Consider the following 52,791-nt stretch of genomic DNA (forward strand, 5'->3'; position numbering starts at 1 on the left):
CCCCCCCCCCCCGCCGCCCGCCCCGCGGCCCCACCCCCCCCACCACCACCCCTGCCCCCGCCCCGCCCCGCGCCGCCGCAACCGGGGGGGGGGGGGTCCGGGCCCCGCGGTACCGGCACCGATCCTGCCCTACCCGAGCAGGTCCGGTGCATCGATCGTCGACGATGTGGACTCAGAAATCGCCAAGGAACTGCAGATCGGGCACCCGCTCCGTTTCTTGGAGGAGTCTTGCGGCCCGCTTCCTACCGTCGTGACATCGCCGGTCCCCCGTTCCGCGGGATCGCCCCTTCCGACGAGGAGAACGCCATGTCCCACTCGCCTGCCGCGCTGCTGCCGACCCGGACCCGCCCGAGCAAGGTGCCGGACCCCACCGCGTCGTTCTGGATCATCAAGGTCCTCGCCACCACCGTCGGCGAGACCGCGGCGGACCTGCTCAGCGACACCGTCGGCCTCGGACTCCCCCTGACGACGGTCGTCATGGCGATCGCGCTCGTGGTGTTCCTGGTGCTGCAGTTCCGTGCACGCGCATACCGGCCACCGCTCTACTGGATCACCGTGGTGCTGATCAGCATCGTCGGCACCTGCATCACCGACGACCTCACCGACGGCCTCGGCGTGCCGCTGGTCCTCAGCACCACGGTCTTCGCGGGGGCGCTGGCAGTCGTGTTCCTCGTCTGGTTCCGGACGGAGGGGACCCTCTCGATCCACAGCATCGACACGGTCCGCCGGGAGTCGTTCTACTGGCTGGCCATCCTGTTCACCTTCGCGCTCGGCACCGCTGCCGGCGACCTGGTCGCGGAACAGACCGGTCTCGGGTACTTCCCGTCCCTCCTGCTGTTCGCCGCGGCGATCGCGTTGACCGCTGCCGTGTGGTTCGTCGGCCGACGCGGCCCGGTCGTGTGCTTCTGGATCGCGTACGTCCTCACCCGACCGCTCGGCGCCTCCACCGGCGACCTGCTCTCGTCCCCGGTGCGGGACGGCGGACTCGGCATCGGCACCATCACCACCAGCGTCGTCTTCCTCGTCGTGATCACCGCGATCATCAGCTGGCTCTCCCTCCGCCGCCGCGACGACCCGGCGCTGCGGTCGCAGCTCACCGCCTGACCCCGCTGCGCTCCAGTTGATCCCCGAAGGACCTCTCGTGCTCTCCTCCGTCCCCCTCGCCGTGCACCTGCTCGACGCCGGATCCGTGCTCCACGCATTCGGCCCGTACGTCCTGGTCGGCATCGCCGTCCTGGTCTTCATCGAGTCCGGCGTGCTATTCCCGTTCCTGCCCGGCGACTCTCTGCTCGTGACCGCCGCCATCATCAGCAGCACCCTCGGCATCACCCCGTGGCAGGTCGCCCTCGTCGGGTCCCTCGCCGCGATCGCCGGCGACCAGGTCGGCTACTGGCTCGGCGGACGGTTCGGCCGGCGGCTGTTCCGCGACGACGCACGCCTGCTCACGACCGCACGACTCGGGGAAGCAGAAGCGTTCTTCAGCCGCTGGGGTGGGCTGTCGCTGGTCCTCGGCCGGTTCGTGCCGATCGTCCGCACCTACATCCCCCTCGCTGCCGGGACCGCACAGATGCGCTACCGCCGGTTCCTGCTCTACAACCTCACCGGTGCCGTCTCCTGGGCGGCCGGGCTCACCGCTGTCGGCGTGCTCCTGGGCGGGATCCCGTTCGTGGCCCACAACATCGACGTCCTCATGATCGTCATCGTCGTCGTGTCGGTGCTGCCGATCGTGATCGGTGCGCTCCGTCGCCGGAGCCACCACCGTGCAGCAGCGCAGGACGAGCACACCGCACAGGACCTGTCTGCGACGCCGGAGCGTCGGGCGTGACGGCCACCACGCCGAGCCGGGCGAACCGCGTGCCCGACCCGACGCCGTCGTTCTGGGTCATCAAGGTGCTCACCACCGGGATGGGGGAAGCGCTCTCCGACTTCCTCGTCACCCGGTTCGACCCGGCACCGACCGTCCTCGTCACCGCGGTGCTCTTCGTCGCCGTGCTCGCCGTGCAGCTCGCGGCGACCCGGTACGTCCCCTGGCTGTACTGGGCGGCGGTGTCGATGGTCGGTGTCTTCGGCACCATGATCGCCGACGTCACCCACGTCGCCCTCGGGGTGCCGTACCTGGTGTCCGCACCGGTCTTCCTGCTCGCCCTGGTCGCGGTGTTCGTGCTCTGGCGCCGGACCGAGGGCACGCTCGACGTGCACCTGATCACCAGTCGGCGTCGGCACTCGTTCTACTGGGCTGCCGTCGTCGCGACGTTCGCGACGGGGACGGCTGCCGGCGACCTGCTCGCGAGCACCTTCCACCTCGGTTACGCCGTCGCCGGCCTGGTGTTCGTCGCCCTGATGGCACTCGTCGTGCTCCTGCGCACGACGGCGGTGCTGGGGCCGATCATGGCGTTCTGGACGGCGTACGTCCTGACACGTCCCGTCGGGGCGTCGTTCGCGGACTGGATCGCCGTCCCACACGCCCGTGGTGGGCTCGACGCCGGCACCGGCCTGGTCAGTGCGGTCCTCACCGTCGCCATCGCCACCGCTGTCGCTTGGACGTCCCAGTACCACCGCGCGACCCGGAACAGCGCCGTCGAGTAGGCGTCGTGACGCCACCGGGCGGGTGACCGCGCCGCCGGTCACGATCCGCACCCCGACCGCCCGTACGCCCGGCCCTGCGTAGGCTCGCCCCGTGACCACGGACACCACGGACGTCCTCGTCGTCGGCGGCGGACCGGTCGGCCTGTTCCTCGGCGCGCTCCTCGCCGCCCGCGGCACCGCCGTCCAGGTGTGGGAACGCCGGACCACCGAACCGGTCGGCTCCCGCGCCATCGGCATCCACCCGCCGTCGCTCGACGCGTTCGCCGAGGTCGGCCTGGCCGGTCCGGTGCTCGAGGAGGCCGTGCTCGTCCGCACCGGAGTCGCCCGCAGCCGCGGCCGGGTGCTCGGCGCGCTGTCGTTCGACCGGGCCTCTGACACCCACCCGTACGTGGCGACGCTCGACCAGCACCGCACCGAGACCCTGCTGCGCGAGCGTCTCGTCGCCGCCGCGCCGGATGCCCTCCGGACCGGCACCGCACTCGTCGACCTCGACCGGCACGCCGACCACGTCGACGCGACCGGCACCGACCGGGACGGCCGGACGGTCAGCGTCCGGGCCTCGTTCGTGATCGGTGCCGACGGCGCCCGCAGCGTCGTCCGGGACCTGCTCGGCATCGGCACGACCGGCCGCGACTACCCCGAACGCTACGTGATGGGCGACTTCGCGGACCCCGAGGACGCCGATGCCCGGGCGACCGCACTCGTCGACGTCGGACCGGCCGGGGTCGTCGAGTCCTTCCCCCTCCCGCGCGGCCGCCGCCGCTACGTCGCGCTCCTCCCGGACGACGACCCGCTCGTGGACGGGTCCGCCCCGACCACCGCAGCGGACGCACCGGAGGCGGGTCGGGCCTCCCGGCTGGCCGCGATCGTCCGCGACCGCACCGGCGTCGCACCCGACCCGACCACCTGCTCGATGCTCAGCGCGTTCCGCGTCCGCCGGCGGACCGCCGAGCGCATCGGCGTGGGACGCGTCGTCCTGATCGGCGACGCGGCCCACGAGATCAGCCCGATCGGCGGGCAGGGCATGAACCTCGGCTGGCTGGACGCGGCGGACCTCGCGCCCCTGCTCAGTGACGCGGTGCGGACCGGCGAGGCCGGACCGTGGCCGTCCTACGCACGGCGCCGACAGGCCGCCGCCCGCCGAGCGGGTCGGCAGGCCGAGGCGAACATGGCGCTCGGCCGTGCTGTGCCGGACGCGGTCGGCGTCGGCCGGGAGGCGCTGCTCCGGTCCGTCCTGGCCCTCCCGACCTCGGGTGCGCTCGCTCGTCTGTACGCGATGGCGTGGGCGTAGTCGGCGGGCGGGCGGACGGACGGACGGACGGCCCGTCGAGACGGGCCCGTCTGTGCGGGACGCCGCCGAGCACCCAGGACGCCGCAGGATTCGGCGGCGTCTCGGGCCGACCGACGTGTCTCGGCCAGACGCCGTTCCGGTCGCCTCGTCAGGCGGTGACCGCGTGCGGGTACTCGGCCGCACGACCCTGGAACGCCAGGATCGCGTCGTTGCGGACCTGCCCGTCCTCGATCTCGATCGCCCGGCGGATCGTGTCGGACTCGGCCCAGGCCGACGGCCCCGACATCACGGTGCGGAGGAACGGCATCAGCGCCTCGCTGATCTCCCACGTCGAGGAGTTCCAGAGCAGTGACGGGCTGTGGTCGACGGCGTAGTAGTTCGTCGAGTCGCCGACCGTGACCATCGGTTCGGCGAAGGACGTCGAGCGTGCCCATTCGAAGCCCATGCCCTCGTCGATCGACACGTCCACGATGAGGCTGCCGGGGCGGAAGGCGTCGAGGTCCTCGGTCCGCAGGTAGGTCAGCGGTGCGTTCGGGTCCTGGAGCGTGCAGTTCACGACGATGTCGTTCTCGGCCAGGTAGGGCGCCAGCGGCACCGGGCCGTCGGGCGTCCGGACCGTGCTCGCGAAGGGCTCGTGGTCGTCGTGCTCGAACTGCAGGATGTCGACCGACGGGATCGGCGACCCGACCGCCGCGATGTCCCGGTTCGTCAGGACGCGGACGTCGTGGACGCCGTGCGCGTTCAACGCCGTGACCGCGCCACGAGCCGTGGCACCGAAGCCGATCACGACGGCGGTCAGGCGACGGCCGTAGTCCCCCGTCGAGCCGCAGAGCTGCAGGCCGTGCAGCACCGAGCAGTACCCGGCGAGCTCGTTGTTCTTGTGGAACACGTGCAGGCTGAAGCCGCCGTCCTCGCGCCAGTGGTTCATGGCCTCCCAGGCGATCAGGGTGAGCCGCTTGTCGATCGCGAGCTGCGTCAGCTCCTGGTCCTGCACGCAGTGCGGCCAGCCCCAGAGCACCTGTCCGTCGCGGAGGTCGGCGAGGTCGGCGGCGAGCGGCTTCGGCAGGAGCACCACGTCGGCGGTGGCGATGATCTCGGCGCGCGTGGCCATGCCGGCGACGAGCGGCTCGAGGTCGGCGTCGGGGACACCGAATCGGTCCCCGTACCCACGCTCCAGGACCATCTGAGCGCGCAGGTCCGGGTCGATGCGCCCGAAGTGGGCGGGGTGGATCGGCAGGCGACGTTCGTCGGCCTTCCGGGAGACGGCCAACACCCCGAGCCGGAGCAGGCGGGAGGTGGGCGTGGTTTCGGTCATGGTGCACTGTAGCGGCGCACCCGAGCGGGACTCAGGCCACGAGGGCTGCCCCGGCGAACCCGAGCTCGACGACGAGCACGAGCGACGACGCGATGACGAGCCGGAACAGCGTGCGTGTCGGCGGACCGGTGAGCACGAGCCGGACCCCGACCACCGCGAGGACGACCACCACGACGGCACCGAGGACCGCGAGCACCGCCCCGACACCACGGACCGGGTCGTCGCCACCCAGCTGCCCGACGAGCACCAGCACGGCAGCGACGACGAGCGAGCCGAACGCCACGATCCCGGACGCGTGCAGTCCGAGGCGGTGCGGGAAGCCCCGGACACCGGTGGCCGCGTCGTCGACCAGGTCCGGCAGGACGTTGGTGCAGTGGATCGCGATGCCGAACACCGCTCCGGTGACGATCGCCCACGTCGCCGGCCACCCGCCGTCGGGACCGGCGGCGACCGCGACGACCGGGAGGAGCCCGAACGCCACGACGAACGGCACCACCGAGGCGACGGACCGCTTGAGTCCGGCGTCGTAGGCCCAGCCGGCCGCGACGAGGACGACGTGGGCGACGGCGGCGACCGGGCCGAGGAACAGCGAGAGGACGACCGCGACGCCGGCGGTCACGAACGCGGCGGTCCGGACCGTGCCGACCGCGATCAGGCCACGGGCGACCGGCTTGTCACTCCGCCCCACCGCGCGGTCACGGTCGGCGTCGATCCAGTCGTTCGCGAGCCCGATCGACAGCTGACCGGCGACCACGGCGAGTGCCACGAGCAGCACGACCCAGAACGGGTGCCCGACCGCGGTGGCGATGACCGCGGCGAGGACGGTGACGGTGACGGTCGGGCCGGGGTGCGAGGACGCGAACAGCAGGCGGACCGTCGAGGTGGTCGGGGCGTCGGGCACCCGGCAAGCGTACGGGCCGGGTGGTGCCGCCGGTCACACCGTCGAGGCCGCGACCCGTCGCCGCCGCGCCCCGAGCAGCCCGGAGGCCAACGCGATCCCGGCGAGCACGACCAACCCACCCACGGGCTCGTTCCACCGCAGCGGCTCACCGAGGACGAGGACGCCGAGCGCGACCCCGACGACCGGCGTCAGGTACGTCACGGTGGAGGCCCGGCCCGCGCCCCACGCACCGACCAGCCGGGTGTTCCACGCGTAGGCCAGCCCCGTGCCCACGGCACCCAGCGCGACCATGGCGCCCACGATCCTCCAGTCCAGCTGCACCGGACCGGTGGCGACGACGGGCGCGACCAACAGCATCAGCCCGGCCGCGAGGGTGAGCTGCACCGTCGCGACGGTGGTCGGGTCGTACCCGCCGCCGACGCCGAAGCGGCGGAGCCAGGCGAGGCCGATGCCGTACGAGGCGGTCATGCCGAGCAGCGCGACCTGGCCGGGGACGCTCGCCAGGACCTCCGGGTCGCCGAGGACGTCCCACGGCCCGACCAGGACCAACACCCCGACGATGCCGAGGACGATCCCACCCACCTGCCGACGGCTGAGCCGTTCGGTGGGGACCAGCACGGCCAACGCGAGCAGCGTCATGATCGGCGTCGTCGCGTTGTAGATGCTCGCGAGGCCCGACGGCACGGTCTGCTCGGCCCACGCCATCAGCGACGACGGGACGGCGTTGAGGAACACCGCGACGACGAGCAGGTGCCCCCACACCCGCTTCTCGCGCGGCCAGCGACGGCGCGTGACGAGGAGCACCACGACGAGTGTCAGCGCACCGAGCACGGTGCGGACGGTGGCGACCTGCTGCGGTGCCAGGCCGTCGAGCCCGATCTTCGCGAAGAAGAAGCTCGATCCCCAGGTCAGGGCGACGAGCACGTAGAGGAGGGCGTTCATGTGGCCTAGTCTCGGCACACCACGCACATGCGGCAAACGCATGGACCTCATGCCGACATGAAGGACACGCATGACCGTCTCGCTCCCCCAGCTCCGCGCCTTCGTCGCGACCGTCGACGCCGGCTCGTTCACCACGGCGGCCGTCGCCCTCGGGGTCGGCCAGTCCGCCGTCTCGCACGCCGTCGCCGGACTCGAGCGCGAGGTCGGCGGCCCCGTCGTCCGCCGCGGCTCCGCGACCGTCCTGACCCCGCTGGGCGAGCGGCTGCTGGCCCACGCCCGCAGCGTGCTCGCCTCCGTCGACGCCCTGGAGGCCGTGGTCCGGCCCGCCACGGCCCGCGGCACCGTGCGCCTCGCCGCGGTGCCGACCGTGTGCCAGGGACTGCTCCCGCGCCTGCGGGAACTCTGGTCGGTGACGCTGCCGGACGTCGACGTGCAGGTCTACGAGGGCGACGACGACGAGATGCCGGAGTGGCTCGAGGCCGGCACCGTCGACGCCGCGGTGCTCGTCGACCCGGTCACGGTGCCGGACGGCGGGGTCGTCGTGGCGAGGGACGAGATGGCCGCCGTGGTGCGGCGCGACCACCCGCTCGCCGCTGCCGAGGCGTTGACGCTCGACGACCTGCACGACGACGGCCTGGTCGCCGGCGGCGGGGGCTGCGAGCACCAGATCCAGCGGATGCACGAGCTCGCGGGGCAGCCCTTCCGGTACGCCCACCGGGTGCGGGAGATGAGCACGATGTTCGGGATGATCGAGCGCGGCGAAGGGGTGTCGATCGTGCCGACCCTCGGCCGCGTGATGCTGCCCGCGGGGCTCGTGATGCTGCCGGTGGCGCCGCGGTACGAGCGGACCCTGGTGCTGTCGGGGCCGTCGTCGCGGCCGTGGCACCCGTTGGCGCGGGCGCTGGTCGACGCGGTGTGAGGCGTGCGCGGTGAGCGCTCCCCGAGCGTGCGCGGGCAGGATGGGGTGATGTCGGAGACCTACGTCAAGACCTTCACCAGCCCGGACGAGGCCGCTGCCGAGGCGGCCGGACTGGAGTGGCTCGCCGAGGCCGAGGACGCCGGCGGCACCCGCATCGCCCGGGTCATGGCGCGCCCACGTCCGACGGTGCTCGAGCTCGAGTTCATCTCCGACGCCGCACCCTCGGCGGCCCAGGCGGAGCGCTTCGGTCGTTCGCTCGCCCACACCCACGCTGCCGGGGCGTCGCACTGGGGAGCGCCGTCGCCCGGGTTCCCCGCGAACGGGCCGCTGCGGATGGGGCGTTCGCGGACGCCGTTCGTGCCCGCCACCGAGGCACCCGACAGCTGGGGCGAGTTCTTCGCCGAGTACCGGATCCGCGACTACGTGCAGCGCATCGTCGACGCGGGTGGCTACGACGGGTCCGAGGCCGCGGTGTTCGAGCGCGTCTGCGACCGGCTGGAGGACGGCACGCTCGGGTCCCCGCAGCCCGCACTGGTCGGCGACGGCCCAGCCCGACTGCACGGGGACCTCTGGGCCGGCAACGTGCTGTGGCCCAGGGACCGGTCCGAGCCGACGGGAGCGGTGCTCATCGACGCGAACCCGCACGGTGGGCACGCCGAGACGGACCTGGCGCTGCTCGCGCTGTTCGGGCTGCCCCGCCTCGAGACCGTCCTGGCCGCGTACGACGACGAGTCGCGCCTGGCGGCCGGGTGGCAGGAGCGCGTCGAGCTGCACCAGCTGGCACCGCTGCTGTTGCACGTGCTGCTGTTCGGCGGCTCGTACACGGATGCGGCCCTCCGCGCAGCCCGCCGCAACGCCTGACCCCTCCCGACCCGGCGCGGAAGTGGGACTGTCGTCGGAGCCACGGGGACTGCTAGCTTGCGGGCATCGGCCGAGGGGGAACGATGCGGGGACAGACCACAGCACGCACGAGGACGACCGTCGCGGCGGTGACGGTTGCGGCAGCGCTCGCACTCACCGGCTGCACGGGCAACGACGACGCACCCGCGAAGCCGCATCGGACGAGCGCAGCGGAGCACACCGACGTGTCCGAGTACCTGACGGTGCTGCACCGCACGTTCGCGGCGTCGGACGCCCTGCCGGACGGCTCCACCGCATCCGACGACACCGTCGTGCCGAACAGCCAGCGACGCGTCGGCACCGTCGACGGGACGACCTACTGGGTGGCGGTCGGCCAGGAGGGCGGGGCCTGTCTGATCGCCGCCGACGGCCCGGACAGCGTCGGGAACTGGACCGTGTGCGGCGGGAACGCGGCCGACGGCTCCTTCGTCGGGCGGGCCTCCGTCGTGGTCAGCATGCTCGACGAACAGGGACACCAGACGTCCCTCGTCAGCGACGGCTTCACCGACACCGGCAGCGAAGCCCTGCACCAGGTCGCGCCGAACGTCTGGACCTCCTGACCGGTCCGCGAGGGGTCAGGAGGAGCGCCTAGCCTGGGCCGATGACGGTCGAGCAGGCGGGTACCCCGGTCCTCGCGTTCTTCGACGTGGACAACACCCTGATCCACGGCGCGAGCGCGTTCCACCTGGTGCGCGGACTCCGTGCCGCCGGGCTCATCACCACGCGGGACATCCTCAGCGCGGGCTGGAAGCACGCCCGGTTCAAGGTGCGGGGCGAGAACGACCGGCACCTTGCCTCTGCCCAGACCCGCGGGCTCGAGGTCATCACCGGCATCACCGTCGCCGACATGGCGAAGCTCTCCGACGACGTCTACGTCCGCCACACCGCCGCGACCGTGTGGCCGGAGACCGCCGCCCTGGCGCAGGAGCACCTGGCGAAGGGTCACCAGGTGTGGCTCGTCACCGCGACGCCGACGTTCCTGGCCGAGGTGATCGCCCGCAGCCTCGGCCTCACCGGCGCGCTCGGCAGCGTCTTCGAGACCAGCGACGGCGCCTACACGGGCCGGCTCGAGGGCGCGTTCCTGCACGGCGAGCACAAGGCCGTGGCCGCGCGCCGGCTGCTCAGCGAGACCGGTGCCGACCCGGCCGTGTGCTGGGCGTACTCCGACTCACGCCACGACATCCCGCTGCTCTCGCTCGTCGGGAACCCGGTGGTGGTGAACCCGGACCAGGGACTCGCCGCGCACGCACGTGCGGCCGGCTGGCCGTCGATGCGGATGCAGCGTTCGAGCCTCCGGGAGGCCCGTCGCCGGGTCCGCCGGGACGCCGCGACCGCGGGCGGCACGCCCACCGTCTGACCGCCGGTCTTAGGCGGTCCACAGCAGACCCATCGGCCAGGTCGACCCCCGACCGCGATGCTCGCTGCCATGACCACCTACCCGGTACCCGTGACCGATCGTCGCGACCGCGCGCGCAGTGACGCGCCGGTCCGGCGTCGCCCGCCCCTCGCTCGCCTGTTCCTCGGCGAGCGCGAGGACGCCCGCTGGCTCCGGCCGGCGTTCTGGGCGCTCCTCGCCCTGACCGCCGTGCTGTACCTCTGGGACCTCAGCGTCTCCGGCTACGCCAACAGCTTCTACGCAGCCGCGGTGCAGGCCGGCACGAAGTCGTGGACGGCGTTCTTCTTCGGCTCGCTCGACTCGTCGAACTTCATCACGGTCGACAAGCCCCCGGCGTCGCTGTGGGTGATGGTGCTGTCCGCGCGGCTGTTCGGCTTCTCGAGCACCAGCCTGCTGCTCCCCCAGGCACTCATGGCGGTCGGGACCGTCGCACTGGTCTGGGGCACGGTCCGCCGGACCCTGGCGCGGCTGGGATCGACCACGGCGGGGGTCGGCGCGCTGCTCGCGGGTCTCGTCGTCGCGGCGACCCCGGCGGCGGCGCTGATGTTCCGCTTCGACAACCCGGACGCCCTGCTCGTGTTCCTCATGACCGCCGGGGCGTACGCGACCGTGCGTGCCCTGCCGCGAGGCAGCTGGCGGTGGCTCGCCCTGGCCGGGGTCGCGCTCGGGTTCGCGTTCCTGACGAAGATGCTGCAGGGGCTGCTCGTCCTGCCGGCGTTCGGCCTGGTCTACCTGGTCGCTGCCCGGACCTCGTGGCCGCGACGCATCGTCGGGCTGCTCATCGCCGCGGTCTCGCTCGTCGTCGCGGCCGGCTGGTGGGTCCTCGCCGTCGCACTGTGGCCGGCGGACGCCCGACCGTACATCGGCGGGTCGACGAACGACACGGTGCTCGACCTGGTCTTCGGGTACAACGGGCTCGGCCGGATCTTCGGCGGCTCGGGCAACGGCGGAGGCGGCGGCGCGACCGGCGGCACCGCGGGGTCGTCCTTCGGCGGCGCGACCGGACTCGACCGGCTGTTCTCGTCCGAGATGGGCCTCGAGATCTCGTGGCTCCTGCCGGCCGCCCTCATCGCCCTCGTGCTCGGCCTGGTCGTCGTCGGCCGTCGCCGCCTCGCTGACCCGGCCCGCGCCGGACTCGTCCTCTGGGGCGGCTGGCTGCTCGTCACCGGGCTGGTCTTCTCGTACATGTCCGGCACGATCCACCCGTACTACACGGTCGCGCTCACCCCGGCGATCGCCGGACTGGTCGGGACCGGTGGTGCCCTGCTCTGGCACGCCCGACACCGCACGACCGGGCGCCTGGGCCTCGCCGCGATGACCGGTGCGACCGCGGCCTGGAGCTGGTGCCTGCTCAACGAGAACCCGGACTGGCTGCCCTGGCTGCGGTGGCTGGTGCTCGCCGGCGGCCTGCTCTCGGCCGCGCTCATCGTGATCGGCAGCGTCCCGCAGCTGCGTCGCCTCGTCGCCGTCGGTGTCCTCGTCGGTACGCTCTGCGGCCTCACCGGCACCACCGCCTACGCGGTCGTCACCACCACGGTCGGGCACTCCGGTTCGATCCCGAGCGTCGGTCCGTCCGGCACCTCGGGTGGCATGGGCGGAATGCCGGGAGGCACGAACGGCCCCGGCGGATCGGCCGCCGGCACCGGGGACGACAGCTCCGACAGCAGCGACTCCGGCACACAGGGCGGTCCCGGCGGGACACCGCAGTCCGGCGCCGACGGCGGCCAGCCGCCGGCGATGCCGGGTGGGACCACGGGAGACGGGACCACCGGGGACGGGACCAACGCGTCGGGGTCGGGGACGAGCCTCCCGTCCGACAGCAGCGACGGCGGCTCCCGGACCGGCGGCGGCATGGGCGGCGGCGCCTCGACGTCCTCGGCGCTCGAGGAGCTGCTCCGATCGACCGACACCACCTGGTCCGCCGCGGTCGGCGGCTCGCAGTCCGCCGCACAGCTCGAACTCGACACCGACACCGCCGTGATGGCGATCGGCGGCTGGTCGAGCGACCCCACCCCGACCCTGGCGGAGTTCCAGGCGGACGTGGCGGCGGGCAGGATCGGCTACTACATCGCCTCGGGGACCGGCGGCGGCACCGGAGGCGGCATGGGCGGCGGTTCGTCCACCGCGAGCGCCATCGCGGAGTGGGTCGCGGCGAACTACGACGCGACGACGGTCGGCGGCCAGACCGTCTACGACCTCGGCGCTGGAGGGTAGACGCACGTGCACGACGACCAGGACGCGGACGGGACCGTGGGTAGGCTCGCCCCCGTGGCAGGCACCCCGCTCGCGCGCACCGACGGCACCCCTGTCCGTGTCCTCGTCGTCGACGACGAGCACGCCCTGGCCGAGGCGGTCGGGCTGGCGTTCGCCGCCGACGGGTGGGCCGTGCAGACCGTCCACCGGGGTCGGGACGTGCTGTTCGCCGCCCGCGCTGGCCAGCCCGACGTCATCGTCCTCGACGTGATGCTGCCGGACATCGACGGCTTCACCGTGCTCGACCGGCTCCGGGATGCCCGCGACGACGTCCGGGTGCTGTTCCTCACCGCCCGGGACGCCGCCGAGGACCGGCTCGCGGGACTCACCCGCGGCGGGGACGACTACCTGACGAAGCCGTTCGGCATCGACGAACTCGTCGCCCGGGCTCGGATCCTCGCGCGGACCTCGGCCCGGGTCGCGGCGAGCACGGCGGCGGACACCGGCGTCGTGGTCGGTGACCTCCGGCTCGACGAGGAGACCCGCACCGTCAGCCGCGGCGACGACCCGATCGACCTCACCCCCACCGAGTACGAACTGCTGCGGCACCTGGCCCGGAACGCCAACCGGGTGTTGTCGCGCGAACACCTGCTGGCACACGTGTGGGGCATGGACTTCGGGTCGTCGTCGAACCTCGTTGACATGTACGTGTCGTACCTGCGGAAGAAGGTCGACGCCGGACGCGAGCCGCTGATCCACACCGTCCGCGGAGCCGGGTACGTGCTCCGGCCGTCCCTGTGAGCGGTCGGAGCGGGCGGGTGCCGTCGCTGCGGTGGCGGATCGTCGCCGCCGTCGCCCTGTTGCTCGTCGCGACGAACGTCGTCGTCGGCGCCGTGACCGTCGTCGCGTACCGGGGGTACCTGGTCGGACGGCTCGACGCAGAGCTGGCGACGGCCGCGAGCCGGGTGGTCGGTGGGCCGCCCGGTGGGATGCCGAGCGGGTTCCCGACCGGTTCGCCGTCCGGGTCGTCGTCGGGATCGTCGTCGTCTGGGTCCTCGTCTTCGTCTTCGTCGGGCTCGTCGTCCGCTGCGCCCGATCCCGACAACACGTTCATCGGCGCTCCCGGGCAGTCCGCGGGCACGGTGATCGCGATCTACCGGGACGGCGACGTGGTCCTCGGTGGCTACACCGACGCGCGAGGCCGTCAGCACACCCTGACCACGGCGCAGCAGCGGACCCTCGCCGCGTTGGACCCCACCGGGCAGCCGGTCACGACCGGTCTCGGCAGCCTCGGGGCCTTCCGCGCGCAGGCCGTCGGCTCGGACGGGGACGTCTTCGTCACGGCGCTGCCGCTCGATGACCTCGACGCGTCGATCGGCCGGCTGCTGCTCGTCATCGCGGCGGTCACCCTCGTCGGGCTGCTCGTCGCCTGCTGGGCCGGCGCACTGCTCGTCCGCCGGTCCCTGCGGCCGCTCGAGCACGTCGCCGCGGTGGCGTCGAGCGTCACCACCCTCGACCTCGACCGGGGCGAACCAGACATCCCCGCCCGTGTCGCGGACGCCGACCTCGCCGCCAGTCGCGAGGTCGGCCAGGTCGGCACCGCACTCAACCGGCTGCTCGGCCACGTCGCCCGTGCCCTGACCGTCCGCCGCGACGCCGAGGCCGGCATGCGGACCTTCGTCGCCGACGCCTCCCACGAGCTCCGCACCCCGATCGCCACCGTCCGCGCCTACGCCGAGCTGACCGGTCGCACCGACGACCCAGCCGAGGTCCGGCGGAACGTCGACCGGATCGGCACCGAGGCCCGCCGGATGGGCGACCTGGTCGAGGAGCTCCTGCTGCTGGCCCGGCTCGACGCCGCTGCGGTCGCGGCAGGCCCGACCGCTGCCGGCTCGACCACGTCCAGGACCACCCAACCGGTGGACCTGACGTCGATCGTCGTCGACGCGACGATGGACGCCCGCACCACCGCCCCCGGCCACCGCTGGACGCTGCAGGTCGACGACGACCCCATCGTGATCGACGGTGATGCCGGGGCACTCCGCCGTGTGGTCACGAACCTGCTGACGAACGCCCGGACCCACACGCCCGCCGGGACCGCGGTCGTGGTGTCCCTCCGCCGAGCCGCGGGCGCGGTGCACTTCGTCGTCGCCAACGACGGCCCGCCGATCCCCGCCGAGGCGCTGCCGACGCTGTTCGACCGGTTCACCCGCGGGGCGGCATCACGCTCTCGGGAGCACGGCACGAGCGGGCTGGGCCTGGCGATCGTCCGCGCCGTGGTGGAGGCCGAGGGCGGCACGGTCCGCGTCGTCTCGGACCAGGCGCGGACCGCCTTCACGGTCACCCTGCCCCTCCGCTGAGCGGGAGTGGGGCAGCGTCCGAAAACGCGCGAGACCCGAGCGCCACAACCGTCCGGATGGGTCTCGGGTCCACTTCTCGAAGCTCAACGCAACGAGCAACCTGACCCTAGCACCCCCGGCATGTGACACACCACCCGTTCTTACCCGCACCACAGCGCCCTGCTCCGACCCCCACTGTCCCGCTGCCGAGCATGATCCGCATGACGGAGACGAACCCCACCCTCGACATCGACATCGTCGTCCCGTGCCACGACGAGCAGGACACCCTCGCCGCGCACGTCCGACGGCTGCACGCCTTCTGCACGACGTCACTGCACCACTCGTGGCGCATCACGATCGCCGACAACGCCTCGACCGACGACACCGCCCGCATCGCCGACGACCTGGCCGCGATGCTGCCCGGGGTCCACGCCGTGCACCTGCCACTGAAGGGCCGCGGCCGCGCGCTGAAGGCCGTGTGGGGAGCGTCGCCGGCCCGCGTGCTCGTGTACGTCGACGAGGACCTCTCCACCGACCTCGCCGCGCTCGAGCCCCTGGTCGCCCCGCTGCTGTCCGGCCACTCGGACCTGGCGATCGGGACCCGGCTGGCCGGCACCTCCCGCGTGGTCCGGGGCAGCAAGCGCGAGTTCATCTCGCGCTCGTACAACGCGCTGCTCCGGACGACGATGGGGGTGGCCTTCTCGGACGCGCAGTGCGGGTTCAAGGCCGTCACCGCCGAGGCCGCCCACCACTTGCTGCCGCTCTGCGAGGACGACGCGTGGTTCTTCGACACCGAGATGCTCGTCCTGGCCGAGCACGCCGGCCTCCGCATCCACGAGGTCCCGGTCGACTGGGTCGACGACGTCAACTCATCCGTGCACATCGCCTCGACCGCGACCGAGGACCTCCGGGGCATGTGGCGGGTCTCGCGTGGTCTCGCCTCGGGACGGGTGCCGATCGCGCCGGTGTACGAGGCGATCGGCCGCCGCCCCTTCACCCCGGCGCACGTCGGGCTCGGTGGCCAGGTGCTCCGGTTCGGTGCCGTCGGTGTGCTGTCGACGGTCGCGTTCGCCGTGCTGTACGCCCTGTTCCGTCCGGCGATCGGCGCGCAGTCCGCGGACTTCCTCGCGCTGCTGCTCACCGCGATCGGCAACACGGCACTGAACCGCCGGTTCACCTTCGGGGTGCGCGGCCGAGCCGGTTCGGGACGGCACCAGGTCCAGGGGCTCGTGGTGTTCGCGATCGCCTGGGCGATGACCTCCGGCTCACTCGTGGTGCTGCACGCCGTCGCCCCGGGTTCGACGCACACGGCGGAGATCGCGGTGCTGACCGGCGCGAACCTCGTGGCCACGGTCGTCCGGTTCGTCCTGTTCAAGGCGTGGGTGTTCCGGTCCGGTCGTCGTCACCCGGTCCGGACCGGCACGACGCCCGCGACCGAGGCGGGCACGGCCTCCGAACCGACCCCGGTCACGATCCCGGGACGGGCGGTCCGCTGACGGTCACGCCGGCACTGCGGACGGGAGGCACGCCCCGCGCACCGCGGGTCGCCGCCCGTCCGGCTCCGGCCCGGCCTGGTCTCGCCTGGCCTGGCTCAGTCCGACCAGACCCGCGTCCGCGCGGACGGGCGACGGTCAGCTCAGCCCGGTGACCGTCAACTCCGCGATCCGCTCCCGCCCGCGCGCACCCGCACTGGCGAACGGCGCACCGCGGACGACCTGCGTGTGCACGACGTCGACGGCGTTGCAGGCCGGGTCGCGGAACGGTGGCAGCCACTGCTGCTCCCGGTGGTTCCGCGTGGTCGCCGGCGCCAGGCCGGGGTGGGTCTCGTGCCGGGTCATGATGCCGCTCCGGCTCGCGGTGTCCGTCGTGCGTCCATGACGCCTCCCTGGTCCTCGCGGCACTGCTCCCTGGTGCGGTGCCGCTCGTCCCTCGACGCTACGTCCGGATCCGTCCCCCGACCAGGGGGTACCGGTCATCCGCGGATCACGTAGACGGCGTACCGCGCACGCCGGATGAGCGCACGGCCACACGGCCCGACGAACGGACTGGCGGACGGTGGCCGGTCCCGGGAGGCCGATCACGGGCCTCCCGGGACCGCGGATCAGACGCCGGTGGCCTGGTAGTGCCGCGCGCCGCCGGACACCCCGGCGAACCGGAACGGTGCCGACGTGACGCGGGGACGGTCGACGTCCTCGCTGGTGGCCGCGCCGGCGGCGTGCAGTTCGCGGTAGGCCTCGACCGACAGCGGCACGCGCGCGGCGAGCAGCTCGCGCACCCGGCCGGTGCGGCGGTGCTGCTGGTACTCGGGGCGGACGATGCCCGTCATGAGTTCGCCGACGCTGCCCGAGCCGTAGCTGAACATGCCGATGCGGGCGCCGGCCAGGTCGTCGTCCAGGTCGAGCAGCGCACCGAGGGCGATCCAGAGCGACGCCGTGTAGGTGTTGCCGGTCTGCCGGTTGTACGTGAAGCCGATCGCGAGTTCGGTTTCCTCGAACGGCACGCCCACGTGCTGGGCGAGCTTCCGGTGCGCCTTGATCGCCATCTTCGTGAACGGCTGGTGGTGGACGAAGCGGTCGATCGTCTCGATGCCGGGGCCGCCGCGTGCTGCGAGGTCGTCCCAGGCGCCGATGAACGAGTCGACGTAGGCGGTGACCGACAGCCGGCCGTCGACGAGCGCGGTCGAGCGGTCGTTCGGCCGCCAGAAGTCGTCGACGTCGGCGGTGAACAGGCCGGACCGGGGCTCGAGCTCGATCAGGTCGGGGTCGGCGGCGATGAGCATCGCGACCGCTCCGGCACCCTGGGTCGGCTCGGCAGCGGTCTCGACGTCGTAGCGGGCGACGTCGGCGGCGATGACGAGCACGCGTTCGCTCGGGTCGCGGGCGATGATGCCGAGGGCCATCTGCACCGCCGCGGTCCCGCCGTAGCAGGCCTGCTTCAGCTCGACGACGCGGACGTTGCGCGGCAGGCCGAGCAGCCCGTGGACGTACACGCCCGCGGCCTTCGACTGGTCGACGCCGGACTCGGTGGCGAACAGCACCGTGCGGATGCCGTCGACGCCGTGGCGGTCGAGCACCTGCTTCGCGGCGGCGGCGCCCATGGTGACGATGTCCTCGTCGGGGGCGGGGAAGCTGAAGGCGTCCTGGCCGATGCCGACGTGGTACTTCGCGGGGTCCACGCCGTTGGCGGCGGCGAGGTCGTCGAGGTCGAGCACGTGGTGCCCCGTCGCGATGGCGAGGTCGTGGATGCCCAGTGCGAATGGGTGCGGGGCGGTCATGCCGGGGTTCCTTCGGGTCGGTGGCCGCGGCGTTCCATCGCGACGTGGGCTGCCATGAGCTCGCCCGGGTTCGTCTGGGCGGCGAGCAGCGAGAGTTCCCCGCACAGCACGGTGGCGGCGCAGAGTGCGGCCAGGCGGCGGGCGTTGGCGCCGGGCTCGCGGTCCTCGCGGCAGCCGAGGCGCACCAGGGCGTCCTCGACGACGGGCAGGTCGTTGCCCTTGCCGTTGCCGACGGTGCCGACGATCAGGTGCGGCAGCGAGCACGAGAAGTACAGGTCGTCGCCGCGGGCCTGCGCGAGCGTGATGCCCTGGGAGCCCTCGACGATGTTCGCGGCGTCCTGCCCGGTGGCCAGGTAGAAGCCGAGCAGCATGTTGGCGTAGTGCGCGTTCGCCGAGCGCAGCGCTCCGGCGATCGTCGACCCGACCAGGTTCTTCGCGGTGTTGAGTTCGACGATCCGCTCGGTGGAGGACCGCAGGCGCTTCTCGACGAGCTCGCCCGGGATCACGATCTCGGCGATGGTGTTCCGCCCGCGCCCGCGGATGCCGTTCACCGCGGTGGCCTTCTTGTCGGAGCAGAAGTTGCCGGAGATCGACACGTAGCGGAGCTCGGGCTCCCATGCCAGGATCGCCGGCAGCAGGGTGTCCGCGGCCTGGGTCACCATGTTGTGGCCGGAGGCGTCGCCCGTGGTGAACGCGAAGCGCAGGAACAGCAGGTCCCCGACGATCTCCGGGTGCACCTCGATGAGCTTCGCGAACCGGCTCTGCCCGGCGACGATCGTCTCGAGTTCGCTCTGGCGGGCCAGGATCCGGCCGGCGGAGATGTGGGCGGCGGCCGCACTGGCGGCACGGACGACGACGGAGCGGGTCATCCGCTCGTCGACGACGGTCGAGACGATGCCGCCTTCGATCATCCGCGAGATCCGCGCGCCACGGCCGACGGAGGGCCAGAGCGGCGACTCGTAGGTGGCGAGGGGCACCTCGTGCTCGCCCTCGACGGCGTTGCCGCTGACGCGGATCGGTCCGACCCACTTCGTGGGGATCGGGGTCTGCAGCTCGCTCATCGCGTGCTCCCTTCCTCGGGTTGCACCGCGACGCTGAGGTGCCTGATGTCGTGCGCCTCCCAGGCGCGGAAGATGTCGGCGGCGTCGCTGTCCACGGGGACGAGCGCGATGCCGCAGTCGCCGCCGCCGGCACCGGAGGGCTTCGCGGCCCCGCCGGCCGCCTCGACGACGTCGCACAGGGTCGCGAGCCGCGGGGTCTCGATCTGCGAGCCGACGGACGTGCCGAGGCCCTGGAGCAGACCGCGGGCACGGCGGAGCGCGGCGAGCGTGCGCTCGGCGTCGCCGGTGCGGAGGCCCTCGGTCAGGTCGTCGACGCAGGCCCGGCTGGCGTCGAGGAACGCCGCGTAGTCACCGTCACGGTGTCGGCGGACGACGCCGACGAGCTTGGTGGTGGACGCCGGCGAACCGGTCCACCCGACCAGGAGGCGCAGGTCCGCCGGTGCGGGCAGGTGTTCGACGTCGAAGCCGGCCCAGGCCTGGTCGTCGTCGAGGATCGCGGAGACCGAGCGCTCGTCGAGCAGGCCGGCCAGGGCCTCCCGGTCGGGCGCGCTGTACCGGAGCCAGCCGCCGAACGTGCTGGCCGCGAGGTCGCCTCCGGACGCACGCGGGGCGACCCGGATCGTGGCGAGCAGCGCCACCATGAAGCGCCGGCGCTGCGAGAGGCCGAGGCCGTAGAAGCGGTCGAGGGCGCCGACCGTCGCGACGGTCACCGCGGCCGAGGACCCCAGGCCGAACTTCCGACCGCTGGCGTCGTCGAGCTGGCTCTCGATGCGCAGGTCGTGGAAGCGCGGTGCGATGCCGAGCTCAGCGCGGAGCTTCTCGACCAGGTCGATCGTCGCCATCACGTAGTCGTAGGGGTGGTGCTCGCGGTCGAGTGCCAGGCCGTCCTCGGCACGGGTCCAGGTCAGCGGGAGGTTGCCGTACTCCTCCGAGTGCACGCTGCCGGCGCCGTGCCCCTCGGTCACCCGGGCGGTGATGGCCCGGTCGAGGGCGATGAGCACCGACGGCTGGCCGGGCTCGACGACGGCGTACTCGCCGGCCACGAACAGCTTGCCGTGGGCTCGGAACTCGATCACCTGGTGTGCTCCTCTGTCTCGGGGTTCTCCCCCGTGCCTTCGGAGCGGAGCAGGCGGGCGGCTGGTCCGGTGCCGGACTCGATGACCGCGCCGTACCCGTCGAGTGCGGTCGCCACCCGGGCCCGGTCCGCCGGGCGGCAGAGCACGACGACGTTCGGGCCGGCGTCCGCCGTGGCGTACGCCTCGAGTCCGTCGGCCCGCATCGTGGCGACGGCGTCGAACACGGCGACGCTGCGGCTGTTCAGGTATCGGATGGGCGGGAAGGCGCCCTCGATCGTGGCGTGCATGCGGAGCGCGTTGCTCTCGGTGAGCTCGCCGATCCGGGTGAAGTCACCCGCGGCGCACGCGGCGAGCATGTCGTCCACGGTGACGGTCGTCGAGGTGACCCACGCCGGGTAGAACGGCGACGTCGCGATGGTGCGACGCATCGCCTCGCGCGAGCCGATCTCCTTCGGGCCGTCGTTGATCGTGACGACCACCATGGCCATCGGCGGCGCGGGGACGGTCTCGGCGAACGAGGCCTGGTCGTCGCCCGCGTGCCAGACGGACACCCCGCCGGGGATCGACCGCGTGGCCGAACCGGAACCGCGTCGGGCCAGTCGGGAGAGGTCCCGCGCCGACAGGTCGAGCCCGTACGCGTCGGCGGCGGCGACCGCGAGGGCGGCGAAGCCCGACGCGCTCGAGGCCAGGCCGGCACCGGTGGGCACGGTGTTCTCCGAGACGACGGCGGCACGGGCGTCCGAGCCGGCGAGCTGGCGGACCAGGTCGAGGAAGCGTTCGACCCGTACCAGGGCACCGTCGTCGACGACGCGGCCGTTGAGCGTGAAGGTGTCCGGCTCACCCTGGTCGAGCAGGGTGACGGAGGTCGTGGTGGGGAAGACGTCGAGGCCCATCGAGACGCTGCCGGTGGCGGGCAGCGCGAGGTCGGCGTCCGCCTTGCCCCAGTACTTCACGAGCGCGATGTTGGGGTGCGCGACGGCGGTGGAGGTCATCAGGCACGGGCTCCGATCGAGGTGGTCCAGGTGGCGGTCGCCCCGGCGGTGCGCAGTGCGGTCGCGATGCGGGCGGCGTGTTCGTCGTCGGCGGCGAGGGCCAGGACGCATCCGCCACGGCCGCCGCCGGTGAGCTTCGCGCCGAGGGCGTCCGCGCTGCGTGCGGCACCGACGAGCCGGTCGAGGTCCGCACTCGACACGTCGAGGGTGGTGAGCAGTTCGTGCGCGGCGTCCATGGTGACACCGAGGCCCTGGGCATCGCCGTCCACGAGTGTCCCCCGCGCGGCCCGGGCGAGTCCACCGATGCGCTCGACGACGGCGTCGACCATCTCGGGGGCACGGTCGTGGCGTTCGCGGACGGCGGCGACGGCTTCGCGGGTGTGGCCCGGCACGCCGGTGTCGGCGACCACGAAGACGAAGCGGCCGGTGACCTGCACGGGCTCGATGACCCCGGCGGCGAACCAGACGGGCTCGGAGGCGACGACCCCGCGGGCGTCGAGTCCGGAGGGGCGGCCGTGCGCGACGCGCTCGCACTGCTGGATGAGTTCGTGGTGGGTGTCGGTGTCGAGCGCGACGCCGAACACGTCGGCGACGGCGGCGGTCACGGCAGCGGCGACGGCGGCGCTCGAGCCCATCCCCCGGGCGGTGGGCACCTGGCTGTCGACCAGGACGTGCAGCGGCGTGGCCTCGGCCGCCGGGTGGCCGGTCTGCGCCAGGTGGCGGAGCGTGGCCGTGACGGCGGTGACGGTGGGCAGCACGGCGGCGGGCGCGCTGCCGAGCGGCCCGGTGTGGACGGTCGACTCCAGCGTCGTCTCGGCGCCGGCCGACAGCGGGGTCGCGGTGGCGGTCACACGGACGTCGGTCACCGGCAGGACGAGGGCGGGTGCGCCGTAGACCACGGCGTGTTCGCCGATGAGGATCGTCTTGCCGTGGGACGCCGAGGAGCCGACTCGCGGGATCGCTGTGGTCGTCGTCGGTGCGGAGGCTGGGTGGTTGCTGGTCATCGTCGGTCCGGCCAGCCTAACCGGCTCCGACGACACCCGTCCCGACGTGCGCTGACGGCACACCGCCGTCGTGCAGCCCGGACGCTGTGCAGCCCGACCCTGGGCATCCGGTGAACTGAGTTGTGCGCAACCCGGTCGCGTGCAACAGTGGTGGACATGCCCGTGACCGACGAGATGGTGTGCTTCTCCCTCTACGCAGCGACCCGGGCGACGACCCAGGCGTACCGCACCCTGCTCGAACCCTGGGGCCTCACCTACCCGCAGTACCTGGTCCTCGTGACCCTGTGGGTGGAGGGCGACCAGACCGTCTCGAGCCTCGGCGAACACCTGCAGCTCGACTCCGGCACGCTCTCCCCGCTGCTGAAGCGCATGGAGCAGGCCGACCTGGTCCGCCGCGAACGTCGCAGCACCGACGAGCGCGTCGTCACCGTCACGACCGGCGACCGCGGGCTCGCACTCCGCACCGAACTCGCCCACGTCCCGGCACGCATCGCCGCCGGCACCGGGCTCACCGACGAGCAGTCGGCCCTCGAACTCATCGCGACCCTGCAGCACCTCACCGAGGCGATGCACCGAGCCGCGTCGGCTCCCCTCACTTCGGGCTGAGCGACACCGCTCGCCCCGATCGGCCCGAGTCCTGTCGCCCAGGGCGAAACTCGGCGCCGTACGCACACCACACAGACCCCACGAAGGAAGGAACCCCACATGGACGTCCTCTACACCGCAGAAGCCCTGTCCACCGGCGAAGGCCGCAACGGCAAGGTCCAGACCAGCGACGGCACGTTCGAGCTGGACATGGCCATCCCCAAGGAGATGGGCGGCTCCGGCGCCGGCGCCAACCCCGAGCAGCTCTTCGCTGCCGGTTACGCCGCGTGCTTCCACTCCGCACTGCAGGGCGTCGCCCGCTCGCAGAAGGTCAAGGTCGCCGACTCCTCCGTCGGCGGTCGCGTCCAGATCGGCCCGAACGGCCAGGGCGGCTTCCAGCTCGCCGTCATGCTCGAGGTCGTCATCCCGGGCATGGACCACGACCAGGCCCAGGCCCTCGCGGACGCCGCCCACCAGGTGTGCCCGTACTCGAACGCGACGCGCGGCAACATCGACGTCACGATCACCGTCTCGGAGGACTAGACCATGGCAGACCAGAACACGATGCGCGCCGTCGTCCACCCGCAGTTCGGCGAGCCCGCCGACGTCCTGACCGTCGAGCAGCGCCCCGTCCCCACCCCGGGCGCCGGCCAGGTCCTCGTCCGGACCGTGCTCTCCCCGATCCACAACCACGACCTGTGGACCATCCGCGGCACCTACGGCTTCAAGCCCGAGCTGCCCGCCCAGTCCGGCACCGAGGCGCTCGGCGTCGTCGAGTCCCTGGGCGAGGGCGTCACGAACCTCACCGTCGGCCAGCGCGTCGCCGGTGGCACGTTCGGCGTCTGGGCCGAGTACTACGTCGCCGACGCGGCCGGGCTCATCCCCGTGCCGGACGCGATGCCCGACGAGGCCGCCGCCCAGCTCGTCTCGATGCCCTTCAGCGCGATCAGCCTGCTGCACTCGCTCGACCTGCACGAGGGCGACTGGCTCATCCAGAACGCCGCCAACGGCGCGGTCGGCCGCATGGTCGCCCAGCTCGGCGCCGCCCGCGGCATCAACGTCATCGGTCTGGTGCGTCGCGCCGCCGGTGTCGAGGAACTGCGCGAGCAGGGCATCGAGCGCATCGTCGCCACCGACGCGGACGACTGGCAGGACCAGGTCACCGCGATCACCGGCGGCGCCCCGATCGTCGCCGGCGTCGAGTCCGTCGGCGGCAAGGCCGCAGGCGACATCGCCTCGGTGCTCGGTGAGGACGCCACGCTCGTCGTCTTCGGCGCGATGGCCTCCCCCACGCTCGAGATCCCGTCCGGCAAGGTCATCTTCGGCCAGCTGACCGTCAAGGGCTTCTGGGGCAGCGTCGTCAGCCGCACGATGCCGGCCGAGACGAAGCAGCAGCTCTTCGGCGAGCTCATCACGCGCGTGCTCGACGGGTCGCTCACGCTGCCCGTCTCCGAGACGTTCGCGTTCGAGGACGCCCGTGACGCCGCTCGCGCGAGCGACACCGCCGGCCGCGTCGGCAAGGTGCTCCTGCGCCCGTAGGACGCACGCACATGACGGACGGGAGGCCCGGTACCAGCTGGTACCGGGCCTCCCGTCCGTCGTGGGGCGCGACGACCGCGATGGCGACCGCCGCGGGACCGCGTCAGTGCGTGCGGCGACCCGCCTTGTCGACGGTGAAGATGTTGCCGGTCGTGACGCCCTCTTCGACCTCTTCGAGGGTGCGGCCGCGGCTCTCCGGCACGAACTTCCAGATGAAGAACAGCGCCAGCAGACCGACGATGCCGAAGCCGAAGAACGTGCCGGTGATGCCGGTCGCGGCGACGATCGTCGGGAAGTACAGCCCCAGGAAGGCGTTCGCGATCCAGAGGCAGAACACCGAGATGCCCATGCCGAGCGCGCGGATCTGCGTCGGGAAGATCTCGGACAGGACGACCCAGACGGCGATGTTGAGGAAGGTCTGCATCGACCCGACGAACGCGACGACGAGGAACAGGATCACCCAGGGGCGGGCCGGGTTGCCATCGGGCAGGGCGACCGAGGCGATGCCGATGAGGAAGTGGCAGACCGTCGTCAGCGAGAACCCGATGATCAGGGTGGTCCGGCGGTTGATGCGTTCCATGTTCATGATCGCGATGACGCCACCGATGACGGCGATGACCCCGGGCGCGATGTTGGCGATGAGGGCGGCCGAGGCCTGGAAGCCGGACTCGATGAGGACCGTCTGGCCGTAGTACATGATCGAGTTGATGCCGGTGAGCTGCTGTGCGACGCCGAGGCCCGCGCCGATCAGCACGATCCGGATCAGCCACTTGTTGCCGAGCAGGGTACGCCAGCCGCTCTCGTGCTGGATCTGCGCCTCGAGCTCGTTGCTGCGCTTGATGTCCTCGATCTCGGCCTCGGCACGGTCGTCGGAGCGGATCTGGCGCAGGACGTCGAGCGCCTCGGCGTTGCGGCCCTTCGAGGCGAGCCACCGGGGCGACTCCGGCACCCGCAGCATGCCGACGAAGAGCGCGATCGCGGGCAGGGCGCAGACGGCGAGCATGACGCGCCAGACGCCGTTGCCCTCACCCCACAGGCTGCCGATGACCGCGTTCACCAGGAAGGCGGCGAGCTGGCCGATCACGATCATCAGCTCGTTGCGGCCGGAGAGCGACCCGCGGATCTCGTACGGGGCCAGTTCGGCCAGGAACACCGGGACGACCGTCGACGCGCCGCCGACCGCCAGCCCGAGGAGCACACGGCCGACGACGATCACGGCGAAGGTCGGGGCGAACACGCACGCCAGGGTGCCGACGAAGAACGTCACCGCCAGCACCAGGATCGTCTTGCGCCGACCCCAGCCGTCGGCGATGCGGCCGCCGAGCATGGCACCGATCGCGGCACCGAAGAGCAGGGAGCTGGTGACGACCCCCTCGGTGAAGTTCGTCAGGCCGAGCTCGATGGTCATCGGTCGCAGGGCGCCGTTGATCACCCCGGTGTCGTAGCCGAAGAGCAGCCCGCCGAAGGTGGCGACCAGCGCCAGCATCCCGAGGCGCCGCTGGTGGGGACCGGCGCCGTTCGGGGGCAGGGCGACAGTCGGTGCTGCCGGTTTGATGTCGACCATGTCGGTGACTCCTTCGTCCGTGATCGCGCGTCATCGCGTGGGAGTGATCGTGACCCAGAAACTTTGTCCTGTCAACCGGACAACATGTCGTATTGCGACTTGGACCGGTCCATGAAAGCCCTGGTCAGCATCGGAGCGGTCCACTGCGCATCCGGGGGTGTTCCCGCTCGCGGAGTGGACCGTCTCTGATCTTCCCACCGGGCCGCTGACGTCGACGCCGGTAGGCTCTCCGGGTCAGAAGTCGACGATCCGTCAGCCAGGGGTCGCGCGGCACGAACACAGGGGGACCATGCAGCACGGGGACGGACACCAGGGGAACAGCCGACGACGGACGGCGGCACTCGCGCTCGCCGTCCTGGTCACGACCGCCACGGCCGGGTGCTCGCTGCTGCGCGGGCCGGATGAGTTCCCCGCGCCACAGCGGACCACCGCCAGCACCGCCCCGGCCACGCCCGAGGCCGACCCGAGCGCCAGCGCCGAGGCCCGCCGGATCGCCGAGTCCGCCTCGCCCCGCACCCCGACAGCGGTGCCCACGGAGGCCGCCGCCCCGGACCCCACCGTCTCGCCGATCCCGGTCGGCAGCGTCCTCAGCGAAGCCGACGTCGTCACACCGAAGGGCAGCGTCCGGTTCCACTACCGCGTCGTCGTCGGCGCGGACGGCACCCCGACCGCGCAGTGGTCGAGCTTCGCCTCCACCCTGCCCGTCCCCGTCGCGACCACGTTCCTCGAGACGCCACCCTCGGTCGGCGACGGCATCACCTGGCACGGCGTCGGCGACACCACGCTCGGCGGCGGCCCCGGTGCAGCGGCAGCGCCCGCGTCGACGGCCCTCGACCCCGGCCGCGCGGACCCGTCCTGGCTCGGTGCGATCGTGGTCTACTCGGCGGCTGCGTCGGCCGGCCCGGACCTGCCGGTCGAGATCGGCCCCGGCAAGGTGCTCGCCGTGCAGCCCGTCCGGTGGTCGGTGCCGGCCCGCACGACGAACGTGCACCCGGTCGACGGCGGTGCCCGGCCGAACGCCACCGGGAAGTCCAGCAGTGACGGCTCGACCGATGGTGCCCCGACCGCCTACCGGATCGCGTCGGAGGACCTCATCGGCTCGGTCGCGGCTCGCTTCGGGCTGTCGGTGAAGGACCTGGTCTGGCTGAACCCGGACGTCACGGTCTACGGGGACCAGCAGTACCTCTACGAGGACACGGTCCTCAACCTGGACCCCTACCGGCGGTAGCGCGGACGGACGTCAGCGCCGACGGCTGTCAGCGCTCGGCGGTATCCGGCAGGTCCAGCTCGACCGACTCGGCGCGCTCGACCGGCCCGGCGTCGAGCACGTCGCCGATCGCCGACATGCCGGCACCGTGGTCCGTGTACCGGCGGACCGTCCGTCGTGCGGCAGCCCGCGCCGCCCCGGTCAGGCGTTCGTTGCGGCGCGCGGCATCGGCGACCCGGCCGGCGTGTCCCGCGGTGGAGAGCAGCACGTTCGCGAAGGCGCGGGCGTCGCCCTGCTCCGGGATCCCGGTGACCGTCCACGCACTCCGCACCTGCGCGTCCGGCGTGACCCCGCGACGGGTGCCCATCCGGCGCCAGTCCGACAGCGCACCCTCGGTGCGGTCGGCAGCCCGGCCGGACTCCGCGGCGCGTTCGGCGTCCGCGGACCGACGGCGCTCCGGTGCGGGCGCGGCCGAGGCCGCATCGGCACGGTCGCGTGCGGCGGTGTCGTCACCGCCCGCGGCGGCGATGCGGGCGGCGTGGGCCGCTGCTGCGGCCGCGAGGATCTCGGAACGGTCCATGCGACGACGGTACCCCGGACGACCGACCGTGCCGAGCCTCCCGGCCGGTGCGACGCCCCGCCGGACGCGAGACGCCACGCTGCCGTCGAGACGCCGCCCGGTCGCCGAGACGACACGCTGTCGTCGAGACGCCGCCACATCCGGCGGTGTCTCGACCACTCGGCACCGTCTCGCCGGCGCGACGGCGTGTCAGCGCGTCCGTCCGAGGGTGCCCTCCCGGTCAGACCCCGACGTGTGCCGCCAACACGTCCCGCACCGACGTCCACTCGTGCGGGCCGTAGCGGTCGTTGCGGACGTGCCGCAGTTCGGCCTCGCCGCTGAACATGCTCACGAAGTACTGCATCCCCTGCCAGGCCGGGAAGGTCTCGTCCTCCGTTGACGACAGCCGCCGCCCGGTCCGTGCCATCGCGGACAGGAGGCCCGTGGTGCCGGCCCACTGCAACCGGAACGTCCGCCCCGTGATCCGGGACATCGTGGCCGCCAGTTCCCGCGAGGTCACCCGGTCCCCCGCCACCTCGACGACCCGCGGGGCGTCGGCGTCGAGCGCCACGTGCGCGGTGACCCAGGCGACGTCGTCCTTCGTCGTGAAGTCGAGCACCTGGTCCGGTGAGGACCAGAACAGCACGCGCTGCCGGTCGAACAGCACCAGCGGCGCCTGCCCGGTGAGCATGTCGGCGAAGGCACCGTTGAGCACCGAGGTGGCCCGGATCGAGGCGGCGTCGACGTCGGCGGCAAACTCGCGGCGGAGCTCGAAGTTCCGGTTCGTACCGGGCGTGACCGAGCGGTAGTCGGCGGCGTAGTCGGACGGCACGAAGCGCTGCACGCCGCCGTCCACGGCGGCGGCGAGCAGTGCCCGCTGCGCGTCGACGATGACCGAGCGGGTGCCACTGACGGCCGAGACGACGACCTCGACGCCCTCGAGCGCCCGGAGCAGTGCGGCCCGGTCGGTGTAGTCGGCGACGACGACCTCGACCCGGTCCTGGTCGGCGAACTGCTCGGCGGCACGGCTCGAGCCCCCGCGGGTGAGGACGCGCACGTGCGTGTCGTGGAGCAGGAGTTCGCGGACGATGCGCGAACCGAGGTCGCCGGTGGCACCGGCGACGAGGACAGAGGTGGTCATGTCCACCACGCTACGGACGGCGGATGTGCCCGTCCGCATCGGCTGCGACGGCGAGTGCGCGCAGTCCCTGGTCGATCGAGACGGACGGCGTCCAGTCGAGGTCCGACCGGGTGCGGCGCTGGTCGAACCAGTGCGAGGTGGAGAGCTGTTCGGCGAGGAACCGGGTCATCGGTGGCTCGTCGGTGCCGGGACGGACGCGCCAGACGGCCTCGATCGCGGACCCGGCGACCCGGGCGAGCGCGGCCGGCAGGTGCCACCGCGGCGCGGGGACGCCGGAGGCCGTGCAGATGCCGGCGAGGAGTTCCCCGACCGGACGCGGCTCCCCGTTCGTCACGACGTACGCCTGGCCGTGGACGGCGTCGGCGCGGTGCAGCGCGGCGACCATCGCGGTGGCGGCGTTGTCGACGTAGCAGGTGTCGATCAGGGCCGCGCCGGAGTCCAGGACCGGCAGGCGTCCGCTCCGGGCCCGGTCGACGATGCGACCGACGAGTTGCTCGTCGCCCGGCCCCCACACCAGGTGCGGGCGGACGGCGACGACCGCGAAGCCGGGAGCGTCGGCGGCCAGGGCCAGGCGTTCGGCGGCGGCCTTGGTCCGGGCGTAGTCGCCGCGGGCGGTCTCCGGGGACGCCGGGGTGGCGTCGTCGCCGGCGATCGACGCCCCGGTGTGGGCGACGGAGGGCGACGAGACGAACACGAAGCGGGCCACTCCGGCGGCGCGGGCGGCGGCGAGCAGGTCGCGCGTGCCGTCGACGTTGACCCGCTCGAAGTCTGCGGGGTCCCCGGCGAGGGACACCTTGGCAGCCAGGTGCACGACCGCCTCGACCCCGTCGACCCCGTCGACCGCGGAACGGACCGCAGCCGGGTCGGTCATCGTGCCGAGCACGTCGGTGACGCCGTCGACACCGGAGGGCCGGCGCTGGAACGTCCGGACCTCGTGCCCGGCGTCCCGGACGGCAGCGGCGACCGCGCGGCCGAGGAAACCGCTCGCGCCGGTGACCAGGACCCTCACGGGCGGGTCATCCGTCCCCCGGCGAGCACCGACGACGCCCAGCGGGAGAGCCGCGCCCGGTCGACCTTGGAGTTGTGCCGGATGTCGGTCGGCAGCACGGGCACGACGAGGACCGCGGCGACCGGTACTCCGGCGGCAGCGCGGACCGCGTCGGCGAGTGCGGGCGCAGCCGGGCCCGGGCGTCGTGCTGCGGGGACCGTTTCGACGACGGCGACGACCTGCTGCGTGCCGGCCGGACCGATGCCCGCGATGCCGACGCGGCCGATGCCGTCGACCCGCTCGATGCGCTGTTCGGGGCCGACCGGTGTGACGACGCCGTCCGGGGTGGTCACCACGTGCTGCATGCGGCCCTCGACCCAGAGCTGTCCGGAGGCGTCGAGGTGTCCGACGTCGCCGGTGCGGTGGCCGCGCGGGTCGCTGACGCCGAGGCGCGAGGCCCGGTCGGTCCGCCAGAGCCGGTCGTAGTGGTCGCGGACGTGCGGGGCGACGACGACGATCTCGCCGGTGACGTCCGGCGCCTCGGTCCGTGCTCCGGTCGCGCGGCCGTCGGCGTCGAGCGGGGCGATGCGCACCCGGACCGACGCAGCCGGTCGGCCGACGCAGATCCCCTCGGCCCCGGACGCCCCGGCAGCGCGGACACCGTCCAGGTCGACGTCCGTCATGAGCAGCCCCTCGGTCATGCCGTAGGGGGTGTGCGCGCTGGCGTTCGGCATCAGCTCGGTCGCCGCGGTGAGCAGCGCAGCGGACACCGGGGCGCCGGCGGACAGGAACAGCCGGACCCGGCCGAGGGCCCGCCGGTCGTCGTCGGTCAGGGCGGAGGCCGTCGCGACCACGTTCGCCAGGGCCGCCGGCGAGAGGAACACCACGGTGGCGTCGGCCGCCACGACGGCGTCCGCGACCGCACGGGCGGTCAGGGTCCGGGGTGCGGTGACGTCCATGTCGGGAGCGACCGAGCGGGCGCCGAGGGCGGGGCCGAGCAGCGCGAACGGTGCGAAGCCCGCCACCAGGCCGGTGCCGACACCGACGTCGTACTGGCCGGCGAGGGCGTCCCGCACCGCGCCGAGCTGCCCGTGCGTGTACACGACGCCCTTCGCGGGGCCGGTCGACCCGGAGGTGAACAGGACCGCGGCCGGGGCGTCGGCAGCGGGAGCGTCCGGCAACGCGGAACCGGCGGCCAGGCGTGCGGCACCGCGACGGGCGACGGCGGCGAGGGTGTGCTCGACCCGCAGCGCCCGGCGAGCGGGGGCGGGCAGGGCCACGGTCGCGATCCGGCGTCCGGGCCAGCCGAGGGCCCGCGCCGCGGCGAGTCCGGGCAGGGCACCGATGATCCAGTCGGGACGGGCACCACGGACGGCGCGGGTCAGACCGCCGAGTCCGAGTCCGGCGTCCGCGACCACGACGACCGCGCCGATCCGGATGCAGGCGTAGAGGGCGGCGGTCAGGTCGGCGCCGGGGGTCACCAGGAGCGAGACCCGGTCGCCGTGTCGGACGCCGAGGTCGAGCAGTCCGGCGGCGACCTCGTCGATGCGTCGGGCCAGCAGCCGCCAGGTGATCGTGCGGGTCCCGCCGGGTGCGGCCATCTCGACCAGGGCCGGCTCGTCGCTGTCGCGGAGCTCGGTCAGGTGCGTCCAGAGCGGGCGGTGGGTGCTGTCGGCGTCGATGTCGGTGTCGGCTCCGGCATCGGCCGGGAGGCCCGGGTCGGCCGGGGTGGGCACGGTGCCGTCCGGCAGGTGGTCGCCGAGCCAGTCGAAGACCGTCCCGGCGACGTCGGCGTCGTCCGGCAGCAGGTGTCCGGCACCCTCGAAGCGGTGCACGTCGGCCTGCGGGAGCCGGGCGGCGAGGTCGTCGAGGTAGCGCTCGAGGAACACCGGGTCGCGGGGGCCCCAGAGGAGCAGAGCCGGGACCTGCAGCGCAGCGACCCCGGCAGCGATGCGGTCGAGTTCGACCGCGCTCGGGTGGGACGCGTCGACGGGGATGTCCGCGACGAACCCGCCGACCGCACCGCGTCGGGCAGCGCCGCGGTAGGGCGCCCGGTAGGCGTCGGCGGTGGCCCGGTCGAGCTTCGGGTGCGCGATCGCCAGGGTGGTCTCGATGAACGCCGGGGTGATGACCGTGGCTCGCCCGAGCAGTTGCGGGCGGAGCGCCAGACGGAGCGGGGCCGGGATCGGAGCGTCCGCGCTCTGGTGCACGGCGGTGTTGCAGGTCGTCACCGCGACGACGAGGTCCGGGTGGTCGACGGCCCACCCGAGGGAGACGACACCGCCCCAGTCGTGGCCGAGCGTGACGACCGGGCCCGCGAGCCCGAGCTCGTCGGTCAGCGCGCCGAGGTCGGCGACCCGGTCGGCCAGGCGGTGGTCGACGCCGGTGCGCTCCGAGAAGCCCATGCCGAGCTGGTCGACGGCGACGACGCGCCAGGTCGGACCGCCGGCAGCGGCGACCGCGAGTGACTTCGCGACGACCGAGCGCCACAGGTAGGACCAGGTCGGGTTGCCGTGCACGCAGAGCAGCGTGCCGACGGGCTCGACGCCGAGTGCGGTCAGGGACGCGGCCGTGTCGAGGAGGTGCCAGGTGCGCGCGGGGCGAGCCGGGCCTCCCGGGCTGTCCGACGGCGATGCCGGGACCGTGACCAGGCGGGACCAGGCCGGGTCGAGTCCGGGCAGGGGCGGCGGGAGCGTCGCCGGAGCCGTGCTCGTGGCGACGCGGGGCAACCGCGGTGTCACCAGCGCAGTTCCATCATCGCCGTGTTGATGCCGGAGCCGACACCGCCGAGGAACACGCGGTCGCCGGGGCGGATCGAGCCACGGGCGACCTCGTCCGCCAGGGTGATCGGGATCGACGCGGGGCCGACGTTGCCGAACCGTTCGTACGTCGTGGGGACCTTGTCGCGCGGGACGCCGATCGCGGCGACGAACGCATTCGTGTGCACGTCGGAGACCTGGTGCAGCACGTACCGGTCCATGTCGGTCCAGTCGAAGTGGGCGCGCGCTTCGTTCCAGGCGGCGACGACGAGCTCCATGCCGCCCTTGAGCAGCATCTTGGCGTCCGTGAACATGCCGTCGACGCTGCCGACGCACAGGTCGTACCACTGGGTCGCCGCACGGGTGACACCACCGACGATGCGGTGGCCGGTCGGGTGCAGGTCCGCCGGGCCGAGCACGGCCGCGGCGGCACCGGAGCCGAGCGTCAGGCTGGCGAACTCGCTCATGAAGTCCTTGCGGTTCCGGCCGCCCTGGTTCAGACGGTCGATGGTGTTGAGCTGCACCTGGTCGGCGTCCTCGCCGTCGACGACGAGGGCGTACTTGATCTGCCCGGAGTCGATCATGCCGGCGGCGACGCTCATGGCGTTGACGAAGCCCAGGCAGGCGTTCGCGATGTCGAAGTTGATGGCCGACGTCGGCAGACCCAGGCCGTGGTGCAGTCGCACGGCCACCGAGGGCTCGAGGTGCGGACGCGTCACCGACGTGTTGATGAGCAGGCCGACGTCCTCGGGCTTGATGCCCGCGGCGGCCATGGCACGACGTCCGGCGTCGATCGCGGCGTCCTGGAAGGACTGGTTCTCACCCCAGTTGCGGCGCTCCCGCACGCCGGCGACGCGCTCGAGCAGACCCATCGGCAGGCGGAGGCGACGGAGCACGCCGCCGAGCTTCTCCTCGATGTCCGCGGAGGTGGTCACGCGGTCCGCGACGGTGGTCTCGACGGCCAAGACAGCGGCGTTGCGGAAGCGGACGGTCGCGTTGCCGGGTCGCTCCGTCTCGGCGCTCGGGGTGTCCTGCTGAGGCCGCTCGGTCATGATCGTCACTTGCACATACTTCCGTATCGATGCTGGGTCTCCGTTGCGACTGCGCCGGACGGACCCCGGGAACGTCGTCGCCGTTGCCGATCCGGCAATCGTACTGGCCGTCCCCGAGCACCGGTGGGATGCTGCGCGGATGACCGCAGAACCCACTCCCGGCCCGGATGCCGAGGCCTACTGGACCGACCGCTACGGGGACGCCCCGATCTGGTCGGGGGCGCCCAACGCCTCGCTCGTCGACACGGTCGGGCGGCTCTCCCCCGACGGCGACCCGGCGGCAGCTGGCGGGGCTGCTCGTGCGCGCCGGGCGCTCGACCTCGGCAGCGGTGAGGGCGGCGACGCGCTCTGGATGGCCGCGCAGGGGTGGCGGGTCACCGCGGTGGACATCGCGGCGAACGCCCTCGCCCGCGGACGCGCCGAGGCCGAGCGCGTCGGACTCGGTGACCGGGTGACCTGGGTGCAGGCCGACCTGGCGACCTGGGACACCGACGACCGGTTCGACCTGGTCACGGCGTCGTTCCTGCACTCGTCGGTGTCGTTCCCGCGGGCCGCGGTGCTCCGTCGGGCGACGACGCTCGTGGCACCCGGCGGGCACCTGGTCGTCGTCGGGCACGCCGGGTCCCCGTCCTGGGCGTCGCATGCCGAGCACGCGCACGCCGAACCCCTGGTCGGTCCGGCGGAGCAGGTCTCGCAGCTCGCACTCGACGACGCGTGGGACGTCGAGGTGGGGGAGCTCCGCACCCGGCACGTCACTGCACCGGACGGCAGCCCGGCGACGCTGGAGGACTCGGTGGTCCTGGTCCGGCGGCGCTGACGGCGGTCCCGGGCCGCGGTATGCGGTCTGCGGCCCGTGACGCACGAGAGGCCCGTCGCCGGAGCGACGGGCCTCTCGTGTCAGTGCGTCGGATCAGCCGCGCAGCTCGAGGTACTTGGCGATGAGCGCCTTCGTCGACGAGTCCTGCGCGTCGAGGGCGTCCTGGTCGCCGTCGACCGCCGGGGCGACCTGCAGCGCGAGCTGCTTGCCGAGCTCGACACCCCACTGGTCGAACGAGTCGATGCCCCAGATGGTCCCCTCGGTGAACACGATGTGCTCGTAGAGGGCGATCAGCTGGCCGAGGACGCTCGGGGTGAGCTCCGGCGCGAGGATCGACGTGCTCGGCTTGTTGCCGGTGAAGGTGCGGGCCGCGACGATCATCTCGTCGGTGGTGCCCTCGGCACGGACCTCGTCGGCGGTCTTGCCGAACGCCAGCGCCTTCGACTGCGCGAAGAAGTTCGCCAGGAACAGCGAGTGGACGTCCTGGCCGGGCTGCACGGCCTTGCCGTCGCCGGTCTGGTCGGCGAGGGCGTGGGCGGGCTTCGCGACCGTGATGAAGTCGGCCGGGATCAGGCGCGTGCCCTGGTGGATGAGCTGGTAGAACGCGTGCTGGCCGTTCGTACCGGGCTCGCCCCAGAAGACCTCGCCCGTGTCGGTGACGACGTCCGAGCCGTCCCAGCGGACGCGCTTGCCGTTCGACTCCATGGTGAGCTGCTGCAGGTAGGCCGGGAAGCGGTGCAGGTACTGCGTGTACGGCAGGACCGCGTGGCTCTGGGCGCCGAGGAAGTTCGTGTACCAGACGTTGAGCAGGCCCATCAGGACGGGGACGTTCTGCTCGAGCGGGGCGGTGCGCATGTGCTCGTCGATGGCGTGGAAGCCGGCGAGGAACTGCTCCCAGTTCTCCTGGCCGATCGCGATCACGACGCTGGTGCCGATGGCCGAGTCGACCGAGTACCGGCCGCCGACCCAGTCCCAGAAGCCGAAGGCGTTCTCCGGGTCGATGCCGAACGCGGCGACCTTGTCGAGGGCGGTGGACACGGCGACGAAGTGCTTCGCGACGGCGTCCTTCTTCTCGTCGTCACCGGCGTCGGCCAGGCCCAGGCCCGCCCAGAGCCACTGGCGCGCCAGACGGGCGTTCGTCAGGGTCTCGAGGGTGCCGAAGGTCTTCGACGCGACGATGAACAGCGTGGTCTCGGGGTCGAGGCCGACGGTCTTCTCGTGGATGTCGGCAGGGTCGATGTTCGAGACGAACCGGACCTCGAGCCCCTGCTGCACGTACGGCTTGAGGGCTTCGTAGACCATGACCGGGCCGAGGTCGGAGCCGCCGATGCCGATGTTGACGACGGTCTCGATGCGCTTGCCGGTGACACCGGTCCAGGCGCCGGAACGGACCTGCTCGGCGAAGCCGTAGACCTTGTCGAGCGTGGCGTGCACGTCGGCGTCGACGTCCTGGCCGTCGACGGTCAGGGGTGCGGCGGGGACCAGGCCCTCGGTCGCCTTGGGTCGGCGGAGCGCGGTGTGCAGGACGGCACGGTCCTCGGTGACGTTGATGCGTTCACCGGAGATCATCGCCTGGTAGCGCTCAGCGACGCCGGTGTCCTCCGCGACCTGCAGCAGTGCCTGCAGGACCTCTTCGGTCACCAGGCCCTTCGACAGGTCGACGGTCAGGTCCGCGGCCTGGAAGGTGTACTTCTCGGCACGACCGGGGTCGGCGTCGAACCACCCCCGGAGGTCCGGGGAGAAGCCGGCGGCGATGCCGTCGAGCTGCTTCCATCCTGCGGTCGATGTGGGGTCGACGGGTGCGGAATCGGTCACTTCGGTCCTCCTGGACGCCAGAGCTGGACGGCCCGCAGACCTGGCGCAGCATCGCGTCGCGGGCCGGGTCCGAGCGTAGTGCCGTTCCACCGACCTCGCGCACAGGACCGCATCGCCTGTGGAGAACACGGACACGCCGGACACGACTTCGTCAGGATCGTCGCTCCGCCGACATTGCTGTAGTGAAGGAGGCACCGTGGACACCGAGACCGACACCGACGCAGACGTCGCCCTCACCCGACGACTGGCGGGCGGGGACCGCGCTGCGCTGGCGGACGCGTTCGACCGGTTCGCGCCGACGCTCACCCGCTACGCGTGGGCGCTGGCCGGCAGCCGGCAGGACGTCGAGGAACTCGTGCAGGACACGTTCCTGACGCTCTGGCAGAAGGCCGACACCCTGCAGCTGTCGACCCGTGCGCTCCTCCCGTGGCTGCTGGTGGTCTGCCGGAACCACGCGCGCAACCAGGCCCGGGCGGTCGCGGGACGGGCCGCCGACGAGCTGCCGGCCGAGCTCGCCGTGCCGGAGGCCGACCAGGAGGCCCGTGAGCGCCTCCGGTGGGTCCGTGACGAGATCGACGCCCTCCCGCCGCTCGACCGGCGGATCTGCGAACTCTGCCTGATCGAGGGCCACTCGTACACCGAGGCGGCCGCGATGCTCGGGCTGAGCGTCGGCGCCGTCACCCAGCGGGTCTCCCGCTCCCGAGCACGACTGAAGAAGGCGGTGACGCACGATGAACACTGAGCCCCCCACCGGAGACGACCTGCAGCGGATGCTCGTCTCGATGAAACAGAACGTCCTCGAGCACGCCGAGGAACGTCACCCGAAGCCCAAGCGCCACCGCAGCCGCATCGTCATCGCCACCATCGCCCTCCTCGCCCTCGGCACGGCCGGTGGAGCCGTCGCCCTCGCCGTCGTCCCGCAGGTCCAGCAGGCCGCGCCGGCACCGAGCCCGACGACCGAGCCGTCGGTGCCGGCGAGCACGCCGGCGTCCGCGCCGGTCGTCGACACCCCGGCTCCGAAGCCGTCCGCGTCGAGCGCCGCCGCGCCGTCGCGGTACCCGACCGACTGCCGGGCGCTGTACTCCGACGCGGACCGGGAGCGGCTCTTCGGCAGGACGCCCCTCACCCAGAGCCCCGCGCACCCGGACGGCACGACCGTGCCCGCACCGTCGACGATGCCGTACGCCGGCGGCACCTGGACCGCTTCCGAGTGGCTCGACTGCGTCTGGGCGGATCCCCGCGCCGACGTCAGCGGCATCCACGTGACCATCGGCAGCGCCTCGGCCGCGGCGCTGTCGGGGCGCGAGGACGGGTTGCGCGCGGCCGGTGCCGACTGTGCTCCGGGCGACGGCGGGACGGTCTGCTCACGCAGGTTCCGAGCCGACCCGTCCCCGCAGGACGGCACCGAGACCTCGTGGTGGGACGGCGACGGTCGCTGGATCACGATCAGCCAGGTCAACGCACCCACCTCGGGCCTGCTGTCGGCGACCATCGCCGGGCTCTCGTCCGACCGCGTCGGACCGGGCTCCTGGGTCGTGAGCGGCGCGGGCGTCGGACCGATCACCATCGGCAGCGCCTTCCAGGACGTGGTGGCGGCGGTCGGACCGGTGGTGCCGCAGGCGAACGGCTCCTGCCCGAACCCGAACGTCGGGATCTTCGACTCCGGTGACCTGCACCTCGTCGTCCAGCAGGCGGACGGCAAGGTCATCGGCGTCGAGGCCGGCGGACTGACCACCGCGGCCGGGATGGGCCGGGGCAACAGCCTCGACCAGCTCCGGGCGGCCTACCCGGACCTCACCCGCACGCCGGGCTACGGCGACGACTCGTCCCCCTCGTTCGCCTACTGGAGCGTCCGTGACGGCGACCGGTCGGTGACGTTCGAGATGGACGACGCCGGCACGTCGGTGATCGGCGTGTGGGTCGGCGTGGACCCGCGGCCGCCGTACGAGTACTGCGGCTGACGACCCGCGGCGGCCGGGACCGCGGCCTTCCCGGCGCTGTGGCCTTCCCGGGCAATCGGTACGACGACAGTCGTACTGTGGACGAGCCCACGAACCGAACAACCGGGAAGGACCCGCGTGACCCACGCACTCTTCGACCCCATCACCCTCCGCGGACTCGAGATCCGGAACCGCGTCTGGATCCCGCCGATGTGCCAGTACATGGTCGAGGCGCAGGACGGCGTCCCCACGCCCTGGCACCTCGTGCACCTGGGCGGCCTGGCCCGCGGCGGTGCCGGCGCAGTGGTCGTCGAGGCCACCGGCGTCGTCCCCGAGGGTCGCATCAGCCCGCAGGACCTCGGGCTCTGGAACGACGAGCAGCGCGACGCGTTCCGGCCGATCACCGACTTCATCCACAGCCAGGGGGCCGTCGCCGGCATCCAGCTCGCCCACGCCGGCCGCAAGGCCTCCACCAGCCGCGAGTGGGGTCCCACCGCGGGCGGCGGCAACGTCGCGCCGGAGCAGGGCGGGTGGCAGCCGGTCGGCCCGTCGCCGGTCGCGTTCCCCGGCCTGCACGTCCCCACCGAGCTGACCGTCGAGGGCATCGCCGACGTGGTCCGGGCCTTCGCGGTCGCCGCACGCCGCGCCGTCGACGCCGGCTTCGACCTGCTGGAACTGCACGGAGCCCACGGGTACCTGCTGCACGAGTTCCTGTCGCCCCTGTCGAACGAGCGCACCGACCAGTACGGCGGCTCGCTCGAGAACCGCGCCCGTGCCCTCCTCGAGACGGTCGACGCCGTCCGGGCCGAGGTCGGCGAGGACGTCCCGCTCGTGGTCCGTCTGTCCGCGACCGACTGGGTCGAGGGCGGCTGGGACCTCTCCGAGTCCGAGCAGCTGTCCGCCTGGCTCGGCGAGCACGGGGTCGACCTCGTGTCGGTGTCGACCGGCGGCAACGTCCAGAACGCCCCGATCCCGGTCGGCCCCGGCTACCAGCTGCCGTTCGCGACGGCGATCCGGCAGGCCACGGGCGTGCCGGTCGCGGCCGTCGGGATGATCGACGACCCGTTCCAGGCGGAGCAGATCGTCGCCCTCGGGCAGGCCGACGTGGTGCTCATCGGGCGGGGCGCGCTGCGCGACCCGAACTTCCCGATCCGTGCCGCGCAGGCGCTCCGGGTGGACCTGCCGTACAAGCCGGCACCGTACGAGCGCGCCTACCGCTGATGCGCGCGAGGTGACGGACGGGAGGCCCGCACCACGGCCTCCCGTCCGTCGCCCTCCACAGGTGGCCGGGTCCCGACCACCGTCCACAGGTCGGTGTCGCCGCGGCGGCCCTGCCGACATGAGCCGCTACCGTGGTCCCCATGACGGGCACGGGGGTGACCGCCGGGGACGGACCGGCGCGCAGCGAGGAGTGGTCGCGGCTACCGGTGGGGCGGCGCGAACGCCGGCAGGACGCGGTCCTGGCGCTCGTGCTCGCCGCCGCGCTCACGGTATCGATGACCCTCTACGGCGCGATCGGCCTGTACGACGACCCGGCTCCCTGGTGGGTGTCGGCGCTGATGGTCGTCGCGAACGCCGGTCCCCTGGCCTTCCGCCGGCGTTTCCCGATGTCGGTCGCCGTCCTCACGGCGCTGGCCTTCGCCGCGACCCAGCTCCTGCACGTGCCAGAGGGGCTGTTCCTCAACTTCACGCTGTTCATCGCCCTGTACACGGTCGGTGCCTGGTGCTCCGACCGGACCCGCGCCGAACTGGTGCGCTGGGTCCTCATCCTCGGCATGTTCGCGTGGGTGTTCCTGGCGATCGTGTTCCGGTGGTCGGTGCCGAGCGCGCTGCCCGACGACGGTGACTCGGCGATCCCGCCGTACGTGGCGAACTCCCTGCTGGCGATCGTCATCAACCTCGTGTACTTCGGCGCGGCCTGGTACTCCGGCAACCGAGCCTGGACGGCCGCGGTCGCCAAGCACGACCTCGACGAGCGCACCGCCGAACTGGCTGCCGAGCGGGAGCGCTCCGCGGTGCAGGCCGTCGCGCTCGAACGCGTCCGGATCGCCCGCGAACTGCACGACGTCGTCGCCCACCACGTGTCGCTGATGGGCGTGCAGGCCGGTGCCGCCCGACGGGTGCTCGAGCGCGACCCGGAGCAGGCCGCCACGTCCCTCGCCGTCGTCGAGGACAGTGCCCGGACCGCGGTGGAGGAACTGCGCCGGATGCTCGGCACCCTCCGCCAGACCGACGCCGACGGGCACACGCTGCCCGCGGACGCCCCGAGCACCGAGGGGCTCGCGCGCCTGCCGGAACTCGCCGCCGCCGCGACGACCGCCGGGCACGCCACCGGCTTCAGCGTCGTCGGCGAAGCACGCGCCGTCCCGCCGACCGTCGCCTCGGTCACCTACCGGATCGCCCAAGAGGCGGTGACGAACGTCCTCAAGCACGCCGGCCCCGACGCCCGCGCCGACCTGCGGCTGCGGTACCTGCCGGACGCGCTCGAGCTCGAGGTGACCGACACGGGTGCCAGGGCACGGGCCTCCCGGTCGACCGCGGGCAGCGGACTCGGCCACGTCGGGATGCGCGAGCGCGTCGACGCGGTCGGCGGACGGATCGAGATCGGGCCCCGAGCCCGCGGCGGCTACCTGGTGCGGGCATGGCTGCCGACGGCGTGATCCGGGTGGTCCTGGCCGACGACCAGGACCTGGTGCGGGCGGGCTTCCGGGTGATCCTCGAGTCCGAACCCGGCGTGCGGGTCGTGGCCGAGGCCCGCGACGGTGCGGCAGCGGTCGCGGCCGTCGCCGAGCACCGCCCGGACGTGGTGTGCCTCGACGTGCAGATGCCCGGCGTCGACGGGCTCGAGGCGGCACGGCGGATCACCGCGACGGACGACCCGCCGGCGGTGCTCGTGCTGACCACGTTCGACACCGACGAGTACCTGTTCGACGCCCTCGCGGCCGGTGCCAGCGGCTTCCTGCTGAAGAACGCCTCGCCCGAGAAGCTCATCGAGGCGGTGCGGACCGTCGCCGCCGGGGACGCCCTGCTCGCCCCCGACGTGACCCGGCGGGTGATCAGCCGCGCGACGACGGCGAGCGTGCCCGTGGTGACGCCGGCCGCCGAGCCGCCGACCGTCAGCCCCGAACCCTGCGCGGCTCCGGTGCCCGGCCTGACCGAGCGTGAGACCGAGGTGCTCCGGCTGCTCGGACGGGGGCTCAGCAACGCCGAGATCGCCCGGCTGCTCTTCGTCGGGGACGCCACCGTGAAGACCCACGTGTCGAACGTGCTGCAGAAGCTCGGCCTGCGCGACCGGATCCAGGCCGTGGTGTGGGCGTACGAGAACGGCGTGGTCCGCTCCGGCGACTGACCTGGCCTCCCCCGCGCGGCGGAGGCGACGCCGGCGCGATCCCCGTCGCGTGTGGGAGGCACCGAACCGCCCGCTCTCGTAGCGTCGGAGGCGCAGCGAGGGCCGCTGCGGAAGGGACCCGCCATGCTCAGCATCGAGGGAGTGACGAAGCACTTCGGCGAGCGCCAGGTGCTCGACGACGTCGGCTTCACCGTCGGCCGCGGTCGGTTGACCGGGTTCGTCGGCGGCAACGGCGCCGGCAAGACCACCACCATGCGCATCATGCTCGGCGTGCTCGACGCCGACAGCGGCACGGTCGCGATCGACGGCGTCCCGATCGGCCCCGCCGACCGACGTCGGTTCGGGTACATGCCCGAGGAACGTGGCCTCTACCCCAAGATGCCGGTCGCCGAGCAGGTCACCTACCTGGCGCGGCTGCACGGCGTCGACCGCAGGACCGCGACCACTCGGACGGCCGAGCTGCTCGAGCGGCTCGAACTCGGCGCACACGCCGCGGACCCGGTGGAGAAGCTCTCGCTCGGCAACCAGCAGCGGGTGCAGGTCGCCGCGGCCCTGGCGCACCGGCCCGAGGTCCTGGTGCTCGACGAGCCGTTCTCCGGGCTCGACCCGATGGCCGTCGACACGGTCCTCGGCGTCCTCCGCGAGACGGCGGCGGACGGGGTGCCGGTGCTGTTCTCCAGCCACCAGCTCGACGTCGTCGAACGGCTCTGCGACGACGTCGTTGTGATCGCCGGCGGTCGGATCAGGGCCGCCGGGCCGCAGGACGAGCTGCGTCGCAACGCCGGTCCCGCCGCGTGGGAGATCCTGGTGGCGGACGACGTCGCCTGGCTCCGCGACGAGCCCGGGGTCACCATCCGGGCCTTCGACGGCGGGTACGCCCTGTTCGAGGCCGACGAGTCCGTCGCCCAGACCGTCCTGCAGCGTGCGGTCGCCCGTGGCGGGGTGGCGTCGTTCGGCGCGCGGGTCCCCCGGCTCAGCGAGGTCTTCACGGAGGTCGTCCGATGAGCGCCGTCCAGCGCGGCATCCTGCAGCGCAGCACCGTCGACGCCGTCCGGCTCGTCACCGTGCGGGAGATCCAGGCCCGGCTCCGCAGCAAGGCCTTCGTCGTCTCCGCGGTGATCCTGCTCGTGATGGTCGTGGCGGGCATCGTCGTCGCGGGCATCGTCGGGAAGTCGACGGCGAACGCGACGACCCCGGTCGCCGTGGTCAGCGGGGTGACCCTGCCGAGCTCGGACGGGCTCGACGTGACCAGGACGTCCGACCGTGGCGCCGCCGAGCAGCTCGTCCGTGACGGCGAGGTGGACGCCGCGATCGTCCCCGACGGCGGGCAGCTCGGCTTCCGTGTCGTCGGTCTCGACAGCGCCCCGACCGACGTCGTGCAGGCGCTCAGTGTCTCGCCCGAGGTCGACCTGCTCGACCCCGGCGCCCTGCCGCCCGGTCTGGTGTCCCTGGTGGGCATCGCGTTCGGCGTGGTGTTCTTCGCCTCGGCGGTGACCTTCGGCCAGTCGATCGCGCAGAGCGTCGTGGAGGAGAAGTCCACCCGGGTGGTGGAGATCCTGATGGCGGCGATCCCGGCTCGGGCGCTGCTGGCGGGCAAGGTGATCGGCAACAGCGTGATGGCGCTCGGACAGATCGTGGCGATCGCGATCGCGGCCGCCGTGGCCCTGGCGGTGACCGGGCAGGACAACCTCTTCACGCTGCTCGGCCCGAGCGCGCTCTGGTTCGTCGGGTTCTTCGCGGTCGGGTTCGTCCTCATCGCGGCGCTGTTCGCGGCGTCGGCGGCACTGGTGTCCCGTCAGGAGGACGTCGGCAGCGTGACCACCCCGGTGATGATGCTGCTGATGATCCCGTACTTCCTCATCGTGTTCGCCGCGGACGACCCGACGATCCTCGGGATCATGTCGTACGTGCCGTTCAGCGCTCCGATCGGCATGCCGGTCCGGATCTTCCTGGGCACGGCCGAGTGGTGGGAGCCCCTGCTGTCGCTGGTCGTCGTGGCGGCGTCGGCCCTGGTCGTCGTGCTCCTCGGTGCACGGGTCTACGAGAACGCCCTGCTCCGCACCGGGGGCCGGGTGAAGCTGGCCGAGGCGATCCGCGGCTGACCCGCGGTGATGCGGTGACGCGCTGATGGTCCGTAGGACGCGGCCGGTCGGTCCCCCGTGGCGGTTCCCGGACACCGGGCTGCCACGGGGGACGGCCGTCGTGGGATGCTTCGCCTGATGCCGATCGACGACGCGATGCCGGTGCGTCTCGACGTGACGGGGACGGACCTCGGAGAGGCCGCGACCTTCATCGCGGACCTGTACGGCGCCGACCTGCACGTCGGGCCGGCGTCGACGCCGTTCTCGTTCCGGTACGTCGCCCTCGGCGACAGCACGATGTCGCTGCACACGTCGCAGTTCGCCGGTCACGTCGACGGGGACCTGCCGCCCTCCGACGCCGTCATCGTGCAGTGGCTGCAGTCCGGGTCCTCGCGGCTCGACACCGGGGGCACGGTGCTCGAGATGGAGCCCGGCGTCCCCGTGCCCCTGCTCCCCGACCGCACGTTCTCGTTCGCGATGGACGACTACGAGCAGCGCCTCGTGCACCTGTCCCGCGAGGTCGTCGAACGCGTCGCGGCCGAGCAGGGTGCCGACCTGTCCGCCGGGCTGCGCTTCGACCACCTGACCGCACCCTCCGAGCAGTCCGTGCGGACCTGGCACAACACGGTGTCCCTCATCTCGCACACCCTCCGCGACGGGACGCCCGGGCGGCTGCTGCACGCCGAGATGGCCCGGCTGGCGGCGGCGTCCCTGCTGGAGATGTACCCGCAGCAACGTCCGGTGCGCCGGCGCCCCGAGGGCACCGCGCTGTCGGTGCACGTCCGCGCGGCCGTCGAGTACATCCAGGACCACGCCCGGATGCCGATCACGACGAGTTCCCTGGCGCGACACCTCGACGTCAGTCTGCGCGCGCTGCAGGAGGCCTTCCAGCGGGACCTGCAGACCACGCCGAACGCCTACATCCGGCAGGTGCGTCTGGACCGGGTGCGCCAGGAGTTGCTCGTCTCCGACCCGACCGCCGTCTCGGCGCGCGAGGTCGCCGCGGCCTGGGGGTTCGCCCACCTCGGACGCTTCGCGCAGCAGTACGCGGCGGAGTTCGGCGAGAGCCCGAGGGACACGCTCGAACGGTCAGACGAGCTTCGGCCTAGATGAAGTCGGTGTGCGCGCTGGGCGCGTAGGCCGTCATGAGCGTCGCGGCCGCGAGCCGGGCCGATCGCGCCGGACGGGTGGTGCGGTGGATCGCCGACTCGACCTTGGCGCCCTCGACCAGCAGGGAGAGCGCGTCCGCCACGTGCACGGGCAGGCCGGCGCGACCGGCGAGGGCGTGCAGGTGCGCTTCGATGCCGCGCAGGTGTTCGTGGGCCAGGGCGGCGACGCGGGACTCGGAGCGGCCGAGTTCGCCGTACCCGTTGATGAACGCGCAGCCGGTCCAGGTCGGGTCACGGAAGCAGGCCTCGAGGTGCGCGAACACGGTGAGGATCTCGTCCCGGGCATCTGCGGCTCCGAGGGCGGCCTCGGCGAGCCCGTCGTTCCACTGCGCGTGCCGGTGTTCCAGCACGGCGACGACGACGTCGATCTGGTCCGGGAAGTACGCCCGGACCGTCTCCGGGTCCGTCCCGGCGAGCGTCGCGACGGTGGCGTGGTCGAGACCGGCGGCACCCTCGGCGGTGAAGACCCGGTCGGCGGCGTCGACGACGCGAGCACGGTCCCAGCGGTGCGGTTCGTGCTCGACGTCGACGCCCACGTCAGATGGTCGTCGTCGTGGTGCGGAGCGCGGTGCTCCGGGCGGTGCGCTCGGCACAGAGTGCCTCGAGGCGTCCGAGGCGGGCCCAGACGACCCGGTGGTCGGCACTCAGCCCGGACGAGTCGGCCGTCACGCGGACCGGGCCCTGCTCGAGGGCGATCATGCGGCGGCCTGGAAGAAGTCGGCGTACGTCGGGTCGGTGCTGACACCGATGCCGAGCCGGCTGATCACGATCCGGTCGATCTCGAGGGGCGAGGACATGCCTCGACGGTGCCACTCCAGCGGGTCGGAGCGGAGTTCCTGCATCAGGGTGGAGTCACGCACGGAAGGCCTCCTGTTCGCGCATCAGCGCGGTCATGTCGATGGGTTCGGTCAGCGCGACGACGTCGTACGGCGCTGGTGCTGCGGCGATCACGAGGCGACCACCAGGGCGATCACGGCGAGCGTGAACGTGCTGACGGCGGCGAGGCCGACGACGAGCGCGCTCGCGGTCAGGATGCGACCGCGGGTGGCTTCTCGGACCTCGGTGAAGACCTCGGTGCGCGTCGGCCGGTGGAGGGCCGGGCCGCCGGCGAGGGGTGTCGGGATGGCGGTGGTGGTGGCGGGCATGAGCGTCGCCTCCTCTGCAGGGACCTCGTTCGGTCCCACGTCGACCGGGGCGACCGCTGCGGCCAGGCCACCGCAGATCGCGGGGGATGTCGGGGCACGCGGGATGGTGTTCGTCCTGGTGTCTCCGACGCTACGACACCCGCTCCAGCTGACACGAACGCGTCCGCGGATCCGCGAATCGCGACGGATCGGTGCCGCGCATCCCGACCGGGGATCACGCCCCGACCCGCCCAGCGCAGCGTGTGCAGCGGAGCGCGTTCAGCGCAGTGCGCGCCGGTACCGCCAGCGGACGACGACCTGCGCGGCGCGGAGCACCGGGAACACCAGCGCCCAGGCGCGGGTGGTCGACGGCCGGGTCAGGGACCGCAGCGTCAACCAGACGGTGTCGCCGTCGCGGCTGACGATGAACGACTCCTCGCCGTCGACGGGGTGGCCGGGCAGGGTCCGGTAGGCGAACCCGACCCGGTCGTCGGTGCGCACCACCGCGACGACCTCGACCGGCTCCCGCACGACGACCGGGCCGATCCGGAAGCGCACCTCGAGCCGTCGGCCCGGCTGCACCTCGGTGTCGTCGGGCACCGAGAAGCCGCTGCGGGTCTTCACACCCCACCGGAGCACCGACCGGGAGGCCCGCTCCCACGCCGCCTCGCCGGTCCCGACTGCAGACCGCCGCTCGTACCGCCGGTGCGTCGGGGCGCTCGGTCCCCAGACGGCGGACGCGGGATCCGTCCGCGCCGTCCCCTCGTCGCTGCCCATGCCGGCCATCCTGCCCGAGTGCCGTGCCCGAGGACGCGGGACGACCCTCCCGGCCGGTCGCCGACCACCCCGTCGCCGACCACCCCGTCGTCAGGGCCCGCGCGTACCGTCCACATCATGAGCAACGTCATCATCCTCGGCGGCCACGGCCGCGTCGCCCTCCTCACCGCGCAGCTCCTGACGGGCCGCGGCGACACCGTCTCGTCGGTCATCCGGAAGGCCGAACAGCAGGACGACGTCCGCGCCACCGGTGCGGAGCCCGTCGTCGCCGACATCGAGCAGCTCGACATCGCCGGCCTCACCGACCTGGTCCGCGGCCACGACGCGATCGTGTGGGCAGCCGGCGCCGGCGGGGGTTCCGCCGAGCGAACCTGGGCCGTCGACCGGGACGCCGCGATCCGCTCGATGCACGCCGCCCTCGAGGCCGAGGTCCAGCGCTTCGTCCTCGTCTCCTGGTCGGACGCGGGCCTCGGCCACGGCGTCCCCGAGGACGACGACTTCTTCGCCTACGCCGAGGCGAAGACCGTCGCCGACGCGGTCCTCCGCGACTCGGCGCTCGACTGGACGATCGTCGCCCCGAGCACCCTGACCGACGACGACGCGACCGGCTCCGTCGAGACCGCCGACCCGTCCTCGAGCATCGCCCGCGGGGACGTCGCCGCGCTGGTCGCCGCGTCCCTGCACGACGACGCGTCGGTCGGCAAGACCTTCCGCGTCAACACCGGCGACGTCGCGATCGAGCAGTTCGTCCGCGACTGAGCCCGCGTCTCCGTTCCACCGAGACGCCGCCGACCTGCCGAGACGCCGCCGGATCCGGCGGCGTCTCGCGCGTTCGGCGGCGTCTCGTGCGTCCGGGCCCGCCTCAGGGCAGCAGCGCCGCGGCCACCGCCCGCGCGGTCGCGGTGTCGTCGGCGTCGCCCCGGAGGCGCATCGCCAGCGCCCCGGAGACCACGAGGAGCAGCCGGTCCGCCAGGCCCTCCGCCGCCCCCACCCCGACCAGGGGCACCGCGGCGTCGCGCAGCCGTGACCGCAGCGTGGCGGTCTCGTGGTGCAGCACCACGGTGATCTCGTCCGGCGCGTCCGCGTACTCCGACGCCGTCCCGAGGAACGCGCACCACCGCGACCCGGAGGGCGTCGACCGGAAGGCGTCGAGCGCGTCGAAGACCGCGAGCACCCGGCCACGGTCATCGGACGCGCGGGCGAGCGCCTCGTCCCACACCCGCAGCCACTCGTCGTGCCGGCGCTCGAGGGCGGCGGCGACCAGGGCCTCCTTGCTGGCGTACCCGCGGTAGAGCGTGGCGGCGGAGACCCCGGCGCGTTCGAGGACGGCGTCGATCGGGGTCGCGGCGATGCCCCGCGTGAAGAAGAGCTCCTCCGCGGCGTCGAGGAGCTTCCGCTCGGTTCCTGGACGCATCGTCATGCCTGCACCCTAGGCTCTGAAAAGTGAAACGTACGTTTTCGTTCTTCGCTGCGCCCGCCGTGCTCGTCGGCAGCGGCACGGCCCTCGTCGCGGCCACCTACGGGCTCGTCCGACTGGCCTACGGGCTGTTCCTGCCCGACGTGCAGGACGCGATCGGGCTCGGCGACGGACCCGCGGGCTGGATCGCGTCGGGATCCTCGGTCGTCTACTGCATCGGCGCGCTGGTCGGCTTCGTGCTGGCTCCGGAGCGCCCACGTACCGCGGTCGTCCTCGCTGCGCTGACGGCCGGACTCGGAGTCGCCGGGATGGCAGCGAGCACCACCCCACTCGTGTTCGGCACCGCCGCGGTCGTCAGCTCGGCGGGTGCCGGACTGGCGTCGCCCGCACTCGTCCGGCTCGTGCAGCGGGACCTGTCGGCCGAGCGGGTGAACGGGGCGCAGGCGGTGGTCAACTCCGGCACCGGGCCCGGCCTCGTCGCCGCGGGCGTCCTCGCCCTGGTGCTGCTGCCGGACTGGCGGGTGGCCTGGGCGGTGGCCGCCGTCGTCACGGTCACCGCCGGGGCCGCCGTCCTGCTCGCCGACCGAGCCGCGGCACCGGCGCCGACGGGGACCGGGCCCACGACGGGGACGGGGAGGGCGACGGACACCGAGCGCCGCCCGAGCCCCGTCCCACCCCTGGCGTGGTTCGCCGCCCACCGCGGCCCGGTCCTGGTCGCACTGCTCCTCGGGGCCGGCTCGGCCGCGGTCTGGACCTACGGCCGCACCCTGCTCGTCGATGCCGGCGCCCCGACGATCCTGTCGGTGGTGGCGTGGATCGCCCTGGGCACCGGGGGCGCGTCGGTCGGCCTCACCTCGCGGTGGCTCGGACGCCTGCCCTCCCGCACGGCGTGGGCCCACACGGCCGCTGCGGTCGCCCTCGCCACCCTCGGCCTCGGTCTGGCCGCGCAGCTGCACGGCGTCACACTGGCCGCGGTCGCGCTGCTGAGCTGCGCGCTGTTCGGCTGGGGCTACACCGCGGCGACGGGCGCCCTGATCTCGTGGACGACCGAACTCGACCGGGACCGCGCGGCATCGGGTACCTCGGTGCTCTTCGTGGTCCTCGTCCTCGGGCAGGCACTCGGCGCGGCGGCAGCGGGCAGGGCGCTCGCCACCGTCGGGGCGGGCCCGGTGTTCATCGTCGCCGCGGTGGTCGTCGCGCTCGGGGTGGTCCCGGCGCTCGCGGTGGTCCCGGCGCTCAGGGGGCTCCCGGCACTCAGAAGTCCTCACCGATGTCCGGCACGTCGGTCATCTCCGCGTTCCACGCCGGCCGAGCCGGCTGGAGACGCAGCGTCTCCGCCTCGAGGTACTCGATGACCTGCTGGTCGAACGGCTCGTCGGCACTGTCCGGCACCGGCGTGGAGAAGATCTCGCTCGCCGGCCCGATGAGCAGGTGCGCGTAGACCGTGCCGCCGCCCTCGGTGACCACCGGGATCTGCACGACGTCGGACTTCCCGGCCACCGCCAGGGCACGGCAGTAGCGGAGGAGGGCCTTGCAGGTGCGGTCCCCGGTGAGGATGTGGCTGTTCACGTAGTGGACACGGCGCATGTCGGCCAGGCTGTCGGACGGCTCCTGGGGGACGTTTAAGATCGGCCGGAGCCGGACAGACGGCGCGGAAGGACACACCACCATGGGCAAACTCGTCTACGACTCCACGTTCACCGCCGAGTTCGACGACCGCCTGCTGACGCACCTGCAGATCGTCATCGGGATGAAGCTCCGGCGTGGTGAGTCCTTCATGTTCTCGTGGAAGGACGACGTCGAGCTCGGGGACGGCCGCACCGCGATCTGGCTCGACCGCTCGATGCCCCTGGTCTTCCGGTACTCCGGCAGCCGCATCCCCGCCGTGAACCGTGCCTGGGTCGAAGCGCTCGGCCTGACCGCCGGGTCGTCCGCGGGCCTCCGCATCGTGCCGGAACCGACCGACTCCGGAGACACCCTGTGAAGCGCACGGTCCTGACCTACGGCGGCACGCAGTACACGATCGCGAACGAGGACACCGAGACCGTCCAGGCGCGCATCGACGCGGGCCTCCGGGAGCACCCGTTCATGTGGCTGCAGGTGAACTACGGCGACGGCCGGGCGACCCCCGCCATGCTGCTCATCTCCCCCGCGACGCCGGTGGCGATCATCACCGAGCGCGACGTCGACGAGCAGGACGAGGACGGCTCCGTTGCCCGCTACCTGCTGCCGGAGCAGACCCGCCCGGCGTCGATCGAGATCGGCCCCACCGACCACTGAGCGCGCGCCCGGTCCCGGTCCCGTCCGGGAGGCGCGCCACCCGCCCGCCAGTCGGCCGACGTCCGGCGGACGCAACCGCTCGCAGTCAGCCCCGCCCGCCGCCGAGCAGCGCCCGCAGGGCGTCCTCGAGCGGCCGGGCCACCGCCTCGACGTCCGCGGAGGCCAGCGGCTCCACCTTCGTCGAGGTCCGCAGCATCGTCATGCCGAGCACCACGGAGAGGGCGATCTCGGCACGGACGAGCAGGTCGTCGTCGTCCGCGGACGAGCTGCCCGCACGGGCGGCACCGGCGAGCCGTTCGGCGTAGCCGCGGAGGGTCTCCCGCCGGATCCGGTCCACGGCCTCGTCCCCGGAGCCACGCAGCAGCAGGAGTAGCTGCATCGAGTCCTCGTCCGTCGGTGACCGGATGATGTGCCGGATGAGCCCGCCGAGCACGCGCTCGAGATCAGAGCCCGACGGCGCAGCCTCCTGCTCGGGGGTCGCCCGGTCGAGACAGGCGCGGAACAGCCCCTCCTTCGACCCGAAGTACCGGTTGATGAGCGCCACGTTCACCCCGGCGTCGGCGGCGATGTCCCGCACGGTGGTGGCCCGGTAGCCGTCGAAGGCGAACCGATGCCGAGCGGCCTGTACGAGGGCCAGGCGGGTGGCAGCGGCGTCCTTGCTCATGGCCCGAGCGTAGCGGGCGCGGCCGGACGCTCGACGGCGATGTAATCGGGTGTTGACATCGGTCGGGGAACGCGTACCCTCGTGAAGTCAGCAGTTGTTGACATCGACAGCGTCGTCGGTCCCCCACCCCGCACGCACCCGATCCGACCAGACGGAGCACGATGTCCACCGCCACCGCGAGCCCCCGCACGGGCTCCACCCCGACCGCCGACCACGGCCGTCGTCCGAACACCACCGCGATCATCGTCTACCTGTCCCTCGGTGGCCTGTCGTTCGCGGTCCTGCAGTCCCTCGTCGCTCCCACACTCGCCACGATCGGCCAGGACCTCGGCGCCTCGACCAGCGCCGCCAGCTGGGTCCTCACGGCCTACCTGCTCTCGGCGTCGGTGCTCACCCCGATCCTCGGCCGCCTGGGTGACATGGTCGGCAAGCGCAAGGTGCTCATCGTGGTCCTCACGATCCTCCTGGCCGGCGCCGTCCTCGCCGCCCTCGCCCCGAACCTCGGCGTCCTCATCGTGGCGCGCGCCCTGCAGGGTGCCGCGGGCGCGGTGATGCCGCTGTCCATCGGCATCGTCCGCGACGAACTGCCGAAGGAGAAGGTGAGCGTCACCATCGGGCTGCTCTCCGCCATCTTCGGCATCGGCGCGGGTGTCGGCATCGTGGCCGCCGGCCCGATCGTCGAGCACCTGTCCTGGCACTGGCTGTTCTGGCTGCCCGCCGTCCTCGTCGTGATCGCCCTGCTCGGCGCCGTGTTCGGCATGCCCGAGTCGCCGGTCCGGAAGCCCGGCCGCCTGGACGTCGCCGGCACCGCGGTCCTGGCCGTGTCGCTCGTCGCGATCCTGCTCGCCGTCAGCGAGGGCCAGACCTGGGGCTGGGGTGACGTGAAGACCGTCGGCCTGCTCATCGTCGGCGCCGTCGCGCTCGTCGCGTTCGTGTTCGTCGAACTCCGCGTCGCCGAACCCCTCATCGACGTGCGGCTCTTCGCCGTCCGCGGCGTCTGGACCGCCCACGTCGTCGCACTCGTCTTCGGCTTCGCGATGTTCGGCACGTTCGTCCTCGTCCCGACGATCCTGCAGCTGCCCAGCGCGCTCGGCTACGGCTTCGGCAAGGACGTCACCCAGGCCGGCCTGTTCCTGCTGCCGACCGTCGTGATGATGGTCATCGCGGGCCCGATCGCCGGCATCCTGGTCCGCAAGGTCGGCCCGAAGCCGCCGATGCTCATCGGCGGGGTCGCGATCGTCGCCGCGTTCCTGATCCCGGCGATCTCGCACGCGTCGATCGTCGAGATCGTGGTGTCCGGCATCCTCACCGGCGTCGGGATCGGCATGGCACTGGCCGCCTGCTCGAACGCCATCATCGAGAGCGTCCCGGCGAACCAGACCGGCGAGGCGATCAGCGCGAACACCGTCGTCCGGACCATCGGGTCGAGCGTCGGGACCGCCGTCATCGCCGCGCTCATCACCTCGCACAGCACCCCGCAGGGCCTGCCCACCGACGACGCGTTCACCATCGGCTTCTGGGCCTGCACGGCGGTGGCCGTCCTCGCGGTCGTCGCGGCCCTCGCGGCACCGTCGATGCGCGCCCGCCGTGCCGCCGCCCTGGCCGCGGGTGTCGACGACTTCGACGCGGTCACGCACTGACCCGCTGAACGGGCCCGTCTCGCCGAGACGCCGCGAACCGTGGGAGACGCCCCCGCACAACGGCGGGGGGGGGGGGGGGGGGGGGGGGGGGGGGGGGGAGGGTGGTGGAGGAGCGAGCCGCGGGCGCCCGACACG

General features: G+C 73.0%; 54 protein-coding genes. 30 read left to right on the forward strand and 24 right to left on the reverse strand.

Annotated elements, in window-relative coordinates; translation table 11 throughout:
- The first annotated feature begins 306 nt into the window (after positions 1-306).
- The 4 genes from QCD68_RS06420 (at position 307) to QCD68_RS06435 (ending at position 3,877) form a co-directional block, all read left to right on the forward strand.
- The gene (locus QCD68_RS06420) at positions 307-1,104 is read left to right on the forward strand and encodes a COG4705 family protein (RefSeq protein ID WP_301222430.1); all 798 of its coding nucleotides are present in this window, start codon (positions 307-309) and stop codon (positions 1,102-1,104) included.
- Between the two features lie 37 nt (positions 1,105-1,141).
- Positions 1,142-1,825 carry a DedA family protein gene (locus QCD68_RS06425; RefSeq protein ID WP_301222431.1) on the forward strand — a complete coding sequence of 228 codons (684 nt, stop codon included), beginning with the start codon at positions 1,142-1,144 and terminating at the stop codon, positions 1,823-1,825.
- A complete protein-coding gene (locus QCD68_RS06430) occupies positions 1,822-2,586 on the forward strand; it encodes a COG4705 family protein (protein WP_301222432.1) in 765 nt (254 codons plus the stop codon). Before QCD68_RS06425 ends, QCD68_RS06430 begins: the two co-directional genes overlap by 4 nt.
- A gap of 91 nt (positions 2,587-2,677) precedes the next feature.
- Complete coding sequence (locus QCD68_RS06435; RefSeq protein ID WP_301222433.1) at positions 2,678-3,877, forward strand: FAD-dependent oxidoreductase; 1,200 nt, start codon at positions 2,678-2,680, stop codon at positions 3,875-3,877.
- A 148-nt stretch (positions 3,878-4,025) separates the two neighbouring features.
- Here QCD68_RS06435 and QCD68_RS06440 read toward each other — a convergent pair whose 3' ends face one another.
- Genes QCD68_RS06440 through QCD68_RS06450 form a run of 3 tightly spaced genes read right to left on the reverse strand, consistent with a single transcriptional unit; the run spans position 4,026 to position 7,035 of the window.
- Positions 4,026-5,192: a N(5)-(carboxyethyl)ornithine synthase gene (locus tag QCD68_RS06440; RefSeq protein ID WP_301222434.1), complete on the reverse strand. Its 1,167-nt coding sequence runs from the start codon at positions 5,190-5,192 to the stop codon at positions 4,026-4,028.
- 31 nt (positions 5,193-5,223) lie between these two features.
- Complete coding sequence (locus QCD68_RS06445; RefSeq protein ID WP_290155889.1) at positions 5,224-6,093, reverse strand: UbiA family prenyltransferase; 870 nt, start codon at positions 6,091-6,093, stop codon at positions 5,224-5,226.
- Between the two features lie 33 nt (positions 6,094-6,126).
- Positions 6,127-7,035 (reverse strand): DMT family transporter, encoded by a 909-nt coding sequence (locus QCD68_RS06450; RefSeq protein ID WP_301222435.1) that lies wholly within the window; start codon positions 7,033-7,035, stop codon positions 6,127-6,129.
- A gap of 70 nt (positions 7,036-7,105) precedes the next feature.
- Here QCD68_RS06450 and QCD68_RS06455 point away from each other — a divergent pair, with 70 nt between their 5' ends.
- The 8 genes from QCD68_RS06455 (at position 7,106) to QCD68_RS06490 (ending at position 16,278) form a co-directional block, all read left to right on the forward strand.
- The gene (locus tag QCD68_RS06455; RefSeq protein ID WP_301222436.1) at positions 7,106-7,954 is read left to right on the forward strand and encodes a LysR family transcriptional regulator; all 849 of its coding nucleotides are present in this window, start codon (positions 7,106-7,108) and stop codon (positions 7,952-7,954) included.
- Positions 7,955-8,002: 48 nt separating this feature from the next.
- Positions 8,003-8,815, forward strand: coding sequence for a fructosamine kinase family protein (locus tag QCD68_RS06460; RefSeq protein ID WP_301222437.1), 813 nt, complete (start codon positions 8,003-8,005; stop codon positions 8,813-8,815).
- Positions 8,816-8,943: 128 nt separating this feature from the next.
- A complete protein-coding gene (locus tag QCD68_RS06465; RefSeq protein WP_301222438.1) occupies positions 8,944-9,414 on the forward strand; it encodes a hypothetical protein in 471 nt (156 codons plus the stop codon).
- 41 nt (positions 9,415-9,455) lie between these two features.
- The gene (locus QCD68_RS06470) at positions 9,456-10,211 is read left to right on the forward strand and encodes an HAD family hydrolase (RefSeq protein WP_301222439.1); all 756 of its coding nucleotides are present in this window, start codon (positions 9,456-9,458) and stop codon (positions 10,209-10,211) included.
- Between the two features lie 69 nt (positions 10,212-10,280).
- Positions 10,281-12,464: a glycosyltransferase family 39 protein gene (locus QCD68_RS06475; RefSeq protein ID WP_301222440.1), complete on the forward strand. Its 2,184-nt coding sequence runs from the start codon at positions 10,281-10,283 to the stop codon at positions 12,462-12,464.
- Positions 12,465-12,518: 54 nt separating this feature from the next.
- Positions 12,519-13,244, forward strand: a complete 726-nt coding sequence (locus QCD68_RS06480) for a response regulator transcription factor (RefSeq protein ID WP_301222441.1) — start codon at positions 12,519-12,521, stop codon at positions 13,242-13,244.
- Between the two features lie 17 nt (positions 13,245-13,261).
- Positions 13,262-14,803 carry a sensor histidine kinase gene (locus QCD68_RS06485; RefSeq protein ID WP_301222442.1) on the forward strand — a complete coding sequence of 514 codons (1,542 nt, stop codon included), beginning with the start codon at positions 13,262-13,264 and terminating at the stop codon, positions 14,801-14,803.
- A 200-nt stretch (positions 14,804-15,003) separates the two neighbouring features.
- Positions 15,004-16,278: a glycosyltransferase gene (locus QCD68_RS06490; protein ID WP_301222443.1), complete on the forward strand. Its 1,275-nt coding sequence runs from the start codon at positions 15,004-15,006 to the stop codon at positions 16,276-16,278.
- 135 nt (positions 16,279-16,413) lie between these two features.
- Here QCD68_RS06490 and QCD68_RS06495 read toward each other — a convergent pair whose 3' ends face one another.
- From QCD68_RS06495 to mvk, 6 genes are all read right to left on the reverse strand, one after another.
- Positions 16,414-16,620 carry a hypothetical protein gene (locus QCD68_RS06495; RefSeq protein ID WP_221849151.1) on the reverse strand — a complete coding sequence of 69 codons (207 nt, stop codon included), beginning with the start codon at positions 16,618-16,620 and terminating at the stop codon, positions 16,414-16,416.
- Between the two features lie 263 nt (positions 16,621-16,883).
- On the reverse strand, positions 16,884-18,056 hold the full coding sequence (locus tag QCD68_RS06500) for a hydroxymethylglutaryl-CoA synthase (protein ID WP_301222444.1): 1,173 nt from the start codon (positions 18,054-18,056) through the stop codon (positions 16,884-16,886).
- The gene (locus QCD68_RS06505) at positions 18,053-19,117 is read right to left on the reverse strand and encodes a hydroxymethylglutaryl-CoA reductase (RefSeq protein WP_301222445.1); all 1,065 of its coding nucleotides are present in this window, start codon (positions 19,115-19,117) and stop codon (positions 18,053-18,055) included. The genes QCD68_RS06500 and QCD68_RS06505 overlap by 4 nt, the downstream gene beginning before the upstream one ends.
- Positions 19,114-20,193 (reverse strand): phosphomevalonate kinase, encoded by a 1,080-nt coding sequence (locus tag QCD68_RS06510; RefSeq protein WP_111074482.1) that lies wholly within the window; start codon positions 20,191-20,193, stop codon positions 19,114-19,116. Before QCD68_RS06510 ends, QCD68_RS06505 begins: the two co-directional genes overlap by 4 nt.
- Entirely contained in the window at positions 20,190-21,185 is a 996-nt protein-coding gene (gene mvaD, locus QCD68_RS06515; protein WP_301222446.1) for a diphosphomevalonate decarboxylase, read from the reverse strand. Before mvaD ends, QCD68_RS06510 begins: the two co-directional genes overlap by 4 nt.
- Complete coding sequence (gene mvk, locus QCD68_RS06520) at positions 21,185-22,189, reverse strand: mevalonate kinase (protein WP_221849147.1); 1,005 nt, start codon at positions 22,187-22,189, stop codon at positions 21,185-21,187. The genes mvaD and mvk overlap by 1 nt, the downstream gene beginning before the upstream one ends.
- Before the next feature lie 156 nt (positions 22,190-22,345).
- Between mvk and QCD68_RS06525 the strand changes: the two genes are divergently transcribed.
- The 3 genes from QCD68_RS06525 (at position 22,346) to QCD68_RS06535 (ending at position 24,313) form a co-directional block, all read left to right on the forward strand.
- The gene (locus tag QCD68_RS06525; protein ID WP_301222447.1) at positions 22,346-22,795 is read left to right on the forward strand and encodes a MarR family winged helix-turn-helix transcriptional regulator; all 450 of its coding nucleotides are present in this window, start codon (positions 22,346-22,348) and stop codon (positions 22,793-22,795) included.
- Positions 22,796-22,894: 99 nt separating this feature from the next.
- A complete protein-coding gene (locus tag QCD68_RS06530) occupies positions 22,895-23,317 on the forward strand; it encodes an organic hydroperoxide resistance protein (protein ID WP_111074480.1) in 423 nt (140 codons plus the stop codon).
- 21 nt (positions 23,318-23,338) lie between these two features.
- A complete protein-coding gene (locus tag QCD68_RS06535; protein WP_221849249.1) occupies positions 23,339-24,313 on the forward strand; it encodes a zinc-binding dehydrogenase in 975 nt (324 codons plus the stop codon).
- A 103-nt stretch (positions 24,314-24,416) separates the two neighbouring features.
- On the opposite strand, the gene QCD68_RS06540 is transcribed toward QCD68_RS06535, so the two are convergent.
- The gene (locus QCD68_RS06540) at positions 24,417-25,877 is read right to left on the reverse strand and encodes a sugar porter family MFS transporter (RefSeq protein ID WP_301222448.1); all 1,461 of its coding nucleotides are present in this window, start codon (positions 25,875-25,877) and stop codon (positions 24,417-24,419) included.
- Positions 25,878-26,166: 289 nt separating this feature from the next.
- Here QCD68_RS06540 and QCD68_RS06545 point away from each other — a divergent pair, with 289 nt between their 5' ends.
- On the forward strand, positions 26,167-27,105 hold the full coding sequence (locus tag QCD68_RS06545; RefSeq protein ID WP_301222449.1) for a LysM domain-containing protein: 939 nt from the start codon (positions 26,167-26,169) through the stop codon (positions 27,103-27,105).
- Between the two features lie 28 nt (positions 27,106-27,133).
- On the opposite strand, the gene QCD68_RS06550 is transcribed toward QCD68_RS06545, so the two are convergent.
- From QCD68_RS06550 to QCD68_RS06570, 5 genes are all read right to left on the reverse strand, one after another.
- Positions 27,134-27,664, reverse strand: coding sequence for a hypothetical protein (locus QCD68_RS06550; protein WP_301222450.1), 531 nt, complete (start codon positions 27,662-27,664; stop codon positions 27,134-27,136).
- A 220-nt stretch (positions 27,665-27,884) separates the two neighbouring features.
- A complete protein-coding gene (locus tag QCD68_RS06555; RefSeq protein ID WP_301222451.1) occupies positions 27,885-28,784 on the reverse strand; it encodes an NmrA family NAD(P)-binding protein in 900 nt (299 codons plus the stop codon).
- A gap of 10 nt (positions 28,785-28,794) precedes the next feature.
- Positions 28,795-29,793, reverse strand: coding sequence for an NAD-dependent epimerase/dehydratase family protein (locus QCD68_RS06560; protein ID WP_301222452.1), 999 nt, complete (start codon positions 29,791-29,793; stop codon positions 28,795-28,797).
- Positions 29,790-32,513, reverse strand: a complete 2,724-nt coding sequence (locus QCD68_RS06565) for an alpha/beta fold hydrolase (protein ID WP_301222453.1) — start codon at positions 32,511-32,513, stop codon at positions 29,790-29,792. The genes QCD68_RS06560 and QCD68_RS06565 overlap by 4 nt, the downstream gene beginning before the upstream one ends.
- Positions 32,510-33,583 carry a 3-oxoacyl-ACP synthase III gene (locus QCD68_RS06570; protein WP_111074622.1) on the reverse strand — a complete coding sequence of 358 codons (1,074 nt, stop codon included), beginning with the start codon at positions 33,581-33,583 and terminating at the stop codon, positions 32,510-32,512. Before QCD68_RS06570 ends, QCD68_RS06565 begins: the two co-directional genes overlap by 4 nt.
- Before the next feature lie 139 nt (positions 33,584-33,722).
- Between QCD68_RS06570 and QCD68_RS06575 the strand changes: the two genes are divergently transcribed.
- On the forward strand, positions 33,723-34,400 hold the full coding sequence (locus QCD68_RS06575) for an SAM-dependent methyltransferase (RefSeq protein ID WP_301222454.1): 678 nt from the start codon (positions 33,723-33,725) through the stop codon (positions 34,398-34,400).
- Positions 34,401-34,493: 93 nt separating this feature from the next.
- On the opposite strand, the gene pgi is transcribed toward QCD68_RS06575, so the two are convergent.
- Positions 34,494-36,215 (reverse strand): glucose-6-phosphate isomerase, encoded by a 1,722-nt coding sequence (gene pgi / locus QCD68_RS06580; protein WP_111074474.1) that lies wholly within the window; start codon positions 36,213-36,215, stop codon positions 34,494-34,496.
- 196 nt (positions 36,216-36,411) lie between these two features.
- Between pgi and QCD68_RS06585 the strand changes: the two genes are divergently transcribed.
- From QCD68_RS06585 to QCD68_RS06620, 8 genes are all read left to right on the forward strand, one after another.
- The gene (locus QCD68_RS06585) at positions 36,412-36,957 is read left to right on the forward strand and encodes an RNA polymerase sigma factor (RefSeq protein ID WP_111074473.1); all 546 of its coding nucleotides are present in this window, start codon (positions 36,412-36,414) and stop codon (positions 36,955-36,957) included.
- Positions 36,947-38,176: a hypothetical protein gene (locus QCD68_RS06590; protein WP_301222455.1), complete on the forward strand. Its 1,230-nt coding sequence runs from the start codon at positions 36,947-36,949 to the stop codon at positions 38,174-38,176. Before QCD68_RS06585 ends, QCD68_RS06590 begins: the two co-directional genes overlap by 11 nt.
- Before the next feature lie 117 nt (positions 38,177-38,293).
- On the forward strand, positions 38,294-39,376 hold the full coding sequence (locus QCD68_RS06595) for an NADH:flavin oxidoreductase/NADH oxidase (protein ID WP_111074471.1): 1,083 nt from the start codon (positions 38,294-38,296) through the stop codon (positions 39,374-39,376).
- Positions 39,377-39,516: 140 nt separating this feature from the next.
- Positions 39,517-40,815 carry a sensor histidine kinase gene (locus tag QCD68_RS06600; RefSeq protein ID WP_301222456.1) on the forward strand — a complete coding sequence of 433 codons (1,299 nt, stop codon included), beginning with the start codon at positions 39,517-39,519 and terminating at the stop codon, positions 40,813-40,815.
- Complete coding sequence (locus QCD68_RS06605; RefSeq protein WP_111074469.1) at positions 40,797-41,504, forward strand: response regulator; 708 nt, start codon at positions 40,797-40,799, stop codon at positions 41,502-41,504. Before QCD68_RS06600 ends, QCD68_RS06605 begins: the two co-directional genes overlap by 19 nt.
- 123 nt (positions 41,505-41,627) lie before the next feature.
- Entirely contained in the window at positions 41,628-42,509 is an 882-nt protein-coding gene (locus QCD68_RS06610) for an ABC transporter ATP-binding protein (RefSeq protein ID WP_301222457.1), read from the forward strand.
- The gene (locus tag QCD68_RS06615) at positions 42,506-43,606 is read left to right on the forward strand and encodes an ABC transporter permease (protein WP_301222458.1); all 1,101 of its coding nucleotides are present in this window, start codon (positions 42,506-42,508) and stop codon (positions 43,604-43,606) included. Before QCD68_RS06610 ends, QCD68_RS06615 begins: the two co-directional genes overlap by 4 nt.
- A 117-nt stretch (positions 43,607-43,723) precedes the next feature.
- On the forward strand, positions 43,724-44,698 hold the full coding sequence (locus QCD68_RS06620; RefSeq protein ID WP_301222459.1) for a helix-turn-helix transcriptional regulator: 975 nt from the start codon (positions 43,724-43,726) through the stop codon (positions 44,696-44,698).
- On the opposite strand, the gene QCD68_RS06625 is transcribed toward QCD68_RS06620, so the two are convergent.
- From QCD68_RS06625 to QCD68_RS06645, 5 genes are all read right to left on the reverse strand, one after another.
- The gene (locus QCD68_RS06625) at positions 44,691-45,290 is read right to left on the reverse strand and encodes a TetR/AcrR family transcriptional regulator (RefSeq protein WP_301222460.1); all 600 of its coding nucleotides are present in this window, start codon (positions 45,288-45,290) and stop codon (positions 44,691-44,693) included. The genes QCD68_RS06620 and QCD68_RS06625 overlap by 8 nt on opposite strands.
- Before the next feature lies 1 nt (position 45,291).
- The gene (locus QCD68_RS06630) at positions 45,292-45,453 is read right to left on the reverse strand and encodes a hypothetical protein (protein WP_221849134.1); all 162 of its coding nucleotides are present in this window, start codon (positions 45,451-45,453) and stop codon (positions 45,292-45,294) included.
- On the reverse strand, positions 45,450-45,614 hold the full coding sequence (locus QCD68_RS06635; protein WP_181439196.1) for a hypothetical protein: 165 nt from the start codon (positions 45,612-45,614) through the stop codon (positions 45,450-45,452). Before QCD68_RS06635 ends, QCD68_RS06630 begins: the two co-directional genes overlap by 4 nt.
- An 87-nt stretch (positions 45,615-45,701) precedes the next feature.
- Positions 45,702-45,899, reverse strand: a complete 198-nt coding sequence (locus QCD68_RS06640; RefSeq protein ID WP_301222461.1) for a hypothetical protein — start codon at positions 45,897-45,899, stop codon at positions 45,702-45,704.
- Between the two features lie 258 nt (positions 45,900-46,157).
- Positions 46,158-46,655 (reverse strand): DUF1990 family protein, encoded by a 498-nt coding sequence (locus QCD68_RS06645; protein ID WP_301222463.1) that lies wholly within the window; start codon positions 46,653-46,655, stop codon positions 46,158-46,160.
- A gap of 117 nt (positions 46,656-46,772) precedes the next feature.
- On the opposite strand from QCD68_RS06645, the gene QCD68_RS06650 reads away from it, so the two are divergent.
- Entirely contained in the window at positions 46,773-47,414 is a 642-nt protein-coding gene (locus QCD68_RS06650; protein ID WP_301222464.1) for an SDR family oxidoreductase, read from the forward strand.
- A 103-nt stretch (positions 47,415-47,517) separates the two neighbouring features.
- On the opposite strand, the gene QCD68_RS06655 is transcribed toward QCD68_RS06650, so the two are convergent.
- Positions 47,518-48,075 carry a TetR/AcrR family transcriptional regulator gene (locus QCD68_RS06655; RefSeq protein WP_301222465.1) on the reverse strand — a complete coding sequence of 186 codons (558 nt, stop codon included), beginning with the start codon at positions 48,073-48,075 and terminating at the stop codon, positions 47,518-47,520.
- 23 nt (positions 48,076-48,098) lie between these two features.
- Here QCD68_RS06655 and QCD68_RS06660 point away from each other — a divergent pair, with 23 nt between their 5' ends.
- Complete coding sequence (locus QCD68_RS06660; protein WP_301222466.1) at positions 48,099-49,427, forward strand: MFS transporter; 1,329 nt, start codon at positions 48,099-48,101, stop codon at positions 49,425-49,427.
- Here QCD68_RS06660 and QCD68_RS06665 read toward each other — a convergent pair.
- Positions 49,327-49,659 carry a hypothetical protein gene (locus QCD68_RS06665; RefSeq protein WP_301222467.1) on the reverse strand — a complete coding sequence of 111 codons (333 nt, stop codon included), beginning with the start codon at positions 49,657-49,659 and terminating at the stop codon, positions 49,327-49,329. The two genes, QCD68_RS06660 and QCD68_RS06665, sit on opposite strands and share 101 nt — an antisense overlap.
- 82 nt (positions 49,660-49,741) lie before the next feature.
- Here QCD68_RS06665 and QCD68_RS06670 point away from each other — a divergent pair, with 82 nt between their 5' ends.
- The gene (locus QCD68_RS06670; RefSeq protein WP_110904197.1) at positions 49,742-50,056 is read left to right on the forward strand and encodes a DUF7882 family protein; all 315 of its coding nucleotides are present in this window, start codon (positions 49,742-49,744) and stop codon (positions 50,054-50,056) included.
- Positions 50,053-50,352 carry a hypothetical protein gene (locus tag QCD68_RS06675; protein WP_301222468.1) on the forward strand — a complete coding sequence of 100 codons (300 nt, stop codon included), beginning with the start codon at positions 50,053-50,055 and terminating at the stop codon, positions 50,350-50,352. Before QCD68_RS06670 ends, QCD68_RS06675 begins: the two co-directional genes overlap by 4 nt.
- An 85-nt stretch (positions 50,353-50,437) precedes the next feature.
- Here the strand turns inward: QCD68_RS06675 and QCD68_RS06680 are convergent, their stop codons facing one another.
- On the reverse strand, positions 50,438-51,016 hold the full coding sequence (locus tag QCD68_RS06680) for a TetR/AcrR family transcriptional regulator (RefSeq protein WP_290155841.1): 579 nt from the start codon (positions 51,014-51,016) through the stop codon (positions 50,438-50,440).
- A gap of 161 nt (positions 51,017-51,177) precedes the next feature.
- On the opposite strand from QCD68_RS06680, the gene QCD68_RS06685 reads away from it, so the two are divergent.
- Positions 51,178-52,656 carry an MFS transporter gene (locus tag QCD68_RS06685; RefSeq protein WP_301222469.1) on the forward strand — a complete coding sequence of 493 codons (1,479 nt, stop codon included), beginning with the start codon at positions 51,178-51,180 and terminating at the stop codon, positions 52,654-52,656.
- Positions 52,657-52,791 lie beyond the last annotated feature (135 nt).

This window comes from Curtobacterium sp. PsM8 (genome assembly GCF_030433875.1).
Taxonomy (GTDB): Bacteria; Actinomycetota; Actinomycetes; order Actinomycetales; family Microbacteriaceae; genus Curtobacterium.

Excerpts from the sequence above, each read along its gene's own strand:
- QCD68_RS06680 (WP_290155841.1), bottom strand. The coding sequence starts at position 51,016 with ATGAGCAAGGACGCCGCTGCCACCCGCCTGGCCCTCGTACAGGCCGCT.
- QCD68_RS06620 (WP_301222459.1), top strand. The coding sequence starts at position 43,724 with ATGCCGATCGACGACGCGATGCCGGTGCGTCTCGACGTGACGGGGACG.
- QCD68_RS06505 (WP_301222445.1), bottom strand. The coding sequence starts at position 19,117 with ATGAGCGAGCTGCAGACCCCGATCCCCACGAAGTGGGTCGGACCGATC.
- QCD68_RS06535 (WP_221849249.1), top strand. The coding sequence starts at position 23,339 with ATGCGCGCCGTCGTCCACCCGCAGTTCGGCGAGCCCGCCGACGTCCTG.
- QCD68_RS06670 (WP_110904197.1), top strand. The coding sequence starts at position 49,742 with ATGGGCAAACTCGTCTACGACTCCACGTTCACCGCCGAGTTCGACGAC.
- QCD68_RS06600 (WP_301222456.1), top strand. The coding sequence starts at position 39,517 with ATGACGGGCACGGGGGTGACCGCCGGGGACGGACCGGCGCGCAGCGAG.
- QCD68_RS06450 (WP_301222435.1), bottom strand. The coding sequence starts at position 7,035 with ATGAACGCCCTCCTCTACGTGCTCGTCGCCCTGACCTGGGGATCGAGC.
- QCD68_RS06685 (WP_301222469.1), top strand. The coding sequence starts at position 51,178 with ATGTCCACCGCCACCGCGAGCCCCCGCACGGGCTCCACCCCGACCGCC.
- mvaD (WP_301222446.1), bottom strand. The coding sequence starts at position 21,185 with ATGACCTCCACCGCCGTCGCGCACCCCAACATCGCGCTCGTGAAGTAC.
- mvk (WP_221849147.1), bottom strand. The coding sequence starts at position 22,189 with ATGACCAGCAACCACCCAGCCTCCGCACCGACGACGACCACAGCGATC.
- QCD68_RS06550 (WP_301222450.1), bottom strand. The coding sequence starts at position 27,664 with ATGGACCGTTCCGAGATCCTCGCGGCCGCAGCAGCGGCCCACGCCGCC.
- QCD68_RS06470 (WP_301222439.1), top strand. The coding sequence starts at position 9,456 with ATGACGGTCGAGCAGGCGGGTACCCCGGTCCTCGCGTTCTTCGACGTG.
- QCD68_RS06455 (WP_301222436.1), top strand. The coding sequence starts at position 7,106 with ATGACCGTCTCGCTCCCCCAGCTCCGCGCCTTCGTCGCGACCGTCGAC.
- QCD68_RS06545 (WP_301222449.1), top strand. The coding sequence starts at position 26,167 with ATGCAGCACGGGGACGGACACCAGGGGAACAGCCGACGACGGACGGCG.
- QCD68_RS06530 (WP_111074480.1), top strand. The coding sequence starts at position 22,895 with ATGGACGTCCTCTACACCGCAGAAGCCCTGTCCACCGGCGAAGGCCGC.
- QCD68_RS06665 (WP_301222467.1), bottom strand. The coding sequence starts at position 49,659 with ATGCGCCGTGTCCACTACGTGAACAGCCACATCCTCACCGGGGACCGC.
- QCD68_RS06525 (WP_301222447.1), top strand. The coding sequence starts at position 22,346 with ATGCCCGTGACCGACGAGATGGTGTGCTTCTCCCTCTACGCAGCGACC.
- QCD68_RS06605 (WP_111074469.1), top strand. The coding sequence starts at position 40,797 with ATGGCTGCCGACGGCGTGATCCGGGTGGTCCTGGCCGACGACCAGGAC.
- QCD68_RS06555 (WP_301222451.1), bottom strand. The coding sequence starts at position 28,784 with ATGACCACCTCTGTCCTCGTCGCCGGTGCCACCGGCGACCTCGGTTCG.
- QCD68_RS06540 (WP_301222448.1), bottom strand. The coding sequence starts at position 25,877 with ATGGTCGACATCAAACCGGCAGCACCGACTGTCGCCCTGCCCCCGAAC.
- QCD68_RS06575 (WP_301222454.1), top strand. The coding sequence starts at position 33,723 with ATGACCGCAGAACCCACTCCCGGCCCGGATGCCGAGGCCTACTGGACC.
- QCD68_RS06500 (WP_301222444.1), bottom strand. The coding sequence starts at position 18,056 with ATGACCGCCCCGCACCCATTCGCACTGGGCATCCACGACCTCGCCATC.
- QCD68_RS06495 (WP_221849151.1), bottom strand. The coding sequence starts at position 16,620 with ATGACCCGGCACGAGACCCACCCCGGCCTGGCGCCGGCGACCACGCGG.
- QCD68_RS06650 (WP_301222464.1), top strand. The coding sequence starts at position 46,773 with ATGAGCAACGTCATCATCCTCGGCGGCCACGGCCGCGTCGCCCTCCTC.
- QCD68_RS06655 (WP_301222465.1), bottom strand. The coding sequence starts at position 48,075 with ATGACGATGCGTCCAGGAACCGAGCGGAAGCTCCTCGACGCCGCGGAG.
- QCD68_RS06610 (WP_301222457.1), top strand. The coding sequence starts at position 41,628 with ATGCTCAGCATCGAGGGAGTGACGAAGCACTTCGGCGAGCGCCAGGTG.
- QCD68_RS06645 (WP_301222463.1), bottom strand. The coding sequence starts at position 46,655 with ATGGGCAGCGACGAGGGGACGGCGCGGACGGATCCCGCGTCCGCCGTC.
- QCD68_RS06570 (WP_111074622.1), bottom strand. The coding sequence starts at position 33,583 with ATGACCGAGCGGCCTCAGCAGGACACCCCGAGCGCCGAGACGGAGCGA.
- QCD68_RS06475 (WP_301222440.1), top strand. The coding sequence starts at position 10,281 with ATGACCACCTACCCGGTACCCGTGACCGATCGTCGCGACCGCGCGCGC.
- QCD68_RS06440 (WP_301222434.1), bottom strand. The coding sequence starts at position 5,192 with ATGACCGAAACCACGCCCACCTCCCGCCTGCTCCGGCTCGGGGTGTTG.
- QCD68_RS06615 (WP_301222458.1), top strand. The coding sequence starts at position 42,506 with ATGAGCGCCGTCCAGCGCGGCATCCTGCAGCGCAGCACCGTCGACGCC.
- QCD68_RS06640 (WP_301222461.1), bottom strand. The coding sequence starts at position 45,899 with ATGCCCGCCACCACCACCGCCATCCCGACACCCCTCGCCGGCGGCCCG.
- QCD68_RS06630 (WP_221849134.1), bottom strand. The coding sequence starts at position 45,453 with ATGATCGCCCTCGAGCAGGGCCCGGTCCGCGTGACGGCCGACTCGTCC.
- QCD68_RS06590 (WP_301222455.1), top strand. The coding sequence starts at position 36,947 with ATGAACACTGAGCCCCCCACCGGAGACGACCTGCAGCGGATGCTCGTC.
- QCD68_RS06490 (WP_301222443.1), top strand. The coding sequence starts at position 15,004 with ATGACGGAGACGAACCCCACCCTCGACATCGACATCGTCGTCCCGTGC.
- QCD68_RS06460 (WP_301222437.1), top strand. The coding sequence starts at position 8,003 with ATGTCGGAGACCTACGTCAAGACCTTCACCAGCCCGGACGAGGCCGCT.
- QCD68_RS06420 (WP_301222430.1), top strand. The coding sequence starts at position 307 with ATGTCCCACTCGCCTGCCGCGCTGCTGCCGACCCGGACCCGCCCGAGC.